Annotated in this window: 46 protein-coding genes, 3 pseudogenes and 1 riboswitch (2 of these 50 running past the window's edge); of the genes and pseudogenes, 24 read left to right on the top strand and 25 right to left on the bottom strand. The window is 56.2% G+C overall.

The features are described 5' to 3' along the window. A protein-coding gene (pyk, locus tag AC6ROY_RS09670) for a pyruvate kinase (RefSeq protein WP_500100092.1) crosses the window boundary here: on the bottom strand, positions 1–195 show its start. Its footprint begins 1,233 nt before the window's first position; 195 of the gene's 1,428 nt are visible here — the first part of the coding sequence; the start codon lies at positions 193–195; the stop codon falls past the left edge of the window. A gap of 160 nt (positions 196–355) precedes the next feature. Between pyk and AC6ROY_RS09665 the strand changes: the two genes are divergently transcribed. The 3 genes and pseudogenes from AC6ROY_RS09665 to AC6ROY_RS09655 all read left to right on the top strand — a co-directional run bounded on the left by AC6ROY_RS09665 (position 356) and on the right by AC6ROY_RS09655 (position 3,491). Continuing rightward, a complete protein-coding gene (locus tag AC6ROY_RS09665; RefSeq protein WP_500100091.1) occupies positions 356–1,186 on the top strand; it encodes a helix-turn-helix domain-containing protein in 831 nt (276 codons plus the stop codon). A gap of 134 nt (positions 1,187–1,320) precedes the next feature. Beyond that, positions 1,321–1,757 (top strand): annotated as a pseudogene (locus tag AC6ROY_RS09660) (RNA-guided endonuclease InsQ/TnpB family protein); the annotation flags it as partial. A gap of 183 nt (positions 1,758–1,940) precedes the next feature. Further along, positions 1,941–3,491: a GGDEF domain-containing protein gene (locus tag AC6ROY_RS09655; protein WP_500100090.1), complete on the top strand. Its 1,551-nt coding sequence runs from the start codon at positions 1,941–1,943 to the stop codon at positions 3,489–3,491. 53 nt (positions 3,492–3,544) lie between these two features. On the opposite strand, the gene rnhA is transcribed toward AC6ROY_RS09655, so the two are convergent. Beyond that, complete coding sequence (gene rnhA / locus AC6ROY_RS09650; RefSeq protein WP_500100089.1) at positions 3,545–4,210, bottom strand: ribonuclease H; 666 nt, start codon at positions 4,208–4,210, stop codon at positions 3,545–3,547. Positions 4,211–4,287: 77 nt separating this feature from the next. After that, positions 4,288–6,075 carry a DNA helicase RecQ gene (gene recQ, locus AC6ROY_RS09645; RefSeq protein ID WP_500100177.1) on the bottom strand — a complete coding sequence of 596 codons (1,788 nt, stop codon included), beginning with the start codon at positions 6,073–6,075 and terminating at the stop codon, positions 4,288–4,290. A 503-nt stretch (positions 6,076–6,578) separates the two neighbouring features. On the opposite strand from recQ, the gene AC6ROY_RS09640 reads away from it, so the two are divergent. Then, the gene (locus AC6ROY_RS09640) at positions 6,579–7,127 is read left to right on the top strand and encodes a small multi-drug export protein (RefSeq protein ID WP_500100088.1); all 549 of its coding nucleotides are present in this window, start codon (positions 6,579–6,581) and stop codon (positions 7,125–7,127) included. Positions 7,128–7,332: 205 nt separating this feature from the next. Next, on the top strand, positions 7,333–8,712 hold the full coding sequence (locus AC6ROY_RS09635; RefSeq protein WP_500100087.1) for a hypothetical protein: 1,380 nt from the start codon (positions 7,333–7,335) through the stop codon (positions 8,710–8,712). Positions 8,713–8,904: 192 nt separating this feature from the next. Here the strand turns inward: AC6ROY_RS09635 and AC6ROY_RS09630 are convergent, their stop codons facing one another. After that, positions 8,905–9,579, bottom strand: coding sequence for a GNAT family N-acetyltransferase (locus AC6ROY_RS09630; protein ID WP_500100086.1), 675 nt, complete (start codon positions 9,577–9,579; stop codon positions 8,905–8,907). A gap of 378 nt (positions 9,580–9,957) precedes the next feature. On the opposite strand from AC6ROY_RS09630, the gene AC6ROY_RS09625 reads away from it, so the two are divergent. Further along, entirely contained in the window at positions 9,958–11,976 is a 2,019-nt protein-coding gene (locus AC6ROY_RS09625) for a methyl-accepting chemotaxis protein (RefSeq protein WP_500100085.1), read from the top strand. A gap of 157 nt (positions 11,977–12,133) precedes the next feature. On the opposite strand, the gene AC6ROY_RS09620 is transcribed toward AC6ROY_RS09625, so the two are convergent. The 3 genes from AC6ROY_RS09620 to AC6ROY_RS09610 all read right to left on the bottom strand — a co-directional run bounded on the left by AC6ROY_RS09620 (position 12,134) and on the right by AC6ROY_RS09610 (position 13,717). After that, positions 12,134–12,829 (bottom strand): YidC/Oxa1 family membrane protein insertase, encoded by a 696-nt coding sequence (locus AC6ROY_RS09620; protein ID WP_500100084.1) that lies wholly within the window; start codon positions 12,827–12,829, stop codon positions 12,134–12,136. A gap of 49 nt (positions 12,830–12,878) precedes the next feature. Beyond that, positions 12,879–13,145, bottom strand: a complete 267-nt coding sequence (locus AC6ROY_RS09615) for a hypothetical protein (protein ID WP_500100082.1) — start codon at positions 13,143–13,145, stop codon at positions 12,879–12,881. A 95-nt stretch (positions 13,146–13,240) separates the two neighbouring features. Beyond that, complete coding sequence (locus tag AC6ROY_RS09610) at positions 13,241–13,717, bottom strand: cytochrome c biogenesis protein CcdC (protein ID WP_500100080.1); 477 nt, start codon at positions 13,715–13,717, stop codon at positions 13,241–13,243. 256 nt (positions 13,718–13,973) lie between these two features. Here AC6ROY_RS09610 and AC6ROY_RS09605 point away from each other — a divergent pair, with 256 nt between their 5' ends. Continuing rightward, a complete protein-coding gene (locus AC6ROY_RS09605) occupies positions 13,974–14,426 on the top strand; it encodes a DnaJ family domain-containing protein (protein ID WP_500100079.1) in 453 nt (150 codons plus the stop codon). A gap of 117 nt (positions 14,427–14,543) precedes the next feature. Here AC6ROY_RS09605 and AC6ROY_RS09600 read toward each other — a convergent pair whose 3' ends face one another. Together AC6ROY_RS09600 and AC6ROY_RS09595 are read right to left on the bottom strand one after the other, a co-directional pair. Then, positions 14,544–15,164, bottom strand: coding sequence for a nitroreductase family protein (locus tag AC6ROY_RS09600; RefSeq protein WP_500100078.1), 621 nt, complete (start codon positions 15,162–15,164; stop codon positions 14,544–14,546). Between the two features lie 99 nt (positions 15,165–15,263). Beyond that, complete coding sequence (locus AC6ROY_RS09595; protein WP_500100076.1) at positions 15,264–16,673, bottom strand: sensor histidine kinase; 1,410 nt, start codon at positions 16,671–16,673, stop codon at positions 15,264–15,266. Between the two features lie 108 nt (positions 16,674–16,781). Between AC6ROY_RS09595 and yhfH the strand changes: the two genes are divergently transcribed. Beyond that, positions 16,782–16,961, top strand: coding sequence for a protein YhfH (gene yhfH / locus AC6ROY_RS09590; protein WP_500100074.1), 180 nt, complete (start codon positions 16,782–16,784; stop codon positions 16,959–16,961). 254 nt (positions 16,962–17,215) lie between these two features. On the opposite strand, the gene AC6ROY_RS09585 is transcribed toward yhfH, so the two are convergent. Then, positions 17,216–18,430, bottom strand: a complete 1,215-nt coding sequence (locus AC6ROY_RS09585) for an MGDG synthase family glycosyltransferase (RefSeq protein WP_500100073.1) — start codon at positions 18,428–18,430, stop codon at positions 17,216–17,218. A gap of 169 nt (positions 18,431–18,599) precedes the next feature. On the opposite strand from AC6ROY_RS09585, the gene AC6ROY_RS09580 reads away from it, so the two are divergent. Then, positions 18,600–19,289, top strand: a complete 690-nt coding sequence (locus AC6ROY_RS09580; RefSeq protein WP_500100071.1) for a DUF1361 domain-containing protein — start codon at positions 18,600–18,602, stop codon at positions 19,287–19,289. Between the two features lie 60 nt (positions 19,290–19,349). On the opposite strand, the gene AC6ROY_RS09575 is transcribed toward AC6ROY_RS09580, so the two are convergent. From AC6ROY_RS09575 to AC6ROY_RS09560, 4 genes are all read right to left on the bottom strand, one after another. Then, a complete protein-coding gene (locus AC6ROY_RS09575; RefSeq protein WP_500100069.1) occupies positions 19,350–20,225 on the bottom strand; it encodes a protein-glutamine gamma-glutamyltransferase in 876 nt (291 codons plus the stop codon). Between the two features lie 92 nt (positions 20,226–20,317). Further along, on the bottom strand, positions 20,318–21,637 hold the full coding sequence (locus tag AC6ROY_RS09570; RefSeq protein ID WP_500100068.1) for a deoxyguanosinetriphosphate triphosphohydrolase family protein: 1,320 nt from the start codon (positions 21,635–21,637) through the stop codon (positions 20,318–20,320). A 296-nt stretch (positions 21,638–21,933) separates the two neighbouring features. After that, on the bottom strand, positions 21,934–23,916 hold the full coding sequence (locus tag AC6ROY_RS09565; RefSeq protein ID WP_500100066.1) for an LTA synthase family protein: 1,983 nt from the start codon (positions 23,914–23,916) through the stop codon (positions 21,934–21,936). A gap of 438 nt (positions 23,917–24,354) precedes the next feature. After that, positions 24,355–28,083, bottom strand: coding sequence for an Npt1/Npt2 family nucleotide transporter (locus AC6ROY_RS09560; RefSeq protein WP_500100065.1), 3,729 nt, complete (start codon positions 28,081–28,083; stop codon positions 24,355–24,357). A 281-nt stretch (positions 28,084–28,364) separates the two neighbouring features. On the opposite strand from AC6ROY_RS09560, the gene AC6ROY_RS09555 reads away from it, so the two are divergent. Continuing rightward, positions 28,365–28,589: a hypothetical protein gene (locus AC6ROY_RS09555; protein ID WP_500100064.1), complete on the top strand. Its 225-nt coding sequence runs from the start codon at positions 28,365–28,367 to the stop codon at positions 28,587–28,589. A 170-nt stretch (positions 28,590–28,759) separates the two neighbouring features. After that, positions 28,760–28,948 carry a hypothetical protein gene (locus AC6ROY_RS09550; protein WP_500100062.1) on the top strand — a complete coding sequence of 63 codons (189 nt, stop codon included), beginning with the start codon at positions 28,760–28,762 and terminating at the stop codon, positions 28,946–28,948. 240 nt (positions 28,949–29,188) lie between these two features. Here the strand turns inward: AC6ROY_RS09550 and AC6ROY_RS09545 are convergent, their stop codons facing one another. Together AC6ROY_RS09545 and AC6ROY_RS09540 are read right to left on the bottom strand one after the other, a co-directional pair. Next, the gene (locus tag AC6ROY_RS09545) at positions 29,189–30,010 is read right to left on the bottom strand and encodes a serine/threonine protein kinase (RefSeq protein WP_500100061.1); all 822 of its coding nucleotides are present in this window, start codon (positions 30,008–30,010) and stop codon (positions 29,189–29,191) included. Then, positions 30,007–30,960, bottom strand: a complete 954-nt coding sequence (locus AC6ROY_RS09540; protein ID WP_500100059.1) for a TRM11 family SAM-dependent methyltransferase — start codon at positions 30,958–30,960, stop codon at positions 30,007–30,009. The genes AC6ROY_RS09545 and AC6ROY_RS09540 overlap by 4 nt, the downstream gene beginning before the upstream one ends. Positions 30,961–31,137: 177 nt before the next feature. Between AC6ROY_RS09540 and AC6ROY_RS09535 the strand changes: the two genes are divergently transcribed. After that, on the top strand, positions 31,138–32,016 hold the full coding sequence (locus tag AC6ROY_RS09535) for a phosphatase PAP2 family protein (RefSeq protein WP_500100057.1): 879 nt from the start codon (positions 31,138–31,140) through the stop codon (positions 32,014–32,016). Positions 32,017–32,199: 183 nt separating this feature from the next. Here the strand turns inward: AC6ROY_RS09535 and AC6ROY_RS09530 are convergent, their stop codons facing one another. Continuing rightward, entirely contained in the window at positions 32,200–33,531 is a 1,332-nt protein-coding gene (locus AC6ROY_RS09530) for an MEDS domain-containing protein (protein WP_500100056.1), read from the bottom strand. A 281-nt stretch (positions 33,532–33,812) separates the two neighbouring features. Here AC6ROY_RS09530 and AC6ROY_RS09525 point away from each other — a divergent pair, with 281 nt between their 5' ends. Further along, entirely contained in the window at positions 33,813–34,148 is a 336-nt protein-coding gene (locus AC6ROY_RS09525; RefSeq protein WP_500100054.1) for a TetR/AcrR family transcriptional regulator, read from the top strand. A gap of 30 nt (positions 34,149–34,178) precedes the next feature. Next, positions 34,179–34,448, top strand: a pseudogene (locus tag AC6ROY_RS09520) (TetR family transcriptional regulator C-terminal domain-containing protein); the annotation flags it as partial. A gap of 37 nt (positions 34,449–34,485) precedes the next feature. Here AC6ROY_RS09520 and AC6ROY_RS09515 read toward each other — a convergent pair. Continuing rightward, positions 34,486–37,665 (bottom strand): alpha-mannosidase, encoded by a 3,180-nt coding sequence (locus AC6ROY_RS09515; RefSeq protein WP_500100052.1) that lies wholly within the window; start codon positions 37,663–37,665, stop codon positions 34,486–34,488. 222 nt (positions 37,666–37,887) lie between these two features. On the opposite strand from AC6ROY_RS09515, the gene AC6ROY_RS09510 reads away from it, so the two are divergent. Then, a complete protein-coding gene (locus AC6ROY_RS09510) occupies positions 37,888–38,778 on the top strand; it encodes a helix-turn-helix transcriptional regulator (RefSeq protein ID WP_500100051.1) in 891 nt (296 codons plus the stop codon). Positions 38,779–38,793: 15 nt separating this feature from the next. After that, complete coding sequence (locus AC6ROY_RS09505) at positions 38,794–39,942, top strand: helix-turn-helix transcriptional regulator (protein WP_500100049.1); 1,149 nt, start codon at positions 38,794–38,796, stop codon at positions 39,940–39,942. 10 nt (positions 39,943–39,952) lie between these two features. Here the strand turns inward: AC6ROY_RS09505 and AC6ROY_RS09500 are convergent, their stop codons facing one another. Beyond that, the gene (locus tag AC6ROY_RS09500; RefSeq protein ID WP_500100048.1) at positions 39,953–40,174 is read right to left on the bottom strand and encodes a hypothetical protein; all 222 of its coding nucleotides are present in this window, start codon (positions 40,172–40,174) and stop codon (positions 39,953–39,955) included. A gap of 123 nt (positions 40,175–40,297) precedes the next feature. Between AC6ROY_RS09500 and AC6ROY_RS09495 the strand changes: the two genes are divergently transcribed. From AC6ROY_RS09495 to AC6ROY_RS09470, 6 genes and pseudogenes are all read left to right on the top strand, one after another. Beyond that, positions 40,298–40,738, top strand: a complete 441-nt coding sequence (locus tag AC6ROY_RS09495; RefSeq protein WP_500100047.1) for a MarR family winged helix-turn-helix transcriptional regulator — start codon at positions 40,298–40,300, stop codon at positions 40,736–40,738. Then, on the top strand, positions 40,735–41,373 hold the full coding sequence (locus AC6ROY_RS09490; RefSeq protein WP_500100046.1) for a nitroreductase family protein: 639 nt from the start codon (positions 40,735–40,737) through the stop codon (positions 41,371–41,373). The genes AC6ROY_RS09495 and AC6ROY_RS09490 overlap by 4 nt, the downstream gene beginning before the upstream one ends. Positions 41,374–41,398: 25 nt before the next feature. Then, on the top strand, positions 41,399–41,695 hold the full coding sequence (locus AC6ROY_RS09485) for a putative quinol monooxygenase (RefSeq protein ID WP_500100044.1): 297 nt from the start codon (positions 41,399–41,401) through the stop codon (positions 41,693–41,695). Between the two features lie 146 nt (positions 41,696–41,841). Then, a pseudogene (locus AC6ROY_RS09480) lies at positions 41,842–42,164 on the top strand (DUF2834 domain-containing protein). Between the two features lie 345 nt (positions 42,165–42,509). Next, positions 42,510–43,466, top strand: coding sequence for an alpha/beta fold hydrolase (locus AC6ROY_RS09475; protein WP_500100042.1), 957 nt, complete (start codon positions 42,510–42,512; stop codon positions 43,464–43,466). 126 nt (positions 43,467–43,592) lie between these two features. Beyond that, positions 43,593–44,323 (top strand): IS5 family transposase gene (locus AC6ROY_RS09470; RefSeq protein ID WP_500100176.1). Its coding sequence is split into 2 segments (ribosomal slippage): positions 43,593–43,890 and positions 43,890–44,323, totalling 732 coding nucleotides; the frame shifts between segments, so codons are not numbered across the junction. Positions 44,324–44,648: 325 nt separating this feature from the next. Here AC6ROY_RS09470 and AC6ROY_RS09465 read toward each other — a convergent pair. Continuing rightward, a complete protein-coding gene (locus AC6ROY_RS09465; protein ID WP_500100175.1) occupies positions 44,649–45,185 on the bottom strand; it encodes a TetR/AcrR family transcriptional regulator in 537 nt (178 codons plus the stop codon). Between the two features lie 35 nt (positions 45,186–45,220). Continuing rightward, positions 45,221–45,682, bottom strand: a complete 462-nt coding sequence (locus AC6ROY_RS09460; RefSeq protein ID WP_500100040.1) for a nuclear transport factor 2 family protein — start codon at positions 45,680–45,682, stop codon at positions 45,221–45,223. Positions 45,683–45,895: 213 nt separating this feature from the next. On the opposite strand from AC6ROY_RS09460, the gene AC6ROY_RS09455 reads away from it, so the two are divergent. Next, positions 45,896–46,774, top strand: a complete 879-nt coding sequence (locus tag AC6ROY_RS09455) for a PhzF family phenazine biosynthesis protein (RefSeq protein WP_500100038.1) — start codon at positions 45,896–45,898, stop codon at positions 46,772–46,774. Positions 46,775–46,929: 155 nt separating this feature from the next. Here the strand turns inward: AC6ROY_RS09455 and AC6ROY_RS09450 are convergent, their stop codons facing one another. From AC6ROY_RS09450 to AC6ROY_RS09435, 4 genes are all read right to left on the bottom strand, one after another. Beyond that, on the bottom strand, positions 46,930–47,700 hold the full coding sequence (locus tag AC6ROY_RS09450; RefSeq protein WP_500100036.1) for an ANT(4')-I family aminoglycoside nucleotidyltransferase: 771 nt from the start codon (positions 47,698–47,700) through the stop codon (positions 46,930–46,932). A gap of 397 nt (positions 47,701–48,097) precedes the next feature. Then, entirely contained in the window at positions 48,098–52,702 is a 4,605-nt protein-coding gene (locus tag AC6ROY_RS09445) for an S-layer homology domain-containing protein (protein ID WP_500100035.1), read from the bottom strand. 126 nt (positions 52,703–52,828) lie between these two features. Further along, the gene (locus AC6ROY_RS09440) at positions 52,829–53,530 is read right to left on the bottom strand and encodes a response regulator transcription factor (RefSeq protein ID WP_500100034.1); all 702 of its coding nucleotides are present in this window, start codon (positions 53,528–53,530) and stop codon (positions 52,829–52,831) included. After that, on the bottom strand, positions 53,505–55,649 hold the full coding sequence (locus tag AC6ROY_RS09435) for a sensor histidine kinase (RefSeq protein ID WP_500100032.1): 2,145 nt from the start codon (positions 55,647–55,649) through the stop codon (positions 53,505–53,507). The genes AC6ROY_RS09440 and AC6ROY_RS09435 overlap by 26 nt, the downstream gene beginning before the upstream one ends. A 262-nt stretch (positions 55,650–55,911) precedes the next feature. Next, positions 55,912–55,997: riboswitch (cyclic di-GMP riboswitch) on the top strand. A gap of 134 nt (positions 55,998–56,131) precedes the next feature. Between AC6ROY_RS09435 and AC6ROY_RS09430 the strand changes: the two genes are divergently transcribed. Continuing rightward, on the top strand, positions 56,132–57,671 hold the 5' portion of the coding sequence (locus tag AC6ROY_RS09430; protein ID WP_500100030.1) for a methyl-accepting chemotaxis protein. Its footprint extends 437 nt past the window's final position; 1,540 of the gene's 1,977 nt are visible here — the first part of the coding sequence; its start codon is at positions 56,132–56,134; the stop codon falls past the right edge of the window.

The raw sequence follows: 57,671 nt of genomic DNA, 5'->3' as shown, positions 1-57,671 counted from the left end.
CGCTACCGGCCGACCGGTGTCGCGCTCCGCCTCACGCACCTTCAAAATGCGCTGGCGCTGCTCATCCAAGTCGCCATGCGCCATATTTAACCGCGCCACGTTCATTCCCGCCAGGATCATTTCTTTCAGCACCGGCACGTTGTCACAAGCTGGACCCATTGTACATACAATTCGTGTTTTCGGTAAGTTGGACATAGGTTGATTCCCTCCGTATTCAAGCTTTCACGCTCACGTTGTCGATGTCATTGTACTGCGCGGGCCAAGGATTGACTATGAAATATAGCACTTAACATGTAAGATAGTATGATACGAACAGCCTGATCGAGCAGGATAAACCATCTAAGGAGGGAACCCGATGCTGACCATCCGATCGGTCACTCATCATGCCGGAACCGTGCCCTGGTTCGAAGAAAGCGGCCCGGAAAGCGGCGTCTGGTCGCTCATTGTTGTCGGCTACGGCAAATGCGTCTACTGGATCGAGGAAGTCAAGATATTGCTGGAGAAAGGGGAGGCGCTGCTGATCCCGGCTGGCACACGCTTCTACGGCAAAAGCATTCCGTCGCTGTCCCACGAGAAATATGTCGTGACCTTCATCCCCTGGAGCTGTCTGCTTGTCGCAGACTCGGCAGATGCAGCCGGTAAACCAGCGCCGCTGCCTATGCTGTCAGCTGCGCTGAACGGCCAGCTTCAGCTGCGCCCCGGCCCGTCCGACCTGCTGCTCAGCCGGCTGCAAACGATGCACCAGGACTGGACGGAGCGGCTCCCCTACCGGGAAGTGATGGCCCAGGCGCTGCTGCTGGAAATGCTAACCCTGCTCAACCGGGAATGGGACCGCGGGCCGCATTCCTCCGTCAGGTACAGCTTGGCCGAGCAAATGAAAGCCTACATCAAAATCAATTACCGCCGCAAGGTGACCAAGGACGAGCTGGCGGCCGCCACCGGCAAAAGCCCCAATTACTGCGCGGCCCTTTTCCGCGAGCTGACGGGCCAAACGATCAGCGAATATGTCCATACGACACGGATCAAGGTTGCGCTTTCCATGCTGCGTCACTCCCGGTTGACCGTCGCAGACATCGGGGAGCAGGTCGGCTATGCGGACGCTTCGTATTTTCACCGGATTTTCCGGCGTCTGACCGGCCACCCGCCGAGCTTTTACATGCGCGAACGCGAGGAGCCGCAAGCTTAACGGCAGTTGGCCTTCACCTGCACTTGCCCTAAATTTGATTTAAACTTAAATCGACAAGTAACAACAAAGAGAATAAAATAAAAGGAGGTTTGTTGGACCGTCGGGGCAACCCGGCTTCAGTCTGGAAGGAGGGTACTGCTACTAGACAAAATATCCAAAAACAAATTCTAAAGGTACAAAAACTTCATCAACGAATTTCTAATGCTCGAGAAAATCATGTTAACCAGACGGTTAATATAATTGTAAAGCAAAAACCACGCTACATTACAATTGAAGATTTGAATGTTAGAGGGATGATGAAGAATCGGCATTTAGCAAAAGCGGTGGCTCAACAATGTTTCCATCAATTCAAAACAAAACTAACAGCAAATGCGTTGGTAATGGAATTGAATTAAGAGTAGCTGATCGTTTCTATCCATCCAGTAAACGATGTTCAGGTTGCGGACACAAAAAAGTTGACTTGAAACTCTCAGATCGAATTTATGTCTGTGATGGATGTGGTCATGTAATGGATCGAGATATGAACGCCGCTATTAACTTACAAAATGCTAAGGTGTATAAAATCGCATAAACAAGCGAATATACACATGTACCGATGGCTAGTCGGGAATTTACGCCTGTGGAGTGTTAAACAAACTGTAGTAGCATGTAGTATGCAAAACAGAACACAACGAAACAGGAAATATCTCGATGTGGATAATGTAGAATTTATTATGAATATATTTGTCCATATTTTGAGTAGCAGAACTATGATTTGAACATATCGGATCTATGGATTCCCTTGTTTGCTTACGTACTGCCTCTGCTCATTTTTTTCTATATGGGCATGGACGTGCTGCTGCGCAACCCGCGTAAAACGGAGCACCGGCTGGTCAGCTTGACCGTTTTATGCTACTTTCTGACGTTCCTTGAAGAATATATGCGTTACCAGTTGCCGATTTCGTATAGTTCGACACTCGCGGCCTTGTGGCTGTCCAACGTAGGCATTGCGATTCCGGGACTAGGGTTCCATCTGGCCGCTAAAATGGCCGGACTGGACAAGCGGCTGCCGCGCTGGCTGTATCCGTATGCTTTTCATCTGCCGCTGCTGCTGATTCCGGTCAGCTTCCTGAACAGCGGGCAGTTTATTTCGGCTCATGAATTCGTAGCAGTCGGCGTCTGGAAGGAGCCTGTCTACAATGTCTCGTATTATACCGCCTTGACCGTCAGCCTGCTGATCAGCTCCCTGTCGATTCCCGTGCTCATTCGGGGCGGCAAGCAGGCGGCAAGCGCCGAGCACCGGTTCATTTACAAGCTGATGATTATCGTCGTCATCGTCATGCTCGGCTGGATGGCGCTGTTCGGGTATGTCAGGTTCGGCGAGCTGCTGCCGCCTTACCCGTATTTGTACGGAGGGCTGGTTTGGTGCTTCATGCTGCGGCTGATCATGCAGAAGTATGACTTCCTCAATGCGAGCAGTCAACGCTATGAGAAGCTGTTTAACCTGAATCCGGCGGCCATGCTGCTGCTTGACATCGCCGGCCGAATCAAGGAAGCGAACCCGAGCGCCCGTCAGCTGTTTAACCCTATTGAGCTGAATCACACGAAGCCGGAGCTGTGGGCGAGCCCGGAGCTGCGGCTGCGGCTGGCGGACCAGCAGGAAATCCGCGAGCTGGAGACGACCCTGCAAGCCGGGGATAAATGCGAGGATGTGCTGATTGACGGCGATTATATTACGATCGACAATGAGCTTCATGTCGTTTTGATTATCCGTAATATTACGCTGCAAAAGGAGCACCAGCGGCAAATCGCCTTCCTCGCTTATCACGATCCGCTGACCCGCCTGCCGAACCGCAGGTATTTTTATGAAAAGCTGCCTGAAGCTATCGAGCATGCCCGGACAGACGGCCACAAGCTGGCTGTCATTCTTATCGACCTGGACAACTTCAAGGAAACAAACGACCAGTACGGTCATGATGCCGGTGATGAGGTGCTGCGCCATGCCGCACAATTGATCGGCGACTCGGTCGGGACTCGCGGGATCGCTGCGCGGCTGGGCGGCGACGAGTTTGTGCTGTTTATTCAAGCCGTTCCCTCCGAGAAATTCGTGCAGGACACGATCCGGGAGCTGGAGGCACGCTTTGAACAGACAGCGCTTCCTTTCGGAGGCAGGGAACTCGTGGTCGAGCTGAGCGTCGGATCCGGCCTGTACCCGGATGACGGACACGACGCGATCAGCCTGCTGCAGACCGCCGACAAAGCGATGTATCGGGCCAAACGGCAACGCAAAGAAGGACCGCCAACGACAGCAGTCCTTCCTGATTAGGTCAGCCAGAGCAATCTGGCCGGCCTTTTTTTAGCGACTTCCCGCTTGCGTTCTTACTTCCTGCCGTAATCCGCTTTAATTTCACCCCATGCCTTGGTGTCCCACTTGACGACCTCGTTCGGGTACGTATTTTGGCGCAGCCAGTGCTCCGCCCGGTCCACCAGGTCCCAAATCTCAGTGGTCGAAGCGTCGCGCGGCAGCGTCGAGGCTGCCGCCTTCTTGCGCACCCAGCTGATCGCTGTCATCGAGTCGCTGTAGACGGGAATGCTGCTGCCGATTTTTTTCAAATGCGCCAGCCCGTGTACAATCGCCAAAAACTCACCCATATTGTTCGTCCCCCGCGAGATCGGCGGATGCTGGAACACAATCTCACCTGTCCGGGTGTATACGCCCTTATATTCCACGATGCCGGGATTGCCGCTGCAGCCGACATCGACGGACAAGCTGTCCAGTTGGGCTTCGCCGGACGAACGGCCTGCGGCTCCGGCGCTGCTGCGGCTGCCTGCGGCAGTCTTCGCTGTTCCGGAAGCGGCCGCTTTGGCTGCTCCGAACGCCTTCTTCCATCCGGCCACGAACATCTGACGCGCCTCGGCTTCGCTTTCGTACGACTTGAACTTCGCCTGCGGGTAGCCGTTTGTTTGCTGCTGGCATTCCGCCCAGGTCGCATAGACGCCTGGCGAATGCCCCTCCCAGACGACATACCATTTCGATTTCGCCACCGGCTCGCCTCCCTTTCTACGTTTTCCAAGGTGCAGACCGCCTCACCGAGCCGCCTTGCAGCCGCACGGTTCGCTGATTACTCCCGCGCCCCCGCGCGTTCCTTGAAAAATTCGATAAAATAAGTGCCGTACTTGAAAAACTTCGCTTCGCCGACTCCCTTGATCTTGAGCATCGCCGCCGGGTTGGTCGGCATCACACCGCACATCTCGCGCAGCGTGCTGTCCGGAAACACGATATAAGGCGGGATGCCCTCGCGCTTCGCGATTTCCGAGCGCAGCCGGCGCAGCTCGTCGAACAGTTCGGCCTCCACATCCTTGACGGCGGGCGCTGCTGCCTGCTTGCGGATGCGCTGCACCACCTTCGCCTTCTCCGGGCCCAGCACCTCCGACGCCTTGGCGGCCAAGCTGACCGTCGGATATTTGCCCTCAGCCAGCTGGAGATAACCTTCCGCGACCAGCAGCTGGATCAGGTCCACAATCTCCTTCTCCGTCCGCTGCTTCATCAGTCCGTACGTGGTCAATTGGTCGAAGCCAAAATCAAGCACCTTCTTGCTGCGCGAGCCCTTCAGCACCGAAGCAACCAGCGTCACCCCGAACCGTTCCCGCATCCGGCGTACACAGGAGAAAATTTGCTGCGCCTCCAGCGTAATGTCCGTCAGCTCCATATCGGGGCTGGCACAGTTGCTGCACTGCCCGCAGTCCTGCTCCAGCTCGCCGCCGAAATACCGGACAATATACCGCTGCAAGCATTGTGCCGTATGGCAATAATCGGCCATCTGCTGCACGCGCCGGTATTCCTGCTGCTGCCGCTCCGGCGCAGCCACCGACTGCTCGATCAGAAATTTCTGGATCAAAATGTCTTGCGGGCTAAACAGCAGCAGACAGTCGCTCGGCTCGCCGTCACGTCCCGCGCGGCCGGCTTCCTGGTAATACGCCTCCATATTTTTCGGCATATTATAATGAATGACGTACCGGACATTGGACTTGTCGATGCCCATGCCAAATGCATTACTAGCAACCATCACCCGCACTTCGTCGTACAAAAACTGCTCCTGCGCCTCGGCGCGCTCCTTGTCCGTCATCCCGGCGTGATACCGTCCGGCCGCGACGCCCTGCTTTTTCAAATGTTCGCACAGCTGATCGACTTCCTTGCGCGTCGCCGCGTACACAATGCCCGCCTCATCCCGATGGTCGCGAATATAGCCGGTCAGCACATCGCGTTTATTTTCCCCTTTCACCACGGTGAAGGACAAGTTCTCGCGCGCAAAGCCGGTCACAAATACGCCAGCATCGTGCAATTGCAAATGACGGATAATGTCCGCCTGCACCTGATCAGTTGCCGTTGCGGTAAAGGCCGCGATCTGCGGCCGCCCCCGCAGCTGGGACACCAGCTCGCTGATCCGCATGTAGCTCGGCCGGAAGTCATGCCCCCACTGCGAGACGCAGTGCGCTTCATCGACCGCGACCATCGGCACCGTCAGCTCGGCCAGCAGGCCGAGAAACCGCTCCGACTCCAGCCGCTCCGGCGCCACATACAGCAGCCTGTATTCGCCGCGCGCCGCCTTGCGAATCCGCGTCTCCACCTGCGCGTACGACAGCGAGCTGTTAATGTAGGTCGCAGGCACCCCGATGCTGTCCAGCCCGTCCACCTGGTCCTTCATCAACGAAATAAGCGGCGAAATGACAATCGTCGTCCCGCCCATCAGCATCGCGGGAATTTGGAAGCAGATCGACTTGCCGCCGCCTGTCGGCATAATGCCGAGCGTATCCCGCCGCGCCAGCACACTTGCAATGACCGGCTTCTGCCCTTCCCGAAAATCGGGATAGCCGTAATATTTGCGCAGCAGCTCGCGCGCCTCGTCCATCGGCAGCTGGCCGTGCCGTTGCTCCGGCTGCCCGTAAGTCTCCTCCGGCGGCGCTTCAAATAATCCATTCCAATCCATCTATTTGACCACTCCCTCTGGCGTCACCGTTACCTCTACCACTATCTGTACCTGTCACCGTTACTTGATACCGGCATCATCGGCATCCATTCCCGTTAACCTGCACAGCAATTTATTCCACCCCGCAAAGCTGTCCTGCTTATCCTACTGTCAACTATACCTAAAATTAATAAAAAGGAAAACTATCCGCGACGAAACCCCGCTCGGGGACATTCAGCAACCTTGTTATACTTTCTTGCTAAAATGTCAAACATTCTTTACACTACAAACGATCGGCATGATCGAAAAAGGCGACTACGCGCCCTTCCATCGTGCTAGCGCTCAAATTTGCCGCCTTCCGGCTGCCTGTGAAAGACCTGTTTTATCTGGAATCGCTGGAAGAGCAGCATGCTTCGAAACCATTTGTTGTGGGAGGCGAACTGCGTATGTTATTTGCACAGCCGGAATGGGGAACGTTCTGGCAGTATGTTTTGTTGTTTCTGCTCGCGGCCGCACCTTGGCTGGAAGTATTTCTGGTGGTCCCTCTCGGCATCGCCTGGGGCTTGCAGCCGGTTGCCGTAGCGGTCACGGGCTTCGCCGGCAATTGGCTGCCTGTGCTGCTGATTGCGTTGTTTTTCCGGCAGTTCAACACGTGGCGAGCGCGTCGCCGGGCAATTAAGGAAGGCCGCGATCCTAATGAGCCTGCGCCGCAAGCTGTAGATGTAGAGGACGGAAGCTCCAGGAAAGGCCGCCGCGCCCGCGCCATCTGGGAGCGCTACGGAATTCCCGGACTGGCCTTGCTCGCCCCGGCGATCGTTGGCACCGATATCGCTACGCTGCTGGCGTTGACCTTTGGCTCACGTCCGCGTTGGGTCGTCCTCTGGATGACCGTCAGCTTAATTGTATGGACAATCGCCCTCGCTGTCAGCACCGTATACGGCCTTGATTTTGTCGGCTGGTTCCAGGCGAAGGAAACGTTAAGCTCGCTTCGCTAATTTAGAGCAAACGACATGCGTTTAGCGCTGGACCTGCTCCGATTAGTGTAGCTCCAGCACGCCTTCAATGCTATCATAATAAAGAGTCCTTTCCCAAGGAGCCCGTGTAGCTTTCAGCTCCCAAGGTTAGATTAACATTACCGAAAAGCAGGCCAGAATCAGCCGTCTTTCGTTTGACTATCATTGACCCAAGGAGGTTTGTTTCATGCCGCCCAGAAAACAACAACCTGCAGATGCATCGGCAGACAACGCAACTGAATCCGGTACTTCATCCGCAAATAAAGCTTCGGCCCGCGCGCCCCGACGCCGTGCGGCCGCTTCAGCAGGCGAAGCCGCAGTCAAGCCGCAGCGCAGCAGCGCTTCGGCCGAGCCGACCGCGCGAAAACGTGCACCGCGCGGAGCCGCCAAGGCTGCGGAGGCCGTTGACGCCGCCGCAGCAACCGAAGCGGCGAGTCAGGCAGCCGAGCTTGCCGCTTCGGGCGAGCTGACGCAAGAAGCTGCGGCTTCGGCAGCAATCGAAGCCGCCCAAGCGGATGCTGCCGCTGTTGAGCGCGAGCCGGCAGCAGTTCAAGCTGAGCTGCAAGCTGGCTCAGCTGACAGCCCAACGGCCGCCGAGCCAGTCGCGGAAGAAGCCGCGCCGCCTGCGGCCGCTGACGCGGACAGCAGCGCAGCCCCGGCGACCGGCGAAGCCGCTGACGCCGAGGTTGCCGCCTCCAGCGACGACAACACATCCGCCGATCCGGCTTTCGAAGCGTCCAGCGACAACGCAGCGGACCCCGCCGCAGCCGAGGCCGCTCAAGCGTCCACGGCTTCTGCACTTGAAGAAGCCGCACCGGACGCTTCGGCAGCGCGCCAGGAGCAGCCGTCCGTGCAAGCGGGCCCGTCCGACGTCCCGACAGCTGCTGCCGTTGACGAGCCGCTGGCTGAACCAGCCTCCGCCGACCGCGCCGCAGGCGCAGCAGTAGCCGCCGCTCCAGCAGAGTCGGCTGCGACCAGCGAGCAGCCGCCTGCACCGACGCGCCGCAGACGCACCAGCCGCAAGGCTGCGGCCGAGCAGCCCGCTCCAGCGGCCCCGGCAGCAGCAGCGAACCAGCCGAAACGCAAGCGGGCAGCTGCCGGACGCCGCTCGGCAGCAGCTTCGGCGGCGACTGCTTCGGCGGAGGCAGCCCCGGTGGCAGAAGCGACGACGGCCCTCCGTAAGCGCAGAGGCCCGCGCAAACGGAGCGGGGCGGCCGCCGAAGCGAGTCTCCACGCGGCAGCGCCTACGGAAGCCCCGCTCAGCCTTTCGCCGGAAGCCGGCGCTTCCGTTCAGGAGGCGACTATCCAACCATTCGTCTCCGCAGACGCTTCGGCTGACCTGCTTCAAGAGCTGCTCGGCAGCGAGCTCAAGAAAAAGCAGCGCAAGCTGACGCATGAGAAAGACGATGTGTATATTCGCAAGGATCTCAAGGAAAGACTGGAGCAAGCCGCCGCCAACCGGAACAAAGGCTTCAAAACGCTGCTGCTCAACTACGGTCTGGAAAAAGCGCTTGATGAGCTGGAGCAAGCCGCGGCGGAAACCCGTACGGCCGATCGCGACGAGTAACGCAAAGCTTCGGCCTTCGTAACGCATCTAACGACAAACGCCTCCAATACCCGCATCAGCACGCGGGCAAGGAGGCGTTTTTATGCTTGCGCCATGGGATATGAGCGCAGAGAAGCTAAGGCAGGCGTCCTAAAACGAGCTGCCTTCCCATCTGCCGCATTTTCCAGGGCAAGTCCCTGTACAGGCAACGAGTTAAATCGGCAGCAGCGCCACTTGCCCGCGCGTCTTCAACTGCTCGATCATGCTGTACCAGGAAGCCGGCTTTTCGCTGAGAATCGCATAGTACGTTTGCAGAAATTCCGCCACCAGTGCGGCTTCCACAGACTGCGCCCCGGCGTCGTCGATCGGCATATAACAAAAATCCAGCCCGTGAACAGCTTCTCCGTCGATCTGCCATGAAGGATGCACGTACTCCAGCTCAAGCTTGAGGTAGCCGAGATGAGCCAGCACTTCGCGGCGAACGACGGCATTCATCGCCTTCACCCCGCCGAAGGCCAGCCCCTCCGCCAGCTCCGGGTTATAAATTTCAGCGAACATGCCGTTCAGCTTGCCGCCCGATTCCGCAGCGACCTGACGCAGATCGGCCATCCGCCGACTTGCAAGAAACGGCCCGATTCCTTTGCCGTCCTGACCAATAATCGTGAAATCTGTCATCGCGATGTGCAGCTCCGGGTAGTAGCGATATTCGGTCGCCCCCACAACGACGCCATCCTCGACTGCGACAAATACCCGGATACCCGGGTCCTGCAGCGGCTCAGCCCACAAGTCGTAAGCGAGCACTTCTTCCGCCGGAAACACCGTCTGCATCAATTGATGCATCTGAGCAAAATACGAATCTTCAATATGGCTAATGCGGTGGTATTCCAACCGTGATCGCCTCCTTTTTTTCTACAGCTTACCGTCTGGGAACCGTATAGTCAAACCAAGACGCAGCGGGCAACCCTATTGCTCAAAGCTTGTCACAGTCGGCAATCATTTGTTACGGAAATGACATCTGATTTTCATCTCCCTTTAAGGTTCGGAGCCTATACTAGAACTCGACCCCCTTTTAATTTATATAGATCCCTTAGGCCCGTTGCCTCCAGGCAGCGGGCCTCTTTCTGACCGCGCATCTTCCTTCGACACCGCTGTCCGCCCGCCCCCGTCGCCTCGGCTTTTGCCCCGTCATCGTCACTAATGGGAAACCGCCTTTTTACCGATATACTAAGTGATAGCCATATTCTTATAGGTAAAAGGGGAATTCATATGTCAGTCAAAAGTGGAAGCATTCTTCGCACATTGGGTTCACTTGGCTCCATGCGGCACACGGCAGGGCGAATTGTGTTATCCACGCTGCTAATTACCATCACCTGCATTGCGCTGCTTTCCTACATCTTGTACGCCTCGACGTCCAGGACGATACGAGGACAAGCGGAGATGCAGCTGCAGCTCTCATCCAAGCTGCTTGCCGGGGAGCTTGACACCCACCTGCTGGAGAAAAAAACGCTGATCGCTACCATAGCGGAGCAAAGCTCTACGCTTGACGTTAACCGACAAGCGCATTTCAGCTATTTGACCGCTGTGCAAAAGCAGCATCCCGAGTTTGAAAACCTGTTTTTCTCGCTGGACTTGACGGGAAGCAAGGCAGTAACAACCCAAAATGCCGAGGTCAACTTATCCGACCGCCCTTACATGAAATTTGCCCAGGAAGGCAAAGTCTTCATCTCGGACCCGGTCATTTCCCGAACAACAAACAACATGGTTATCGTAATCGGCGCGCCGCTCAAAAAGGACGGCAAGCCCTACGGATTTATCGGAGCGAGCTACGCGGTCGGACCCGCGGTCAAAACGATCAGCGATGCCCGGTTTGGTGAAACCGGACATGCGTTTTTGACGCTAGGCGACGGTACATTTATATCGTACAACGATCCAACTTACTTGTTGAAGAAAAAGCTGGCGGACCTCGAAAGCCCCCCGCTGACCGAGGCGCTGGCTGCAGCCATCAAGGGCCAGCCAAAGGCGTTTGACTACACGGTTAACGGCGTCGCTAACATGGCGTATATGAACATCACCGATACGAACTGGGTCGTCACCATGTTTGCCGAAGAACAGGAGCTCTTGAGGCCGGTTAAAGAGCTGCTGCAGCTTGTTTTGATGGTCGGAGCTACAATCGTTGTCATCGCGGCCCTGATCAGTATCTGGATTGCGCTGCGTATTGCGTATCCGATCCGGCAGCTGACGCAAGGCATCAATTTATTGTCCGATGGCGATCTGACTTACCGGATTCCCGTTAAAGGCAACTCGGATGTCAGCCTGGCGCTCAAATCCTTTAATGCGGCGGGTGATCAGATGCACAGCCTGATGAAGGAAGTCCAGCGCCTGGCGGAGCAGCTGACAGATTCCGCGAAGCAGCTCGCAGCCGGAGCCGACCAGGGCGCGCAGGCCGGGCAAAGCATCTCCGAGGCGATTCAGGTCGTTGCGGAAAGCAGCGAGCGGCAAACCGCCAGCGTGCAAGAAGGCAGCGATGCGGCCAAAACAATTGCCACGCAAGTCGATGGCATTGCGGAGCACAGCACCACAGCGGCTGCCATCGCAACGGAAGCGTCCGCCTTGTCGGATGACGGCGCAGCCTCTATGGAGCAGCTCGCGGGCAAAATGACAGATATGGAGGAAGGGATCGGCAAGCTCGCCGGTACCGTCCAGTCGTTAAACGGGTTGTCCAGCCAGATTGGAAATGTCGTCACCAGCATCAATGCGATTGCACAGCAAACGAACATTTTATCCTTAAATGCCTCGATCGAAGCTGCACGCTCCGGAGAAGCGGGACGCGGGTTTGCCGTCGTGGCCGACGAAATTCGCAAGCTCGCCGGACAGTCCATGGCGGCGGCCGAGCAGATCGCCGGATTCGTCCATCATATTCAGCTTGAAATCGAACGGACGCTGGACGCTTCCTCTCAAACCGTCTCCCAGGCTGCGGAGGGCCGTCTTGCCGGACAAGAGGCTGCGGAGCTGTTCACCCGAATCCGCACCTCGGTTCAGCAAGTGACACGGAGCATTCAAGGCGTGTCGGCAGCGGCCGACGATATTGCGACAGGCACAAGCAGTATGGTTGACGCGATCAGGCTGATCGCCGACTCCGCCGGTGAAACCGCGGCCGAGTCGCAAAATGTATCGGCAGCAGCCGAAGAGCAAATGGCCTCGTTGCAGCAAATTGCCTCGTCATCGGCCGAGCTGGCCTCCATGTCCGACAAGCTGCGGATGCAGGTTTCGCGATTTACGCTGTAGCTGCGATCTAGCATCATTCAGCTTCGCCGAAAACTTAGACATGCTATAATCTTAACAAAGAAGCTTCCAGTCCCTTACAGGGATTTGGAAGCTTCTTTGTTATCCAACTACTATATTCGTCCGTTAATCACGTATGCCGCCCCGCCTCCAAGCCAATTTAACCCGCATCAGCCGGCGCTGCCTCAGCCATACCTTTGACCAGCAGCCGCTTGCCCGGCTTCGTCCGGTAGAACAGTCGCTCCAGCAAACTAAACAACGTACCGGTGATCCAGTAAAGTCCAAGCGCAATCGGAGCCCGCCACATCATAACGAGTGGAAGCAGCATCAGCAGCACGCCCATCGTCACCTTCTGCCCGATCGGCATCACAGGCGCTCCGGGCAGCTCCGTCAACGGGATGAAGCTGACGGCAAAGCTCAGCAGCCCGGTCAAGACCGGAATCAGATGCAGCGTATCCGGTGCAGCCAGATGCGGCACCCAAGGTACAAGCAACGAAGTCATGGTGCCCCCATGGGTCAGAAATAACCCATACATGGCACTCAACACAGGCAGCTGCAGCAGCATGCCGGTAAATGGAACAAACGGACGGTACCCGTGGTGCTGGTACAGCTTGCCGGTTTCCTTCATCAGTTGGGCCGGGTCTTGCCCATACGTGTCCCGCAGCTGCTTGAGCTGGGGATTCAGCGCGGCCGAGCGTACCTGCTGCCGGGCGATGCTCAGATTAAACCGGTACAGTGCCAGCTTGACAAGCAGCGTAAGCGTAACAATTGCCAGGCCCCAATCCTGCAGCAGCATTTCCAATCCAGACAATACGTGAGCCAGCACATCAATAATCGGTTGAAGCCATGTGTACATGAAACCTCGCTCCTTTTCATCCGTCGCCTAGCAGGGACGGTTCAGCAGTCTAGTGGCGACCAGCTATGAAAAGAAGCGCAGGCTCCTCTTGAGAATCTGAAGATCGGGGCGGACGCTTGCACCGAATCAGTACAATCCGCAGCGTTGAATGCGGGCGCTCGCACGCTTTCAGAACAAGCGCACAGCACGCGGACTGAAGCGGAACCACATCCGGTCTGCTATAGCCCTGCGACTCAATCCACGGAGCGGCCACCCAGATCGTCAAGCCGAGCAGCAGCAGCAGCTGCATATCAAGCGACCATTCCAGCAAAGGCATTCCGCATTCCCCCTTTCTCCCCGTATCCATCCTTGCTTAAGGTTGAAGCTTTACTCAAGTCAGCATGCCGTCAGGCCCGGCCTGCCGTACCTCGTTTACTCCTCCGCCGTCTGCGCGCTCCGCTGCAGCTTGCGGAACTTAATAAAGCTCGCCACCCGCCACGGTACGACATAAGCAACCGCAATCAGGAAAAACAGCATGCCCAGCTCGGCCGGGTCCAGCTCCGACAAATAACTGCGCAGCCCGAGACGAAGCGCAATCAACGCTACCAGCGCGATCATAAACGCTTTGCTTTTCTTCGCATAAATCAAGCCGTCATCACGGCGTTCATAGTTGGTTGTCAAAATCATCGGCACGGACAGCACCGCTCCGCATAACAAGGACAACACCACTTCCTTCACCGACAGATGGAGCTGCGGATTGAGCAGCGCCAGAAAGCCCATACTCATAAACAGCATCGGCAGCAGCAATCTGTAGCCCTTGCCCCGAATCGGGCGGGATACAGCCTTCAGTCTGCGCCAGAAAATAAGCCCTGCAAAAACAACCATCATAACAACGGCACCGGCCTGCATCATTTCAGCTCCTTGGATTAAACTCTCTGTCTATATTGTAGCAAAATCTGAGACGCGTATCCATGGTTCTGCGGTTCGGATCACAGACGGCTACCAGTTTGACCTGCATCCGCAATCTCTCCAATCCTTCTGTATAGTGTGTTCGATCGACAAATGTTATTATTAGCTTAAAACGGAGATAGCCTGCCGCCGATTTTAACGGCGCTTTGCAATTGGGGGGACGCGCATATCATCAAGGAATACGGGAGGGATCACGATGAAAGATGAAGCCTTCGAAGCCAGACCCGCTCCGCTGCCGCGCGACGTGCTGGAGGACCGGGACGCGCTGGAGGCCCATGAGCGGGAGAAGCAAGGCTGGGTGGAGGACGCGTATCAGCAGTTCGTCCGCAAGGGCGGGCTGGAGCGACTCCCAGGACTCGGCAAGCCGCTTGCGGTGCCGACCGGCGACATTCTCGATACGGTGCTGCGCAATGCCAACGTGAAGCCGCCCTGGGTCATGCTGCGTCTGGAGATCGGCAGCTTGATGGAGCGCGCCCTTGCCCTGCTGGACAAGTCGGCTGAGCAGCCGGAGCTGGAGGCGACGTTATCGGACATCAACAAGCATATTATCGAGCTGAACAGCCTTGCACCCAGCCATATGCTGCATCGGCATCTGGTCAGCAAAGCGACGATTCGGGCCGAATATACGAGATGGTACGCCATGCGATAAGCATCAAACAGCCCCTGAAGCTGTCCTTGCCGGTGGTAATCGGCGGGCAGGACCTCTTCAGGGGCTGTTTGGCTAAATGGGGCGGGGCGCTTGCGCGCCGCGCAGGCTGCTATACTTTTAGAAACTTTCGTGAATTGTCTGCTGCTCCAGCGGCAGACGGTCCGTTGCGCGGCCCGGCTTGGCTGCCTTGCCGATCGGAATCATCACAACCGGAATGTAACGCGCAGGAATCGCGAACTGCTCGATCAGCGCCTTCGGATTGTAGCCGCCCATCGGAACCGTATCATAGCCCTTCGCTCTGGCAGCCAGCATCAGCTGCTGCGCGGCAAAGGACCCATTGCGGATTGCTTCGTCGCGCGCTAATGCAGCATTGCCTTCATATGCGCCGTCAATTTGCTTCTTCATCATCGCTTGAATTTCAGGTGTCGCCTTTTCGTACACTTGATCGGCTACCTTGTTGGCTTCCAGATCGCCGAGCACGACAACGACAGCCGCAGCATCGACAACCTGCTGTTGGCCGTAAGCGATCGGCAGCAGCTTTTCTTTGTTGGCTTGCTCGCGGATGACGAGGAAACGCCAGTGCTGCAAATTCCAGGACGACGGAGCCAACGAAGCCAGCTCCAGCAGTTCGTTCAATTCCTCATCGGACAATACGGTACCCGGTACATATTGTCTGACCGAATGACGGGATTGTAAAAATTGTTCAGATGTCAATACAGCTTCTGCTTGCTCGCTCATCTCTCTATCCACTCCTCAAAGCTTGATTTGCTCATATCATATCAGAACTAACTTACTTTTGTAAAGTTAATTATAAAAACATTTATCGAGACCGGACCATTAAAGCGGGATCAGCAGCGTAAATGAACTTCCTTTCCCCTCCTCGCTCGCCAGCGTCAGATGCCCTCCGAGCAGCTTGGCCAGCTCCATGCTGATTGACAGCCCGAGCCCCATCCCGCCATACTTGCGGTTCAGCGCGCTGTCCCCTTGCTTAAACGCTTCGAAAATCATCTGCTGCTTATTTGCGGCGATGCCGATGCCCGTGTCCCAAACCGTAAAGGCAACGCAATCAACGTCTGCTGTAGGTTCCCTCAACCGTCCGATATGCATACCGATCGAGCCTTGATTGGTGAATTTTAACGCGTTGGATACGAGATTGCGCAAAATCTGATGCACCCGCATACCGTCCGTGCGGATCAGGTCGGGCAAGCCTTCGTCCAGTCGCAGGTCAAAGCCCAGACCCTTCCGTTCCGTTTCCGCACGAAACTGATGCCAGATAATATGCGGAATTTCCGCAATGCTGATCTCCTCCAGCTGAATGTCCATCCGGCCCGCTTCTACCTTGGACAAATCCAGCATATCATTGACTTGGCGGAGCAGCTCCTCCCCGGACGCGCGGATGATGGATACATAATGCAGCTCCTCCTCCGTCCAGCGGCCCTCCTGCTGATCCGCCAGCAGCTGCGACAGCAAAATAACGCTGTTCAGAGGCGTTTTCAGCTCATGCGACACGGTCGCGAGAAACTCGGATTTGTACTGCGAGGCGAGCAAAATTTGCCGGGCCTTTTCCTCAAGCGCTGTCTTCGCCGCCTCCAACTGGTTGCGCTTGGCAAGCAATCGCTCATTAGACAGCTTCAGCTGCTGCATCCGCTGCAGCTCCCTGTAAAAGTCAACAAGCATAAACGCAAAAAAATAACAGAGCGCAATACTCCACGGCAGCGCAACCGGCAAAATGTCATACCAATACGTCTCAAACGGCACGACGCCAATCAAAAGTAAATTAACCGTATTCAGCAGATTCATGCCGACAATGGCTACACTCAGCTTCCACCAAAGCGACCTGCCGCTGCGCGCAAACCGGATTTGCAGCCACATGCCGGCCAGTCCGAGAATCGTGACGTTGATACACCCGACGACCGCTGCTTCACTGTACCCGAAAGTAAACCGGCTCAGCCCGATGCCGAGCCCAATCACCGCCAGCCAGCCCAGCTGCCGAAAAACAAACACGGCCATAATCAGCGGCACAAGCCGCATATCGAAGATGACATGCTCGCCGAGTCGCAGGCCAAATACCATCGTCACCCAGCCGGCAAATATAAACAGGCATGCCAAAACAGCCGGCCGGCTCCCCTCGGGAATGAAGCGGCTTGCCCCGAATCGCAAAAAAATATACTTGTAAATCAGGTTAAATACAAACGCCATGGAAATAAGCAAGCTAATATTTACGAAAAAAGCCTGGTAAAATGACATGCGGTTCCCCCGGTCCTCATTAACACGTTCTGGACGATAGAAAAGCGCTTACATTGCGGCTGCATTTGCGGTAGAATGGAACTATCCTATGGATAAGGAGTGATAAGCATGTTCATGCGTACGTCGGAATTTTATGAGAAGCTGCCCGCCAAATGCTGCAGCCAGTGCAACGAGCCACTGGAGGAACTCGCCGATTGCTACAGCCACACCTGTCCCAAGTGCCGCGGCATCACCTTTTACCCGCTAAGTCCCGTTACCGCCACCTACCTTGACAATCCCGAGCCTTAACCGACCGGCAGTCTGCTTGACAACCTTAAACGCCCCGGCGACGGGGCGTTTAATTATGCGCGGGCGTGTCCATGCAAGCCTGTACCTGGCTTTCCTGCACGGCGCAACGGCGCGGCTTCGGCGCGCAGCGGGCGATACGCGGGTGCAATGTTGACAGTCAACCACACCCGCGGGAAGCCGCCGCTCGGCTTGCCGTCCAGCCCCGTAAGCTCCGGCCTTCCGCCTCCCCTTGTTCGCCACGACTGCCAGCACAGCTACCATGCCTCGCGGACCGACTCCCGTACGGCAACCGCGCGGACCGACTGGCCCGCTCGCCCGACAGCGGGCAGCTCCTGCATCGCCTGCCATGCCCGGTGAACAGGCCTCGGCCGCCGCAGTCCCGCCGCCTGCCGCCGCATCGCCGCCAGCTTCTCCGCGTCAGCGGCAAGGTCCAGCAGCTGCTCCAGCAGCTTGCGCTGCCGGGAAGCAACGACGGCAACCCCCATGCTCGCCAGCAGTCCGGCGTTTTCTTCCTCCTGACCGGGAATCGGCTTATACAGCAGCATCGGCAATCCGGAGGCTACCGCTTCCGAGGTCGTCAACCCCCCGGGCTTGGTCAACAGGATGTCAGCCGCGCCCATCCACCGGTACACATCGTCCACAAATCCCAATATCTGCACATGCGGATTGGCATGCAGCGCCAGCTCCCGCTCCAGCAGCCGCTTGGCCGATTCATTGCTCCCGCACAAAAAAATGAGCTGCAGCCGCTCGCGCGCCAGCGGTGAACGAATGAGCGCCAGCGTCTCCTCGTCCATGAGCCCGCAGCCGCCGCCCATCACCAGCACCGCCTGCCGGTGCGGCTCCAGGCCCAGCTGCCGACGATACGTTGCCCGGTCTCCGCTGCGGGAGAAGCTCGTCCGGATCGGAATGCCCGTCACGCTGATTCTCGACTCGGCGATCCCGCGACGCGCAAGCGCACGGGCTACCTCCGCCGCGCCAACCAGAAATAAATCGGTATGCGGCTGTATCCATAACGCATGGTCCGCATAGTCGGTAATGACCGTAACCATCGGCACCGCGCAGTCGCCTTCAGCTTTAAGCAGCGAGACGGCCGCAGCCGCGAGCGGGAACGTGCAGATGATCAGCTCCGGCTGCTTGCCCTTGATCAGCTCCAGCAGCCCGGCACGACCGAGCCTCAGAAATGCTTTGGCAAGCAGCGACAAGTCGGTATGCTCCCGCGATCTGCGGTACAAGTAGCCATAGACGGCCGGCAGGCGCTCCACGCCTTTCAAGAACCCGTATCTCAGCACAGGATGCAGCAAGGGGTAAATGACCTGCATATAATCGACGACCTCGGCCTTTACGGCCGGCAGCTCAGGCGTGCCGCATACCTCCGCCAGCGCCCTTGCAGCCTGACGGTGACCATCGCCCAGATCGCCCGTCAAAATCAAGGCGCGGATCGGAGCTGGCCGCTCGGTTGGGTTAGACATGATTGCGCCTCCTGCATCGTCCATTTCGTCCTGAACTTCTCTATCCATTAATTTTACCGCAAAATCGGCATTTCGAAACGTCTGACCGTGAAAATTTCCATGCAGATGGGATTTCCCTGCCTGCTGTGGTAGACTGAAAGCTATATCTAGCGAAAGGAAGATCAAGCTGATGAGAGAGCTGGCCTGGGGCAAATCAGCCGCCGGTCTTGCCGGTCTGACCCTCGTATCCGTTGCTGCTTACATGACCTTGACCCATTTCAATCAAACGACCTACTATCATTTTTTGCTGTGGAACTTGTTTCTCGCCTGGATACCTTTTGCCTTCTCCTCCGGGGCATTGCTGCTGAACAGCCGTTTTTACCGGTTTCCGGCCCTGCTGCTCGCGCTGATCGGCGTCGTATGGCTGCTATTCCTGCCGAACGCCCCTTACATCCTGACCGATCTGCTCCATCTGACCATTTTGAAATCAAAGTATGTAGCGGGCAACTGGTACGCCTTCGCTTACTGGTATGACCTGCTGATCATTTTGCTGATCGCCTGGAACGGGCTGCTGCTCGGCTTCGTCTCGATATATCACTGGCAGTTCATCCTGCACGATCGGTACGGCGCGCCGTTGTCCTGGCTGTTCGTTGCCGCCGTCTCGCTTTTGTCCGCCTACGGCATCCTGCTTGGCCGCGAATACCGGCTGAACAGCTGGGATGTGCTTGCCGATCCCGACAGCCTTCGCCTCGCGCTGCTGGATAGCGTGCAGCCGCAGGCGCTCGCCTTCTGCGGCTTGTTCGGCCTGCTCCTGCTTGCCGTCTACGCCATGCTGTACCTGCTGCTGCACAGCACGGCCCGTCCGCGGTCCTCCTGGTGAGGAGCAGGCTGATCCTCACCGCACATAAACCGCATAACTACATAACCGCCGCTCGCGCCGTCAGCGTCCGCTGAACAGGAAGCCTCTGGCGCCGATGCGCGCCCGGACCGGGTACGGCCCCTCCGGGGCGGCGCTCCACCAGGGTCCCGCTCCATGACCGGACGCCGTCTCCATCCCGGCCTGCGGCCCGTAAGCATGCGGCTCGCCTGCCAGCACCTGCAAGTAGGCGAAGTCGGGAAATGTCGCTTCGTCCAGCAAATACGCCCCTTGTGTAGCGAACAGCACCCGATGCCGATTCAGCCGCGATATAATATTCGCCGCCGAGGTCACCCCGATTCCGTGGCCGAAATACCCGCCCTCCGGCATCACGATCACATTTTCCCCCTGGTATTGCATCCGGCGCGGGTCTACCTGCGGGTTTTTGAAATACTGCACATCGCCGGGAAAAGCCTCTCCCTTGCCCGCTGACGTAATCAGCTTCAAGTCGGCGTCATGATTCCACGAATACAGGTACAGACGGCCGAATGAGCGATCGAACGCTTCCGGGCCGATCGTGTCCAGCACAGCCTTGTACAAAATAATAATGATGGCCGTCGCGCATTCAAACGCATAATAACGGCCATTCCGGTAAATATCTTCGATGGCGAGAGACGGACGGACGCCCGGGCGCAGCTCGAAGCCCCCGTTAAACGTCCTTGTCCAATAACGCTCGTTGCAGCGCGACAGCTCAAACGTCTCGAACACAGCGCCGCTGTGCTCCAGCGCCCGCGCACTCGCAATAATCGCCGCCCGCGTCTGCAATTCGAACTTCAACGCCTCGGGCGAGACGTACTCAAACAGCGTGGGACTGCTGCGCTTTCTCATATAAATGTTCTGCTCAACACCCGACAGACCGGGCAGCAGCGGCGGCGCCTCCGCGCCCTGAATCGTGATCATTTAGGCAGCCCTCCTCCACTTGGGAATGGAGAGCCTTCGGCTCCCTCCCCGTACCATCCTATGCGGAGGAAACGGCTTTCAGGCCACCCCGATCAGTCCATCTCGTAGATCGAGCCGGATTTGCTGGCGAACAGCTCCGCATACACCTTCTCGGCGTACGCATCCGTCATACCGGATATATAGTCGGCGACGAGGCGGGGCCACGACCAGTCGGCAGCGTGCAGATCGTAATTTTCCACCCAGTCCGGAGGCAAAATAAGCCGCCCCTGCTCCGGCACGATAAAGCTGTCCCACAGCCTGCGAATCATAATTTCACTGCGCTTCTGCAGCCGCTGGACGCGAAAATCCTTGATCAGCGTGACCCAGGCCAGCTTCTTCAAAATTTCCATAGTCCGGTGCAGCTCCAGATCGCGTTGTCCGTCACGGACGAAGGTGATTTTTTTCCAGCCTCTGACCGGATCATCCATCATGCCTACCCGCCCGGCAAATATGCTGACCCAGCGCGCCTTCATCTCCCGGCGAGTACGTGACGGCTCGCGGTCGCAAGCCGCATAAATTTCCTCCCACTGCTCCAGATACGCCGTCAGCACCTCCTTGACCATCAGCGGAACATCGACCTGATCCCAGCCAACGTCAGAGTTGCCGTGATCATTGACAATTTCCTGCACAAGATGCTCCACAAGCCGGCTATCCTCGAAGAAGGAGCGGTTCATCTGAATTTTGCCCGCGCGGATGCCGTCCTCAATGTCATGCGTCGAATACGCGATATCGTCGCACAAATCCATCAGCTGCGCCTCCAGCGTTGAGCAGCCCGCAGGCATCTTCCATTGATCGCGCAGCAAGCCGATGCCATTGCCCCATTCCATCCCGTATACGCCCTTGAGCCGGCCGGGGTCGTCCAGGCAATACGGGTATTTATTAATCGCCAGCAGCACCGCCGCCGTCAGATCAAGGCCGCTCCCGCTCCCCGCCCGCTTCTCCAGAAACATCAGAATGCGGAAGTTTTGCGCGTTGCCCTCGTAAGCCAGCCCGTACTGCTCGGCCAGCAGATCGTTCAGCACCTCTTCTCCCTTATGTCCAAATGGAGGATGTCCAAGATCATGCGCCAGCGCAGCGCATTCCACAACAGACGGGTCCAGCACCAGTCCCGGATGCTCGCGGCGCTGCAGCAGCGGGTACTGCTTGTTCATCCGCCTTGCCGATTCCCTCGCAATCTGCGACACCTCGATGGAATGCGTCAGCCGCGTCCGATAGTAATCCCCACTGCCCGCGCCGAACACCTGAGACTTGCCCTGCAGCCGCCGGAAGGCCGGCGATTGAATCAGCCGCGCGTAATCCCGCTCATATTCATCCCGTTCTTCGCTGAAAGTGCCTTGAGCCGATTCATCCAGCCGAAATTTGCGCAAATCCATTCGTTTTCCCCCTCGAAAATGTCCGCACGGTCCGTCAGGCCGCTTGCCGTCATCCGGCCCGCCTGCTGGAGGACCGAAATGATTTTGCCCGCAAATTGTACCACACTTGCCGCAGGAAGCGGAAGCGGCCTCCAGCATGCAGGCGCTCTGCGGGGCCGTCGCATAGGGCAAGCGGGTTCGCGCGCGGGCAAGCGGCGCTTTTATAAGCTTGACATTGCCCCCAAGCTTTCCCCTGGACGACACGGAAGCGGTGCAGCATCCGCCTGCACCGCTTCCGTGAACAACTTGCGCCGTCTCTAATCCGCCGCAGCCGGCTCGTACGCTCCCGCCTCAGCTGCAGGGGGCGCGGAGCCGCCCGGCTGGCCGTCCGAGGACAGGCCGCCGAGATACTTCGCCACATATTGCTGCCCGAACATTTCATCATATTGCAGCTCCCGGTACACCTCGGCGTCGTCCTGTGCGGCAGGCGGCAGCTCACTGTACAGCCGGCCGTCCGACGACACGACCAGATTACGCAGCATCCCCGGCGTCTTGCGGGAAAGCTCCAGCTGGTAGGCCCATACCGGCGGCACCTCCAGTCCGGCAAGCTCCAGCATATGCGCGCCGAGGAAGGAGTTGCTGAGCGTCGGAACCTTTTCTTTAGGCATCTGGAAATTGGACCAGGTGACAAAAGGCACGCTTTGCATCTTCTTCAGCTCCTCCAACGACCATTGCTCCGAGCGGCTGGAGGAAATAAATCCGGACTGGGCGTACACGTCATAATCGTAGCCAAGCATCGGCAGATGGTCGCCGTAAAACACAATCATCGTCGGCTCCTCCGACTGCTGGAAATGGTCAATCAGCAGCTGCAAGCTGCGATCCGCATCCCGCACGCCCTGCGCATAGGTAGCAAGCGTGTCGCGGGCCTCATCCGTTTGCAAGCCGCTGACCTGGATGGCCTGATCGCCGTAACGCCGGTCATTGTAAGGGCCGTGATTTTGCATCGTTACCGCATAGATGAAGGTCGGCTTGTCGTTTGCATCCACCTCGCGAATGATGCGGCGGGACACTTCATCATCGGCGATAAAGGCCCCCCTGTACTCCGGCTCCTCGAAGCCGTCCTTGCTTATAAATTGGTCGAAGCCCATATGCTTGTAAACCGACTCACGATTCCAGAACCAGCCCTCGTACGAGTGGATGGCTGTGCTGGCGTAGCCCTGCTCCTTAAAATACGAGGCCAAGCTTGGCAGCGGCCGCGTAATATATTGCTGATACGGGACCGACCCCGCTGGAAGGAAGCTCATCGACTGCCCGCTGAGCACCTCAAACTCGACATTGCTCGTTCCGCCGCCGAATTGGGGAGACAGCAGGTAGCCGCTCGTATGCTGCTGCTGCAAACGGTGCACAGTCGGAAGCGGGTCCTGATCAAATGTCACACCCGGCAGCAGCGTCGGGTCCCAGAACGCTTCATTCATAATAAAAATAACGTTCGGCTGCTTGGCGGCTTTACTGCCGCTTCCCGCAGAGACGGTGACCGCCTTCGATTTGAAGCTGCCGAACTTCTCGTTCAAGCTTTCGGCCAGCCCCTTCATGGCCGTTTCGCTGTAGCCAGGAGGACGTTTGACGATCGTATTTTTCACATTCATCGTGAAGGCAGCGGCCAGTCCGTTTTCAGCATAATTTTCCGTCTGGTTCCAGACGATCTCATTAACCCCTGCCCGGTCGATCACCGTATGGGTCCATGCCGCACGGACGCCGAAGCTGTACAAGCCCGCGATACAAAGCAGCCCGAGCCCGAGCCGCATCGCCCAGCGCGGACGAAAGCGAGGCAACCGGGTGCCCAGCACAAACAGCATCAGCACACACAAGCCGACAACCGACAGCCGAAACAAAGCCTCGCGGCTTGTGACCAGCGGCAAAATGTTCATGCTTTCTTTATTCAGGAAAATATCCCATGGGAAAAATGGCTCGCCGATCAGCTTACGCTTGAAATAACTGATCAGCGCCACAAGCGACAGCAGCAGCGCGGTCAGCGCAGCAGCGCCGGAAATCGCACCGCATAACGCAAACAGCAATAAAAAAACGAGCATCACGAGCAGCCCGTTCAGCGCGAATATCTGAGGATGTAAGGAAATCCACGTCCACGTGTCGGACCACGACCCCCGATGCAAAAGCTCCGCGCCTGCGGCCAGCAACAACGGAAGAACCAAAATCACCGTGCATAGGGCGATGGTGTGAAGGGCAGGGGCAGCCGTCGATCGAATCCGGCCGGTTCTGCGCTTGTTAGAGGTTGTACGCAACCTGTTCACTCTCCTATCGGCCCGCTATGGAAGGCGGACATCATGTATTAACATTTTCTTAACCATATTAAGACATTGTAAACGCCAATACTTAAAGAAACCTGAAAATAACCTAAATCCTGATCCGCTTTTTTCACGCTTCCAGTTAGCGGACGCAAAGAAATCGCTCTGCCGCATCGGCAAACGGACAATGGCGGGCTTCGCAATAAGGTCGTAAGGCATTCCCGTAATCCTTTTTCTAATTAAAAAAGGACATCGCCTTGAGGGCGGAAAATGAGGCTGCTGCGCCAAATTTCCCGGTCAAGGGGATGTCCTTTTCATTCTCCTGCTTGATTACAGGTACAGCACGAGCGTCAACCGCTAACCCGCAACCGTCCTCGGCCTGGTCGTTCCCATAATGCCCTCCGCCAACGGCCCTGACCTAAGCGGTCAGCTCGCCTAGCCTTGCGTATCCCGCAGTCGGACAGCCAGTACTCGCATCATGCTTTTCAGCACATCCAGCCGCTCGAAGCAAAATGCCAGCACCTGCTCGCGCGACAGCTGCAGCAGCAAGGTCGGCTCTGCCGCTGTACAGCTGGCGGAACGCGGCTCCCCGTCGATCAGCGCCATCTCGCCGAAGCAGTCGCCGGTGCCCAGCGTCGCCAACCGGTGGCCGTCCTCGCGATGGACATGCACGCCGCCTTCAATGATGCCGTACAGGCAATCGCCCGGCTCGCCCTCACGGACAACCGGCTCGCCCGCCTCATAACGCAGCTCGTCCACCATCCCGGCCAGCTGGACGAAATCCTCAGCCGACACGTGAGCGAACAGGCCGATGCGCTGCAGCACGAGCACACGGCGTAAAATAACGCCGCCGGAAATACCGTCGCCCCGGCCGTAACCATCCGGTCCCTGCTGACCGCGGTCCGCAGGCAGCCCGGAGGCTGCGGCCTCCGCCTGAGCTGCTGCGGATGGAGGAACGGCCGCGGTCGGCATAGCCGGGACAGCCGACTGGGCGGATGACGCTGCCGCAGCGCCCGCTGCCGGATCAGGCCGCTGCGCAGCCTCCAGGTTCACGGTGCGGAGCCTGCGGGACAAGATCGCCATCATCGACAGCGCAATTTCCCTATGGTCAAACAGCAGCTCGTAAAATTGGGCCGAGTCGAGCCTCCATAGCAGACAACGTCCTTCAGCCGTTACCGTTGCAGCCCGAACACTGCTGGTCAGCACCGCCATTTCACCGAAGCAATCGCCCGCGCCAAGCTGGCCGAGCCGCTGGCCGCCCCGACGCACCTCGGCCGTGCCCTCACGAATCATATACATCGCATCGCCCGTGTCGCCTTCGCGGACCATGTCTTCGCCGGCCTCCACTTCAATCAGCTGCAGCCGTGTCCCGAGCGCGGCCAGCTCACGACCGGTCAGCCCCGCAAATAAGCTGACCTGACGCAGCAGCCTGACGCGCTCCAGCTCGGCAGTCGCTTCAGCCAGCTCCTCGGCGGTCCAGCGGAAAATCGGCCGGCCGCTCCAATCCCGCCACGCTTCGCTATCCAGCACGCCTGAAGCCAGAATGACACGCCGCAGCCAGCTGTCTCCGATATTCAGCAGATTAAGCACGGTCTGCAGCAACGCTTCCTGGGCGGCGTCGGCCGTGGCGGCGCGCGGCACATGCGCCATCAAGCGCGCCAGCTCGGTCCGCAGCCGTCCGCTCAGAAGCTGGTCAAGCACCTCGGCTGCGCTCGCCTGACGGCGGGCGTCCCCGCCCGACCAGTTCGTCTGCACCGCCTGGATCGTCGACGGCTCATAGCTGAGCGCCAGCAGACCGAAGATACGATCAGCCGCACGCAGCCGGGCTTCCTGGGCCGCAGCCGCCAGCTCGGACAGCACCGCATGCGGCAGCAGCTGCTCCTGTCCATGCGCATATTGCCAGTACCGTTCCAGCTCGGACAGCACATAACCTTCCACTGCCGCATCAGCGGTTTCCGCCATACGCAGCTCACCTCGGCTGCGAATCGCAATCAGCGCATCAAGCAGCCGATGGCGCAGTTCCTCGTCGGCGTCCGCATAAGTATCCAGCAGCAGCGCAAACGCCTTTGCGCCGCCTACTCGTGCCAGCGCCTGCGGCAGAAAAGCAGAGCCCGGCCGCCCATCGCGAAGATGCGGCTGGAGCAGCGGCAGCAGCGCTTCTTCCTCGTAGCTTGCCAATGCATCCAGCGCTGCGGCGCGCGTCTGTCCGTCCGCCAGCAGCGGAATCATCGCCGGAACGAGCTCAGGCACCCGCAGCACCGCGGCCGATTCCAGCGCGCGCACCCGGACAAGCGCCGAGTCGTCCTGGAGCAGCGGCAGCAATGGCTTATAGAAAGAGGACAGACCGATCTGGCCGAACAACCCGGCCACCGCGACCCGCTCCTCCTCCAGGGAGCTGCTGATCAATGTCTTTAACGCGCCGACGGCTCTGAACATCCCTTCAATGCCGTAGTACAAAATCAGCCCCGCAATAGCCGCCGAACGTACGGCAATCGCTTGATCCTGCAGCCGTTCGGTCAACGGCTCCAACTGCTCCTCCCGCGCATAAGCCGCCGTCGCCAGCCAGGCCCGGGCGCGCAGCGCGGGCGACTCCGCCGCAGTAAGCAGCGCCGCCTCGGCCTCCAGTCCCGGCGGCGTATGCTGCCTGATCCAGTCCAGCGCCCGGCTCCGCACCTCAGCAGAAGGATGCCGCAGCAGAGCGGGCAGATGCGGCGCCAGCTCGAAGCCCTCCAGCTGCCCCAGCACACGCAGCGCATACAGCGCCTGCACCTCTTCGCCGCTCGCCAGCGCGTCGGTCAACAGCTTGCGGCTGGCCGGGTCCATCAGATCAAGCCGCGTTTCCTGCAGATCGAGCTCCTGGCTGCTCAGCGAGCGCAGCAGCGTACGCATATAAGCGCTTTTCAGCCTGACGGCTGCAAATATGGCAACTCCGACAGCGGCCAGCGTCACGTAGCCGAGCTGCGCCGTCGTCAATAACGGCGACAGCGCCAGCAGCAGCAAGGCAGCGAGCCCCTTGGCTCCGTTGCGCGCCACGCCGTCAAGAAAGCCCTTGGCGCGGCCCCGCCATTCCGGGGCGACAGGCAGCATAATAAGCTGATTGACCGAGGAATAGACGGTGTCGCCGATAACTTTATCCGTTCCCTTGAGCGCTACGGCCATCGCCAGCACCGGCATGATCAGCAGGCCCACACTTCCGGCCAGCAGCGCCAGCGGAAATAAGAGCAGCGCCGTCATCACGCCGAACCGCGAAATCAACGGGCCTGCCACAACCAGCTGCACAGCCAGCGCAAGCAGCCCGGAAAAGCCGTAGAAGCTGCCCATAAACCCGGCGAGCGCGTCATGCTGCAGCGTCCCTTTCAAAATAACCTTAAACTGGTAGTCGATCAGCACCAGCGCCACTACGATCGAACCAGCCATAATAGCCACATACTTCAAATGAGGCACATGCTCCATAAACGTGCGGAAGGACCCGCCGCTTGCGCCGCCCGTCTTGCTTTTCCGGCCTCCGGCCGGCGGCTTCGCCCGCGCAAACAGCTCGCTGTCCGCCCCCGCCCGCTTGCAAAGCAGCCAGACAAACACCAGTCCCAGTAACTGGAGCAGCGCATAGATGAAGATCAAATTTTCCGTGCCCAGCCCTCCGGCCAGCCCCTTCAACCCGAAGCCGCTGACGATGCCTCCGGCGATTCCTCCGCTGCCCACCAAGCCAATCATCCGTTTCGCCTTGCGCTGGTCCAGCACCGACGTCGCGAATTGCCAGAAGCAGACGATCATCAGAAAGTTCAGCAAATCAAATCCGATGTACACGGCTGGAAACACCCAATTGAAGCCGGACGCCACGCCTGCCCGCGAAAGCAACGACAGCACCCCGACCCCGCCGATCAGGCCAAGGGTGAAGCGATCCTGCCTCCAGCGGCCGCTGTATCGCTGATATAGCACGCCCGCGCCCATCAATGCAAGCGCCTGCGGCAAGTACATCCTGGACAACGCGGCCGAGTCAAACCGACTCAAAAACATCGTGTCCGCCGCCGTCCGTCCGATCGTCGATGCCGCCACGACACCAAACAAATAACCGAACAGGAGCAGCACCTTGATGTACTCTTCCCGATCCATTGTGAAGGCGGTTGTAAATCGCTCCATCCGTTTCCGCACGCTCCACCTGTCCATCCTTCGTTTCCCCATTCTGCTTCAGCCTGAATTATTAATCCCGATTTTACTACAAAAGTCCCAGGCAGCGCACTACTGAAATTTAATCGTTTGGAGAGCGCGACGGCTGACGCAGCACGTATAGTCCAGCCATTCCCGAGGAACGGTGATTCTCCAGCGGCCGGTAGCATGAGCATGTCTGCAGGCCCCACGGAGACGCTTGCCTTCCTGCAAGTCCTGTGCTACGTTCAATTCACTAGCGCAGGCGTCGCTGCCTGCATCTGAAGGAGGCTTGTCACACGATGTCGACGGAGCAATATGCCAGCCTGATCGGCGTGGTGCTGGAAAAGTTAATGCAGACGCATAAGGAGCTGCAATTTAATTACGACGGCTTGAGCAGCCTGCTCAGCCAGCATAGTGAAGAGGAACGCCGCAGCGTGCCGGAGCTGATCACCATCACCGAGCTGCGCGACGGCTATGGCGAGCTGCTGCAGACGCTGGAGCGCCGCTATCCGGGCGTCAAGTAGCAGGCGCATGGCTCCCCTTGGCCTGGAAGTAGCGCAGACAGCGCAGAGCTGTTGCTGCGCAGGGTCAGCGGGGCGGATTGCGGGTAGTGTTCGCCCGAAACGCCTGGCCTGTGTGAAACCTGACGGCGACAGCTTCGTAACACATACGGAGACCCGAAAGGAGGAGCTTTATGTTAAAACGTCTGTTGGGCAAAGTATTAAACAGCGCGCTTCACTCCAAACGCTCCCGTCGCTATGGCAGCAGCTCTGGCCGCTACCATCGTCCCGGACCTATGCGTCATTCGTCGTCAGACCGGTATCGCCAGCACCGCTCCTACGGCTCCGGCTACTATAAGAGCAGGAAGCATTCCAGCTCCTGACAAAACGGCAACTGGTCCATTCAATCCAAAGCCGGAGCGCTGCGCGACAGCAGCGCCCGAAGCCGGATAAACCGCAGCATCGCGGCCTCACCCGCCGCTTCGAACCAAGCATCGCTTTTCATCGAAAGCTGCTTCTGCTTGGCAAACTTCGCTGGCGCGGGTCAACGCCTGACTTGAGGCTTCATGATCCGGCAGCCTGCATCCCGCATGTGTACCCCCTTTGCCGACGCAAAGGGGGTTTTAACCGTCCGCCTGCTTCAGCTTGGCCGCCGCCCGCTCCAGCTCCCCGGCTAACTCGACAACACTTGAATAAGGCAGGCCGGGGCCCATCAGCCTGCGCAGCACGGCGGCCGTCTCCGGCGACAGCGTCAGCTCCTGCTGCCAGTCGCTGTCCGCCTGTCCGGCTTCCGGCGGCTCCTCATACGCGGAATACAGCAGAAACAGCAAGAAATGACCAAGCGCATACAAGTCGCTCTGCACAACAGGCAGACGGCGACATCTCTCCTCCTCGTTCTGCGGCGGCTCAAGCTCGTCCTCATCGCCGATTCGACGGGCGAGGCCGAAGTCGATCAGCTTGAGTCGGCCTTGCTGGAGCATAACATTCGGAATGCGCAGATCCAGATGCACCCACCCCTGCTCATGAATAAAGCGGACAACCGGCAGCAGCCGGGTCAGCAGCCGCAAGCTTTCCAGCTCCGTGAAGCCTCGCCCCTGCTCGAAGATAAGCGTCTCCACCGTTGCTCCGTCGACCCATTCCATCGTCAGCCAAAGCCCGCGCCCTTCCTCCAGCAGCGGTCCGCTGGCCGGAATATCGGGATGCGCAAGCGCCTGCAGCGCCTCGTGCTCCCGTCGGAGCAGCCTGCGGCCGAGCGCCCGCTTGCTGGGCTTTGCCTGCTTCAGCACCACCGTTTTATTCCCGATGCGGTCCTCGGCCAAATACGCTATCCCATAGCTGCCTTCCGCCAGAAAACGCTGGAGCCGGTAGCGGCCCTGCACCTCATAGCCAGCCTGCAGCGGGTAATCTATCCATGCCTCATAGGCTCCGCGCAAATACCGGATCAACGCGCCCCCGCCCCCTCACACACCGTGACAAACCGGCGAAAGGAGCCTTTGCGAATCTCGCAGCCGTCTATCGCCCGCAAGCCCGCTTGTGGAAGCTGGCTGTCAACCGGATCAATCGCGACAATCACGACCCTGCGCGCCAGTCGGCCAGCGCCAGTCAGCAGCTCCAGCCGATCCTTATCCGATAGCCTTGAGCATAAATTATACGGCAAGTCCAACACAGCAGCGTCATAACACCCCTCCAGCAGCCGCATATCCTGAATATGCACCTGCTGCGAATAGCCGAAATGCCGCAAATTTTCCCGCGCGCCCAGCACAGCCAGCGGATTGATGTCGAAGCCCTCCATGTCAATGCCCATCGACAGCGCTTCGAGCAAAACGGTCCCGATTCCGCAGCAAGGATCGACGGCCCGGATTCCCTCGGGCTGCGGAACGGCAATATTGGCAACGGCCCGCGCCACCCGCGTGCCGAGCGCCGTCGAATAGGCACGCGGCTTATCCTTGTGCCGCAGCCACACGGCCTCCTGCTCCTCCAGCTCGCCAAGCACCCAGCGATCCGTCAGCCGAGCCAAGCCGAGCCGGATGTCCGGCGTTCGCATCTCCGCCCGGCCGCGAATGCGCGCGCCTACAAGCCGCTCCAGCCCGCGCCGCTGCTCATAGCTCAGCCCGTCGGCAGCCAGCGGCAGGCACACAACCTTGAAGCTCGCTCCGCGCAGCTCCAGCTCTGCTGCCTGGGCGGCGATGCCTTCCGCCTCCACCGCTTCACAGCGGATATGAAGACGCTGCTTTATAAACGGGCTGCGGCTCGGATCAAGCCGCATGCCGCTTTTCATCCAGACCGCTGCCTCCGAATAAGCGCTCCCGAACAAGGCCCGCTGCTCCAGCGCGCATAAATCAGCTTCGTCCTCGTGGAACGCATAAGTGTATACATAAGATGGCTTCTTTTCCATCGAAGACCCCGCTTTCCGGCCGTCACCGCGGCCTTTGTTGGTGTTTCGCACGGCTTCCGCACGCACGGGCAGGCTTGCCGTTACCTTGACTTACGTCAGCCGCCCAAATCGCCTATAATAAAGCTAGCCTGTACTTGTCCCACCCTTTCAATTGCGGAGCCAAGGAGCTGTACCCTGATGAATTCCCGCCGTCTCACCTTACTTGCCGCAGGCTGCGCCCTGCTTTGGATCATGCTGGCCGCCGCCTTTGGGCGGTACGACCTGGCGCTATCACAGGCGCAATATAACCCGTCCGCCGCCTGGGCCCGCTGGTTCGAGGCATACGGCGAGCATCCGCCCCTTCTGTTCGTCTGGCTCAGCGGCCAACTGCTATTCCGCACAGCAGCGGGGATGCGCTCCAAGCGGCGCAGACTGCTGCAGCGTCTGGTCGCGCTCGCTGTACAGCTGATCGCCGGACTCGCGCTTATTTATATGACCGCTGAACGCGGGCTTCACCTGAAGCTGGACAACGCCGACTGGGCCTGGGCGCTGGTAGCGCTGGCAGCGGCGGCAGTTGCCATGCAGCTGGCTTTGGCGCGACTGGACAGCGCGCTGCTGGCCCGGCTAAATACGGTGGCCTGGCTGACGCTGCTGCTTGTTGGCGCGGAGATGGCGCTTGTCCACTCGCTCAAGTCGGTCTGGGGACGCGTCCGCTTTCGCGATCTGCTGCCCGATGCCTCCGGGTATACCGCCTGGTACATGCCGATGGGCGCAACCGGCAACCGCTCCTTCCCGTCCTCGCATGCGGCCAACAGCTGGACGGCGCTGCTGCTTCCGGTCTATGCTGCCGCCGCCTTTGCCCGTCCGCCCCTTATCCGCGCCGCCTGGGCCGCCGCCTTACTCTGGGGCGCTGCGACCACCTACAGCAGGCTTGTGCTCGGCGCTCACTACGCGTCCGATCTGCTCGTCGGCTCCAGCATCACGATTTTGCTATTCCTGCTGCTGCGCCGCCTGCTAGTCGGCGAACAGTCAGCCTCGCTGCCCGGCTACAAGCAACGAAGGGACCTTTCCTCCTGACGAGGAACAGGTCCCTTTGTTTCCGGCAGGCCCGCCTACAAGCAGGCTCGTGACGAACCCGCGCGCCGGACACCAGATGCAAGTGCAACGAATCGTTAAAGCCTCTGCGGTTGAAAGCGGCTATACAGGCAACCCGTCCGCCGCCTGCTGCTGCACAAATCGACATTGTCGATGCCAACGAGCCTAGGCAGAGTCGGCCGCGGTCGCGGCATGCATCGGAAGCCTCACCGTCATCTTAGTGCCTTCGCCCAGCCGGCTCAGTACCTCGATCTCGCCCTGATGATGCTCTACCAGCTGCTTGACCATAAACAGACCGATGCCTTGTCCGCCCTTCTGGTCATTCGTTTTCTCGTACTTCTGGAACAGCCGTAGCAGCTGGCCTTCATTCATCCCGACGCCAAAATCCTCCGTCTCCAGGATCAGGAACCCTTCTTCGCAGCGCGCTGTGAAATAGACGGGCCGACCTTCCTCGCTATATTTAATCGCATTGCTGATAATATTCGAAACAATAAGCTTAAATCCCGTCACATTGCTCAGCAGCCGTTCGTGGCCCTCCAGCTCAATACGGTGATCGAACTGAATATTTTGGGTCCGCGCCTTCACATCCATCATTTCCATGACTTCCAGCAGCAGCTCCCTGGGCACGGTCAGCTTCCGCCGCCATAACGAATCCGTGGACAGCATCTGCTCCGTGTTGATAATATGCGAAATTTCATTGTCGATTAACATCACATAGTCGCAGATCGCCTTCAGCTTGTCGCGGTCCTCCGGGTCCTTCACCTTGCTCATCAGCAAAGTCGAATACGCCTTGATCACCGTCAGCGGATTACGCACCTCATGCGACACGACGTGGGCAAAATCCAGCTTCTGTCTGTACAGATCCATCTGCGATTCCAGGTCCTGCTGCGTTGCATGCAGAAGCGATTCCGGCTGCTTAACCGAACCAGGCTGGTACAGCGTGGACACGACCAGCGTCTCGTCGGTCATGAAATACGGGTGCGTCTGCAGCGCTTTCAATTGAACGGACGCAGGCACCTGCTGAGCATCGTAAGCGCAGACCGTTATAAAGCTCTGCTTGCTCAGCTTCTGCTCACAGAACGCTTCATAGGCTTGCAGCTTGTTCATCAGATCAGCCTGTGACTTCCAGCCGACATGTCCCCATACCCGGACATCCTGCTGCCGCTCGATGTACGGTCGAAACAGCCGGATAATCTTCTCCGTTACATAATCCTTGTCCAAGTCCCGATCCACTTCGCAGAAATCGGCTTGGCTGATGAAATGCACATCATCACGCCAGTTTGGCGTGTCGAGCCTGGCGGTCAGCTCGCGCTCCATCGCCTCGTGCATTTCCAGGGTGTCCACCAGAACGATCCGCTGACCGACCTGCAGCCCCGACGAAATAAAGGAAACCGCGTTGTCGATATATTTGTCGCGCTCACAAAAAAAGTACAAAATATGCGAACCGCTTTGTACATGAAGCTTATTGGTTAAAGGGATGCTGTTATGCGGAGCCATTCTTGTTCCTCCGATTTGTTCGTTTCCTTCGGCCGGTTCGAGACGAACGAGAGACCTCCTGCAAGCAGTCCTCACGAATTCGACATCAGCGCGCATAAGGATCATGGTAAACACCGTAAGACCTTACTTTTATTATATCTGTCCGAGGTGAAAAGACAACGGAATATCCCGATATTCCGTGCTGAATACCAGAAAAATGATCGAAAAAGCTACAAAATTCGCAGGCTAAACGTGTTTTGACCCTATTTGACTACAGTATTTTAGCACTGTATAGTGCTATCATGAAAACCAAACTTTCGAATCGTAACCGAATTCTCGATGTCGCTTCCGTTTTGTTTTTGACCAAAGGTTATGCCGCAACGTCTATGGATGAGCTGGTTAAGGCCAGCGGGGTCGCCAAAACAAACATTTATTATCATTTCGGGAGCAAGGAGGACCTGCTGGGGGCCATTGTGGACCGGATGATGGCGCACTACGAGGCAATGGCGCTGCACGTCGCAGGCATGAGGGAGCTGACGATCGCCGACAGGCTGGAGCGGCTGCTTCACGCTCTCTTTGAACAAAATAAGGAAACGGCCAGTCTCGGAGGCTGTCCCTTCCTGACGCTGTATACCTAGACAGCCGCTGAATGGCCGCAGGGCCGGGAGCGAATCGGACAGTTTTTCCAGCGCCAGCTTGAGCTGATCGAACAGCTGCTGCAGCGGGGTGTGGCGCAAGGAGAGTTCGCCGCGACACTGCCTGTCGCGCAGTTGGCTTCCGTGCTCCTGTCGGCGCTGGAGGGCGCTTACCGTCCGGCCCATAACCGGCTGAGGAGCAAGCCGCCGCAGAAGTGCCGGCTTTGGCTCAAGCGATTCACAAAGCCTGCTCGCCGTCAGAAAGCTTCGCGCCCACGGCTTCTCCCCTACGAAAAAAAATGAAAAACCGCTCAATGAGCGGTTTTTCCCCTTTCCTGTCCTAACCGTGGACAGCTTCACTGGCAACCCGGAACGTCAAAATTTCATAAGGACGAATTTCAAAAGCAACGCGCCCCTCAACAGCAGACAGCTCCGCCTCTGCATGCTCCAGCAGATTGCAGGCATACACAGCGGCATTGCCCAGCTGCGGCAGCTGTAAAGACGCTTTGGTGCGCCGGCCGTGCGCCTCATACACCCGAATGATCATGTCGCCGTTTTGCTCCGCTTTTTTGATCACCTCGATGATGACGTTGTCGCGATCAACGGAAGCAAGGGAGCATTCCGACGGCAAATCTCCAGCCTGTACTCCGATCTCCCGAGCGTACAAAGGACGATTCAGATCGTACGCCTCCTGAATGACGCGCCCTTCCCGGAAATCCCCGGCATGCGGATATAACGCATACGTAAAGTGGTGCATTTCCTTATCCGCCGACGGATTCGGGTACACCGCGCTTTTAATCAGCGACAGCCGCACTACCGAATCGTATACATCATGCCCGTATTTGCAATCGTTCAGCAGCGCCGCTCCATAGCCGGTTTCCGCTAAATCGACCCATTTGTGGCCGCATACCTCAAACCGCGCTTCATCCCAGCTTGTATTGCGGTGCGTCGCGCGCTCCACATTGCCGTACTGAATTTCATAGACAGCCTTGTCGGTGCGAATGTCCAGCGGGAAGGCCGCCTTGAGCAGCAGCCGCTCCTCCTTCCAGTCCACCGCGGTGCGGAAGTCGATTCTGGCCGTATGGCGGTAAAACGTGATCGTCTGTTCAATGACCGAGTCCATGAAAGCTCTTCTGAGCAGCAGCGAAGCCCGGACCGGACCGTTCTCCACGCACTCAAGCTGCTGCAGATCGGTAATCTCCCACATTTTCTCCACAAACGTCTGGTCGATGTTCCAAGCCTCATATTCGGCCGGCCGGTCCTCGAACACCTGCAGCACATTGCCGCGCTCACCAGCCTTGATCAGTTGTCTTTGCTCCGACTTGTCCCACACCGAGGTCAGCTCGCCCGCTTCGTTCAGCACAATTTCATAGAAAGGCGTGTCGATCCGGTTATGCTCGAAGCGGATCAGCGGCTGATCGGCTGCAGGTACGCGATCCGTGCGGATAAGCGCAAAGCTTTTATACCCGTTCGCCGGTACGCCTGCCGCCACAAACAACAGTCGTCCGTCCTTCGTAAGCTGGCAAGGCAGCTCCTGCTCTCCGTCATATACCGCCATCCGGTCATCACCCGCCGCCAGCTCCACGAGATCGGTGCGTGCAAAGCCCGTCGAATTAAAGACCACGACTTGCTGACCGTCAGAGGAAATGCGGCCTGCAATTCCGTTTAACGATTTGGTAATCAGCTCGCCGGTCAGTTGAAGCACTTCTTCATATTGGGCCTGCGAGTCGGTATACACCTGCTCAATCGAGCTGCCCGGCAAAATATCGTGGAACTGATTCAGCAGCGTCAGCTTCCAGGCGCGCTCAAGCGCAGCAACAGGGTATGCCGCTTCGTGATCCGCCCGCTGGCGAAGCGTCGCAAACAGCTCCGCGTCGGCGAGCTGGAATTCGCTCAGACGGTTGTAGCGTTTATTGCGGGCCATCGACGTATACGTCCCCCGATGATATTCCAGATACAGCTCGCCGGACCATCTCGGCACGTCCTTGTTTCCGCTTAGCGTACGCTCCAGCTGCTCGAAAAACGGTCTGACAAACGTGCGCTTGACCGCCGGAACGCCCGGCAGCCCTTTTTCCAGCCGTCTGCCCAGCTCCAGCATTTCCGAAGTCGGTCCGCCGCCCCCATCCCCATAGCCGTAACATTGCAGCACATCGGTATTCAGGCTTTTGTTCTGGTACCGCTGCCAGGTTCCTTTGACCTGACTCGCATTTAACAGTCCGTTATAGGTGGTATTGAACCCACGGCGCAGCTTGAGGTCGGGATGCTTGTCATACCCGGTCGTCGTAATGAAATGGGTCAAAATCTCCGTTCCGTCGATCCCTCTCCAATACATCGTGTCATTCGGAATCTGGTTCGTGTCGTTCCAGCCGATTTTGGTCGTCATAAAATAATCAATGCCGCTTTTCTTCAAAATTTGCGGCATCGCCGCGCTGTATCCGAAAACGTCCGGCAGCCAAAGCACCCGGTTTTCCACGCCAAACTCCTCTTGGAAAAACCGCTTCCCGTGCAAAATTTGCCGAACCATCGACTCTCCGGAAATGAGATTGCAATCCGGCTCTACCCACATCGAGCCTTCGGCTTCCCAGCGCCCTTCCGCGACCTTTTGTTTAAGCTTTTCATACAGCGGAGGGTAGTCGGCTTTCAAGTAGTCGTAGAGCTGCGGCTGGCTGGACATAAAGGTGTACTCCGGGTATTTATCCATTAAATACATGACGCTTGCGAAGCTTCGGATCACCTTCTCCCGCGTCTGATCCAGCGACCAAAGCCAGGCTACATCAATATGGGTATGGCCGATCGCGTGAACGGTCGGTACAAATTCATGCAACGGGAAACGGCCGCTGTACACCTTGTCCTGCAGAAAAGCGCGGGCTTCGAGCACGGAAGCATGAAATTCGCTGCTGCTCATCTTGCGCAGATCCAGCAGGTTGACCGCCCGGTTCAGCTCCTGAATCAGCGTCATCCGCTCCAGATGATCCTCCGGCAGCAGATCGGCCGCCTCCAGCGCAGTCCTTAGATCGTAGTACAAGTCGCTGACGTCCTGATGCTGCTCGGCTATAAAAACTTCCAAAAATACATGCTCGGCCGTGGTGCTGCAATAGCCGTATAAGGCAAGCTCAAAAACGTCCCCCTCGGAGGCTGCGGCCGTTAGCTCGATTTCCGTATGGTTGACGTCCAGCCCGCAGACCAGCTCGCCGTTAACGAAGGCCAGAAACTGGGGGTTGTCATAGTTCCAAATATCGTCGGCGCCCGTAACGACGCCGCAGATCACCTTCTTGCCCGCAAGGCTTGCCGGAATCTGCAGCTTCGTCTTGAAGACGCTATGGATGTCCTTGCCTCCCCAGCCGTCGCCTCTGCGGAAGATCGGCCATTCCTGCGGATCATCATGGACAAGCTCCCACTGGTGGTAGTCGCAGTTTTTCATATAAAGCTGCTCGGCATACACTTTTCCGCTCAGTCTGGCGGCATCGAGCTGCTTAATCAAGGTCCCGATCCGGGTATATAAGGCATTCGGTTTCATCATGACAGCCTCCTCAAAGTAAAAGCGAGTATAGAACTCGCACGTCCATCTATCGTTTCGTAAGACCGTTGTCGTTGCATCGGATCGGTCTGTTTGGGCAACCTCACTATACCAGACCCGTTTCATGGGAAACTACGTGCTTTTTGCTTACATTTATTATTTTCATTGCATTTCATGCTATAATGCGGGTATTCATTTGACAAATGAGTAAGGAAGTGAACCAGCTTGCCTGAAGCCGCATTACGCTATGAACGAGACCACGCTATCCATATTAATCAAGCCGGGGACCCGCTTTTTTATTTTTTTGATTACGGAGAGCGCTCGCATAGCATCAATATGAAATTTGAGCATTTTCACGATTTTTACGAAGTTCATATTTTAATGGAGCATACGGCCGCTCATATTATCGAAGGCGATCTGTATGACATCCAGCAATATGATATCGTGCTGCTGCGGCCGGCTCTGCTGCATAAAACCCAATATCCCGAAGGCCTCCCCCTGAAGCGGCTCATTATTAATTTTGCCGTTCCGAGCGAGATACCCGGTCTTGAATCCGGCTACGCCGAGCTGCTTTCGCTGTTTCAGGAGCCGCTGCCGATCTTCCGCTTCTCTGAGGAGCTTCGCGAGGCTTTATTCGCGCCCATTAATGAAATTTTCAACTTGTCCAGACATGTGCCGCTGCTGAATGCCGTAGCCGTTCATTGCAAATTTACCGAATTTCTCTACTCCATGTATCGGCACAAGCAGGAGAACCGCTACGTTCGACAAATGCTCGGCAACTCGATAACCCAGAGAATTTACTCGATTACGGCCTATATCCACGGTCATTACATGCAGGAGCTGTCCCTGGACTTTATCTCGAAAAAATTTTTCATCAGCTCCCATTATTTATCGCATCAATTCAATAAAACGACCGGATTTACGTTGACCGAGTATATTCAGATGACACGCATTCGCAACGCGCAGCAGCGGCTGGCCAATACGACGTTAAAAATTACGGAAATCGCCGAGCAGTGCGGATTCACCAGCTTCTCGCAATTCAATCGCACGTTTAATAAGTTCAACAGCATGTCGCCCACGGCGTTCCGCCAATCCAAGAGAGCGGCTAAAGGATGAGGGGGCTGCCATGGATTGGCCTGCGTATTTGAAGCAATGGAACAAGTATCCCGCCTCCGTCCGGGATGTCCGGGACCTGGAGCTGCAGCCGGGGAGCCGCTGCGCGACTATCGCTTGCCGGGCCATGCCTTCCTTGTGATCCTCCGCGGTAAAGTCCGGGCCACGCTGGACGGCGGCGACTGCCCCGCCCTCGCCGCCGGCATGCTGCTTCACGGCTCCAAGGGAGCTGTACTGACGATGCAGGCGGGCACGGCCGGCGCAGCCTGCAAGCTGGTGCTTTACAGGCATGGCCCTGCCGCTTCGGTTCGCTCCGCCGGGACCGGACTGCCCTTATCGGCGCCCTACGCGTTTCAGCCCGTCGATCCGGGAGCTCTGCTGGTCCTGCTGGAGCGTATGCACCGGCACTGGTCCGCAGGCGACGAGCTGAACCGGCTTATGACGACGTCGTTATTTTATCAATGGGTACACGAGCATTTTCGTCAGCTCGCAGCAGCGGTTGATCAGGAGGAGCAGCCGGAGCTGGCCGAGCGCATCGCGCGGTACATCGACGAACGGATCGACGAGCCGATCTCGCTTGAGCAGATGGCCGGACTGTTCCATTACAGCACGCGTTATTTGGCTCGTGTATTCAAGCGCAAGCATGGATGCAGCCCAAGCGACTACATGATCCGCAAGCGGATCGAGCTGAGCAAGCGTATGCTGGAGACGACCGAGCTTGGCATCCGCGAGGTGGCCGCCAACGTAGGCTATGCAGACCTGTACTACTTTAATCGGCTGTTCAAAAAGCAAACCGGGCTAACGCCGCGGCAGTACAAGCTGCAGCAGACGATGCTCACAGGTTCCATTCGTCCGACAAACAGGTCCGAATCGCTGCTTGTTATCGGCCGACCATCCAGGTACAGTATTGGTGACAACGATAATTATTATCAATATGAGTCTTGGAGGGGTCCTTACATGAAACATCAGCTGCAACCCGTGCTGGCGCTCAGCCTGCTACGCGCGCTGCTTTTATTAGTATCCGGATGCAGCAGCTCCGGCTCGGGAGAGGCCGCGGCTGGACAACCGTCGCAGCCAGCCTCCTCTCCCCCGGCGTTGAGAACGCATACGGATGCCCTCGGGCGCAGCGTGCAGCTTCCCGCAGCTCCGCAAAAGCAGTTGTCCTGACGTATGGCGGCTATTTGCTGCCGCTGGGGCTTAAGCCGGTTGGCGTGGGCAAAAACGTGCTGAAGCTGTATCCGCAGGAAATGTCCGGGGTCGCCGACAGCAAGGCGTCGACAAGCTGATCCAGCTCATTGATGCCAGCCAGAAGCCTTAAAGCGACGCAGACTGCCAGACTGCGTGCCAAGCCAAGCCAAGCCAACGCCCCTTCGATAAACCCGAAGGGGCTTATTTCCATTGACCGGTTGTTTCGTCTCGCCAGGTTGACAAGAGAAAATCAACGAGATATGATTGATATATCAATAGTTGATGTATCAACTAATCTCAAGCAATAAACCAAGTCTAGCCAAGGAGGTGCTGCATGAACGAACCGAAGCAGCCATCCGTCATCGACCGGCTGCAGCAGCTCTACTTTCAGATCAGCGCCTCCTTCGGGCATTGCACGGGCGTCAGCCCGTCCCGTTTCCGGCTGCTGCAGCTGCTGTTCACAGCCGGTGAGCTGAGCCAAGCCGCTCTGCAAAAGGAGCTGCAAATCGACCGCGCCGCCATCACCCGCCACCTGAAGCAGCTGGAGGCGGACGGCATCGTCACCCGGCGCAGTAGCCCGAACGACAATCGGATTACCCTTGTCTGCCTGACTGAGCACGGACGGCAGGAAATTGCCTCCTACAGGGAGGAAAAAACGCGCTTTCTCGACCAGCTGCTCCGCGGCTTCAGTGACGAGGAGCGGCTGCTGCTGACCCAAATGATTGAGCGCATGCAGGAAAATATTCAAGATTATAAAGGAGAAGACGAAAAATGAAAACAACAGCTGTCAGCAACGATTTTCAAGCTATTGTGAGCGGACGCCGGTCCATTAAGCAGTATGATCCGAATGTGAAAATCAGCCGCGAGGAAATGACCGCTATATTGGAGCAAGCGGCCTTGGCCCCTTCCTCCGTCAATATGCAGCCATGGCGCTTTCTCGTGATCGAAAGCCCGGAAGCCAAGGCGGCTTTGGCTCCGCTCGCCCGCTTCAATCAGCGCCAGGTGGAAACCTCGGCTGCCGTGATTGCCGTTTTCGGCGATCTGCAAAGCTTCGACAACGCGGACTACATTTACAGCAAGGCTGTGGAGCTAGGCTATATGCCGGCCGAGGTGAAGGAGCAGCAATTCCCGATCATCTCCGGCTTCTACGCCCAGATGTCTCCGGCCTTGAACCGGGATACGGTGCTGATCGACGCCGGGCTTGTCTCCATGCAGCTGATGCTCGTCGCCCGCGCTTACGGCTACGACACGAATCCGATCGGCGGGTACGAGAAGGACAAAATCGCCGAAGCCTTCGGCCTGGACACTGAGCGTTATGTGCCAGTCATGCTCATTTCCATCGGCAAAGCCGACAGCAGCGGCTATCCATCCGTCCGGCTGCCGCTTGACAAAGTCGCGACCTGGAAATAAACACAACATAAAGGAGACTACTCTTATGCTTATTATTCACGCTACCCTGCAAGTCCATCCCGATAAAAAAGACAGCTTTCTGAAAGAAATTCAGCCGCTTGTGGCCGCTTCCCGCGCGGAGGAGGGCAACCTGTCCTACACCCTGTACCCGGACATGGAGCAAGCGCACACCTATCTGATGGTCGAGGTGTGGAAAAGTCCGGAGGCTGCCGCCCTGCACAACCAAAGCGAGCACTTCCAGGCTTTCGTCGCCAAAGCCAGAGACTTGCTGACGGCTCCGCTCGGGCTGGAGATGTATAGCGGGGAACCGTACCGTAAGTAGGGGCAAGTTTTTCGGAAAATCCCGCGGCAGGCTTGGAACGGAGCCTTGAAGGACATGGGTAGAGCCGGGGTCACAGGTAGCAGCGAAGATGGAGCAAACGGACTTTTGCGAGCTTTTTAGAATTACAAAATTAATGGAGAGTTATAGTGAAGTACTTTTATGGAGTATTATCTTTTTTGGGACTCGTCTTGCCCTATTCGCAATTCATCCCTTGGGTCGTGCGCAACGGCTTCGATATGACTCTCCTATTTGAAGCCATAACCAGTTCGCGTATCGGAGCTTTTGCATGGATGGATGTTTAGTTACCGCGATCGTGCTCATGGGATTCATTCTGTTAGAAGGCACCAGAAAGAGAATGAAATATTTATGGCTGCCGATTGCAGGTACGCTACTGGTAGGTCCTTCACTAGGTCTTCCCTTGTTTTTGTTTCTTCGACAATTACACTTGGAGAAAAACATTCTAAAATAACATCAAGGGTGGGAACGGAAACATGGTTAAACGAATCAGTTTAAAATGTTCGGTAAAGTATCTCTTGCGCTGCGCGTCAATGGCGGCGACTTCCTTGTAGATTGTTTCTTTTGTTACTCCAACCTTCTTTATTGAAAACGATACTTCACATAATCTATCAAATCCATGAAGTGTACAGAAGCGAAAAATTATGAATTTCCCATGTATTATATTTTGGGCGCTAAGGATTCGCAGGCCCCTTATGTCATTGCTGGAACAGCCTGATCTGTTCTTTGAGGCTCTGCTGGAAATTAACATGATAGAAGGAATGAATAAATCCAGTGAAACAGGGCGGTCTGAAAAATCATGAAAATAGCAACCCGAAAAAGAAGAGTAAACATAATTATTACGATGCTAATTATTTTGATACTTTTAATTAGCGGAATTATCTGGCAAAATATAATGGTGAAGAGAGAAGAAAAAATGTTTTTGCCACCGGGAAGCGTTTATCGAATAAACTCTCATGACATGCATTTGTATGGTGTTGGTGAAGGTAGCCTCACAATTGTTTTTGTAACAGGCTCAGGAACGCCAAGTGCTTTTACGGATTATTATCTTTTGCAAAGCGAACTGCATCAATATGCAAGGAGCGTAAGTTATGACCATGCAGGTTATGGCTGGAGTGAAAATACAAATATCCCAAGAACAATAGATACAATAGTGGAAGAACTGCACCAGTTGCTTCAGACAGCGAATGAAACATCACCTTATCTTTTAGTTGGGCATTCTCTAGCTTCATTAGAAGTCATTCATTATGCTCAAAAATATCCAAATGAAGTCAAAGGAATCCTGTTGCTGGATGGTGGTAGTCCTGAATATTACGCACAAGGCTTAGAAACCGGATCCTATCTGATGAATAGATTTACTGCAGGATTAAGAGTGACTGGGGTTGTTAGAGCATTAGGGAATATCGGTTTTTTACTTCCTTTCGCAGGTGAAAACATACGGTATAATTGGCTTCCGAGTAAAATTAAAGATATAGACATCGCCATGTATTATAATCACATCGGGGATGATAGTAATTTAAACTGGATAAAAAATATAAACGAAAATGCTCAATTAGTCATTGATGGAGGTTATTTAAAGGATATTCCTTTGCACATTCTATCATCGGATACCGGCGGTGACTGGAGTAGGGTGCAGCAACAGCTGTTGCATTGGTCCAACGACAGCCATCAGGAAACCCTAGCTAATTCTAAACATTATATCCATTGGTCTAACAAAGAAGCAGTTCTTACTAAAATTTTAGATATGCTGAACTAGGGCTTGTCTGAAAACTAGAGGTTGCTTCAAAGGCGTAAGCATAGCATAATTTTACAAGGACGAAATAACGAGGAGCTCATAAGGATGCTAAGACGCCACGAAATCAAGGATCAGGACTGAGAACGGATTAAAGATCAATTACCACCCGAAAACATGGGAGAAGGCAGACCCTCCAAATCTAACCGGGTGATGCTAAATGGCATGCTTTGGAAAGTCAAAACAGGTGCTCCTTGGCGTGATTTGCCTGAACGTTTTGGTCCTTGGAAAACCGTGTATTCCCGATTCCGTTTGTGGAGTAACGACGATCTTTTTCAAAAGGTGTTTGAGTCCTTGACTAGCGATGCGGACTTGCAGGATGCCTCTCTGGACAGCACCTCCTGTAAAGTTCATCAGCATGCAGCGGGGGCTAAAAAGGGGCTGCAAACGCCGAATCCATCCAAGAAATCGGACTGTCCCGAGAGGGGCGCAACACCAAAATCCACGCTGTAGTGGACGCGCCGGGTAACCCGGTTCGGCTTTTTTTAACGCCCGGCAATATCCATGACACTACGGTAGCCATCCAAGCTCTCTCTGACATAATCTTGTCTGGAAGCGTTGCTTTAGCCGATAAAGCCTACGGGACAAAGGATATTCGAACCTATATCGAATCCCAAGATGCCACGTTCTGCATCCCTCCAAAGTCCAATGCGGCACAACCTTGGGAATGCGACTTTTATCACTATAAAGAACGCCATGTGGTGGAATGCTTGTTCAACAAACTCAAACAATTCCGCGGGATCACCACATGCTACGATAAACTTGCTCGAAACTTTTTGAGCTTTGTTTTTCTGGATTCTGCTTTGATTTTGTTGAAGTAGACCCATTATGATGAGTTTTCAGACACGCCCTAGTTAACCCCCAACGTTAATCTAGCCTCCTTGAACATCCCGAACCCCAATTTCTCAAAAGCTCCTTCTTATCAAGATCTCCAGATGCTGCCGGGCAATCTTTATGATAAGCTTCAGGTTTATTTCGCCCTTTACATTCCTTGCTATTTATTTCGAAATTCTGTAAAATGATTTCCTATATGAGGTTGCAATAGGACGAAGCGGCATTGATAAATAGGCTTGTGGGTGAGTAAGCGTAGATATCGCCTCGAACCTCTTGTGATAGAGACGGGCAACCTCCATACCTTAGCATCAATCATGAAGGATTCACCTCGAACAAATCCGTTACTCGCTGGGCAAGACCTGCCAAGGTACGTTTAAAAACGGTCTCATCGTTGAGCGCTCTACTGAGTATCAATCCGCCCTGAATACTGCCAATCGCATCTTCCGAAATTTGAGTAGCAACTTCCATAGATGCGCCTGTTCGAACAATTGCGGCACATAAGGCAGCGATCCACCTTTTAAAATACTGTCGAATCTTCGAAGCGAACCGATCACGCGTCTCGTCTAGGGCAAAAGCACCGACAAGACATATTCGTTGACCCGACTGAAAATACGCATCGACCTCTCGCCACATGTTTTGAATAGCTGCACGGGGTTCGTCCCGTTCAAGCGGCTCAAATATGTTGCTTATGAACCATTGATCGATGTGTTCGAGAATCTCGGCAGCCATTTCATCTTTCCCCCCAGGGAAAAAATGGTAAATACTTCCTTTGGAAAGACGTGTGCGGGCCGTTATTTTGCTCATGGATGCGCCCTCGTAACCGAGCTCGCGAAACACCTCAGCAACCATCGGAATGACATCGGCCTTTTCGAATACGGTACGGGTCATAGACCTAGATCGGTTAGACCGGGGTGGTCATCGGGGCGCCGACCGAGCGGCCAATGAAACTTTCGTTCAGCTTCACTAATCGGCAAATCGTTAATCGACGCAAATCTGCGCTTCATCAAGCCATCAGCGGCAAATTCCCAATTCTCGTTCCCATACGACCGAAACCAATTTCCGCTATCGTCATGCCACTCATATGCAAAGCGTACTGCAATCCGGTCATCGGTGAACGACCAAAGCTCCTTGATCAGCCGATAGTCCAGCTCTTTAGCCCATTTTCTTGTTAACAACGAAATAATTTCCGTGCGACCGACTAGAAATTCGCTGCGATTTCTCCAAGAGCTGTCCTCCGTATAGACAAGTGAGACCCGTTGCGGGTCGCGGCTGTTCCAGCCATCTTCTGCCAGCCGGACTTTTTTAATCGCGGATTCATGAGTAAATGGGGGAATCAGTATATTCAATAAAATTCTCCTCGCTTTCTATTCCGTTTAGTTTAGTATAAACCGATCGGTTTACAAATGCAAGCTGCACTTAATAATTAAGCAAAAGAGGACTTCGTATACAAATCAACGCGCTAAACAAAACCTTGTCGTTGCATACAGCAGGGAGAGCAGAATCGCAAGTTGGCTCTAGGCCACGATATGACTAAGAGGAACATACATGGGGGTGGACTTGTGAAGAACATACACGTTTATCATTATGATGCATTCAGCAAGGTTCCCAATTTGGGAAATCCAGCGGGAGTCGTGTTGGATGGCGAAACTCTTACCGAAGAGGAAATGAGAGAAATCGCTGAAAAAGTAGGCTTTAATGAAACAGCTTTCCCTCTTAAGTCCGATAAAGCAGATGTAAGAATTCGTTTTTTTACACCCGGTCATGAAATAAATCTATGTGGCCACGCAACGATGGCTACGATCTACGCTTTAAAAACAAAGGGATTACTTGGTGATGCTGCTGACCTTCTGATTGAAACAAAAGCAGGGGTTTTGCCGATTCGATTGTCTTCAAACGACGGGCTTGACATTACCATGAGGCATGCTGTTCCCCAGTTTCAAGAATTTAAAGGCTCTCTCAAAGATCTGGCTGACTCCATGGGAATTGAAGAAAGTGATATCGAGTCAGAACTGCCCACAATGTACGGAAGCACAGGTACATGGACGTTGTTGATCCCAATCACAACCCTTGCCGCATTCAAACGAATGCAGCCCAACAATCAACTTTTCCCGAAGGTGCTGCAGGAAATGCCTAAAGCATCTATTCATCCGTTTTGTTTTGAAACCTATGACCCTCATGCACATATGCACGCACGTCATTTTTCTTCTCCGTTTTCCGGCACCATTGAGGACCCGGTCACTGGCACAGCCTCTGGGGTGATGGGCGCTTACTACGCTAGATACATCAACAAACAAGCTCCTTCTTTAGAGCTTCTGATCGAGCAGGGGCACGAGATCGGAAGGGACGGCAAGATCCGAGTGTCCGTCACCGATAACGGGAATGTGATTGAAATTACGGGGAATGCCGTTTACGTAAATGAGTTTGATGTTCTCATTTAATCTTTTGACTTCATAGGGAAGGATTGAATAACGCGAGATTAAAGAAAGGGCCATCCCATAAGGGATGGCTCTAACACTGTCCGCTACATTGCGGAGAACCTTGCCCTAAATAACGGCAAGTTTCTTTCGGGAAATCCTGTAGCAGACATGGCCAGTCAAAACGGGATTCTTTTTGTACTTATGACGTAGTCATGTTCGGTTGCCCACTTCACGAGTCCATTCCAGAAATTTTCACAAGCTGAAACGATCTTTGAAGGTTCTGATAATTCACCAAACATAACCATGCGTACAATATTGTCGAATCCTTCTGGACGGCCAGGCAGTTCCAATGCTTCCGGTAATACCATTGAGCCAGTCGAGAAAAGTTTTTGGTTGTGTAACCCGACTAACATAGCTCCGTATTGAGCAAACTCCACTGCCAAGTAGGGCAAGTAGGTGTATGGGCCACTTAGACTGACATTCCTAAGTTTCCCAACAAATTCGTACATTTCCCCTACAAGGACTTCATTGATTGAACGTCGGAAATCTTCCCTTGCTGGTGATGCGGCAACTTCCTTCAATCTTGGGAAAAAGCCCTTTGGATCATACAGACTAAGTTGAGAAAAGAATGGACCATGCGTCAACGGCCATTTCTCCTCAACAGTAGACGCGGTTTCAAGAAGAATGTCCGCACTACAGACGTTCACTTCAGCTTTCCAAGGCCCGGCCGACCATTCATAGCTAAAATCTACGGATTCGCTGGATTCATTTAGTACACAAAACATCTCAATGTCTGAAAAAGGGCCGTCCGTACCTCTGGAAACAGAACCGTAGACTCCAATGGCGAGGATTTTTTCTCCGTACACCTCGTGTAATCTCGAAGCAATTTCGTGGCAGGTTTCCAGTCTTTCGTTTCGAGAAATATTTACAGGTCCATTCATGTGCATTAGTGTGCATCTCCCTTTGATTTATTTGGGTGAATAATCACTAACACATGGATGGAGGACCTCGGGCTTAACGGGGAACTTTTGGGGGATGCATTTGATTCCCTCCCAACAATTTTCTTATGTAAATTTTACCCAAACCAAGTTGATTTGACAAGATGTGGGGCGCGGTTTACAAAAAAACTTGCCGTTCCATACAGCGCGGTGAACCGTATCACGAATAGCGGCCAAGCCTTTCAAGGCTTGGCCGCCACCTTCGCCGTAAGCTGCAGCCTCAGATGTCCAGCCGACTCAGATGGCCTCCTCGCTGAATGGCCTTTCTCAGGCTGACGCAGCAGGGCGCCGACTGTAGTCGGCCACCGCCCCGCTCACCCGCGACCCCTCTCGTCCGGCTACTTTCCTACCCGGAGTTTCGGACATAGAAGGTAACCGGCTCGACCGGATAAATGGCCTCGCCGATTCTGGCGCCAAGACCGGTGACCGTAATGACGAGATCAGCTTGCTGCGGCAGCGGATATACGTAGTTAATCAGAATCATATCGTCTCCTTGTCTGCTTTCATACACATAGGCTTCATTCACCTTCATTCCGTTGACAGTTATGTCGGTCTTAGGCATATTCCACGCGTAATACAGATCGAAATCCAGCTTCGAATGAAGAATCTGATGCCCGCCGCTCATCAAATACGGATTATTCGGCGAATTTGGCTCAGCGGAATTGAGCAGTTGCAGCGGCAGCTGCGGCTCGAAGAAATTGGCGCCACTGCCGACTCCCGTTACAGCTCCTGGCTTCCTCTCGGTCTGCGGCTGCACCTTAATCTGAACAGGCTCGCTCGGCTTCTTGCCTGCCGCTATGGCCTTGATCGTCCACACGTCGTCAGCCTGCGCCAGCGCAATAATCGGAATACGAACCTTGCCCTCGCCTTCGGCATACCCGATCGTGTCGCCAACCGCATTCATTACGAACAGCGATGACCGCTCGGCCACCTGAACCTCCCAAAACGGCATCCAGGCCACGGGCAGCTCGAATGCGGGTGCAGCCGTGAGTGGCGACTCCTGAACCGTCAAGGTAACAGGCTCGCTCGAACGGTGCCCAGGCGTCTCCCCGACGAACTGAATTTCTTCTCCTTTCTCAAACGAATGCTCGAACGAAAGCGTAAAATCTCCTGCTTCGTTGGCATAGCCAATCGTAATCGTTCCAGTCGTTCGTTTCGCCACGATTGCAGCAAACGGATCGGCGCGCCCGGTCATGTGCGGGGTCAGCTCCAGCAGCCTATCGACATTGAGCTGCGGTCGAGACGATACGCCGTCCAGATATGGTGCAATCGGCACAAGCACAGGCTCGCTGTCGGTCATTTGATCACCGCGAGCCGTGATGTTAACATGCTTTAGGCCAGACAGCTCCATGCCTCGCAAATCAAGCGTAAACCGTCCACTTTCACCCGCATAAGCAGTCTGCAGTTGTCTGCCTTCAGTCGGATGATAGGCGGTGATGGTAGACCACATGGCCGCTTGGCCTGTCAGAATGCCTCCGTTCGGATAAACCGTGCCGGTAACGGACGGCGGTTCCGACGGTATGACAGGATAAGACTGCACGACAACGACAAGCGGATCGCTGATCTCCTTGAACTCCTCCTTGACCGTTACATGAAACTTGTCCCCGACCTCGAGCATAAATCCGTGCAGCAGCAGCAATCGGGAAAACTGGTACGGCCGTTCGATGGCGGCCCAGGCGTCATAATCCACATACACTCCGCCAAGGTACAACCCGTCGGGCAGCGTAGCTTCAACATACAACTTGCCATGCTTGGCGCCTGTAGTGCCGTAAAGCACGAGCGTGCCCTTATAATAATCGCCGAATAGCGTCGGCGTCTGGCTTTTGGCGCTGCCCTGCACGGCCAGCTGCAGCGGCAGGCTGGCATCCTTGCCGTAGCTGTCTGCCGTTATCTCGATAACGCCGCCCGGCTCAAATTGGCCCGTCAGCTTGACGAGCGCATAGGCACTGTTCGCCGGCATCTGGAGCCGCTGCAGAAGCTCCTCGCTGCCCTGCTGCCGCACGGTAATCCAGCTTCCTGGCTCCGCTGACACCTCAAGATAGCCGCCGGGCGAATAAACAGCACCGTCCACTGTCGGCGGCTGTGTGCGCTTGCCGCTGACCGCCTTAATTACAACGCTCGCGGCCTCGCCATACCCGTAGCCGTATTCGGTGCTTCTCGCCTGCACAAGCAATCGGTCTCCGGCTTTGGCGGCCCCCAGCGTTTCCACGCTCTCCAGCTCCTGACGGAATTTCCCTTCGCCGTCAGCCGTCGTGGCCAGCATGACTGCACCGTTCTCCAGCCGGACGCGTACATCCGCATTCGCTGTCGCAGTTCCTTCAATGACGCCGCCATCGGCGTAGACCGCGGCCGAAACGACAATCGGCGCAGCGGACAGCGGCGAATGCTCAACTTCAACAGCAACCGGCTCGCTCACTTTATACGGATACCCGGCATTGGCCGTGACAAGAAGCGTCTCGCCGGGGAAGGAGGCAACCTCAAACGGGATCAGCGTCCCGGCCGATGCGAACGCCCCGCTGCCGACAAGCGCCCCGGATTGCCTCCTGACCTCGATCAGTGCATTCGCGCTTGCATCCACATAGATGCCCCGGCCCTCGCTGTACACCGACTTCACAACGGCAGGCTTGGCGGATCTCACCCTCTCCTGTGCGGTAAAGGTTACCGCTGCGCTCTCAGCCTTGCCCGGAAGCTGCGCGACTACCTTATAGGAAACTCCGGCGCTAAGCGGCGCCTGCGGCGAAAGCTTGTACTCGCCGATTCGTCCGGCGGCTGTTGCGCTTGCCAGCTCCTCGCCGCCGGACGACAGCAGCCTGACCTTCGCGCCTCGCTCTGCCCGCCCCTGCACGTAAGCATCGTCTTCATAGAAGTCCTGACTATTCATAAATGAGGCTACCGTTGGCCGAGCCGTCGTCTGCGCCTCCTCCGGTGAATCATACGGCAGCACCGTAACTTGCATCGGCGGCAAGGGGAAGGTCACACCGTCCTTGGACAGCTGTCCGCCCAAGGTGACGACAATTTCGAACGAGCCTGCAGCCGGTCGCGACACGAGCCCCGCCGGGCTGAGCGTCTGCTCCAGATCCGACGACCAGGAGACGGATGCCTTCCCGCCGCTGCTCCCCGGATAGTTCAGCTCTATCGCATCCGGCAGCACTACGTGATGTCTGATCGCGTAGCTGCTGTCGCCAGGCGCATACTCGATCTGCGCACCGGCAGTCGGCGCAGCCATTTCCAGCACTCTGCGCAGGTAAACGTCCAGATCGAAGCTATAGAAGAGCAGCGTTCTGTTCTGCTCGTCAGTCAAATCGTTCTCGACAGCTCCCGCTGCCTTGGCAGCCTGCCAAAGCGCCCGCGCCTTTCCAACCTGGCGCTCGGCTTTCCCGTTATATTCATAGAAGGGCTCAATCGCCTCAATGGCTGCAACCGCAAGCTTGAGCGCGATCGCCTTGACTCCATCCGCAAGCTGCGGATCGAAGGCAATCGTCCCGCTTTGCTCCAGCTCCAGTGGCAAGTTGCCGATCGCTGTCGCATCACCGGCGAGCGTGACCGGTCGGCGTACCGTCAAATTGGCCAGCTCCGCCCCTTCGGACAGATGGAGCACCGGCGGCTGCGACTGCTCTGACACGATCACCTTGCCCTTGAACTTTCCGCCAAGCCTTACGGTTTCACCGCCTTTGTTCAGCGCAATCTCTACCGTACCCGCATAGCCGTCCGCCATGGTAACGTCGAGCTGGGTCTGGCTGGCCAGTTCTGTCCGCACCACAGCCGTACCGCCCTCGTACAGCACACGCACAGGATGCGTCTGCTCCGCCGCATCAACCGTGACCTGCTCCGCCTGCACATCGTTCAGATGAACAGATTGCGTATTGCCGGACCGCACGACGATTTTTGTCGCCTTCACCCTGCGCAGTGTCAGCTCCCCAAGCGGCCCCGGGTCAAGAACAAGAGTACCCAACACGGTAGTTTGGCCTGTCAACGGTCCGTAAGTACCGCCCTGCTTCAAGGTATAATTGCCCGTATAAGTGCCGCCGCTATTCAAGATTTGCTCAGTAGGAGGCTCCACGCCCCCGGGGGAGGGCGTAGGCGGCTCTGGCTGTGAAGCATCATCCTCCTGTGAACCGGACTCCTGCTGCCCGGCCTGCAGCGGCGGCTGTTTATCCTGCTGCCCGGTCTGTGAAGGAAGCTGTCCCTCCTTCCCCTTCTCCTCCTGCGCCCGTAGTCCGAGCTCCGCCGCCCGCCGCGCGTATACCGCCCGATTTTGCATAAATTCGTAAGTCAGTCGGGCAGCGGCCTGGCGGTCGGCAGGCTGCTGCGGCAGGAAGCTCAGCCCGCCCGCTTCATCCGGCGTCCCTTCAACAAGGTCAATCGCATACGCCAGCGCTACATAAGGCTGCGCCCAGCTGGAAATCCCGCTCCGGTCTGTAAACAAAGGCTCCTTCTGCATCGCCTTCGCCTGTTCGTCCAAACCGAGCGCACGCACCATAAAGATGACCAACTGCTCCCGTGTCACCTCGGCGCTCGGACCAAAGCTTGAGGCGGACAAGCCCTGGACAACGCCAGCCCGGGCAAGCGCGCCGACATAGCCGCTGTACCAGCTTTCCCTGACCACATCGCGGTAAACGGACGCGGCTGCCTCGTCCGGCTGCAGGCCGAGCGCAAGCGCCACAATTTTCGAAAGCTCCGCCCTTGTTACCTGCTTGAGCGGCTGAAAGCTTCCGTCCGGATAGCCCGATACAATACCGGCGGCGACTAATGCCTCAATCTCGGCTTGGGCATAGGAGGCCGAAATATCGTTCAGGCTGGCAGACGCAGCTGCGGTAGCTGTCTCAGCCGCGCCTGCCGTAAGTATGGCGCTCTGCGGCGCAGCGGCGGCATAGCCGCTCCATGCTTGCAGCAGCATGCAGACGAGCAGCAGACGCACCGCCAGCCTATTGCGTAGTAATAACTTGGACAATGATAATCCCTCTCTCTCGATGTCAAGATAGCTGCATTATACATGTCCCTGTTTAAGTTCTGTTTAAGTCGCCGCAAGCGCGCAAAAGCTCCAGGCCGTTGCTGCGCCTGGAGCTTTGCCCGCTTGCTATTGCTCGCTGCCGCCGAACTTGTAGCCGAAGCCGCGAATCGTCAAAATGTAGGCTGGATTTGCCGGGTCCCGTTCGATTTTTTTACGAAGATGATGGATGTGAACCATGACAGTCCGCTCGTCGCTCATCCCGTCCAGCCCCCAGATTCGCTCGTACAGCCGACCGACGCTGAACACCTGATTGGGCTGGTCCATAAGATGGAGCAGCAGTTGAAGCTCCTTCGCCGGCAAGACGATCGGCTTGTCATTCACCGTGACCTCCAGCCGCTTCTTGTGTACGAAGAGCCAGTCGTCCCGCCATACGTCTGCGCCGCCGCCCGCTCTTGCGCCTGCCGAGCGATAACGCCGCAGCCCCGCCTGCACGCGCGCCACGAGCACCTCCGGCTCAAACGGCTTCGTCACGTAATCATCCCCGCCGATGCTCAGCCCGGCGACAATATCCTGCGGATTTTTTTTGCTGGTAATAAAAATAATCGGAACGTCCGAGCAGCTCCGAATGGTTTCCACCAGCCTCATGCCGTCCATGCCGGGCAGCATAATATCCGTGATCAGCAGCTGATACTGCGTGCGCCGAAACAGCTCCAGCCCTTGCTCCGCATTAGCGGCAATATCAACGCGAAATCCTTCCTTCCGCAAATAAATCGCCACCAGCTCGCAAATATCAGGATCGTCTTCAATCAGCAAAAGAGTCGTCTCCATGCTCTTCTCCTTTCGGGTCATGGACCGCGGCGGCGCGGAGGGCTCCGACCTTGGCGGGAAGTATCATATAAAAGTCGCTGCCTTCGCCGGGGATGCTCGTTACGCCGATTTCACCTTGATGGCGGGCCACAATTTCCTTGCAGATCGCCAGCCCGAGGCCGCTGCCCGCCGATCCCTGCCGATGACCGGCAATCCGGTAACGGCGCTTGAAAATGTGGGGAAGCTCTGCTTCCGGGATTCCGCTGCCGGAATCGGTCACATGAATGACCACATGGCTGACAGGAGACTCATCGCCGGGCCTGAGTTCCGTCCAGATTCGAATGACACCCTCTCCGGGGGTGTATTTGACTGCATTGGAAATCAGGTTGGCGAACACGCGCTCGAACCGGAACCGGTCAAGCCTCGCTAGCAGCTCCTGACCCGCGGGAAGCGAGTACTGCGGCTCCTCCCACAGCAGCGTTATCCCCTGCGCGGCCGTCTCGGCGGCGTAGCGGTAGCTCAGCTGACGCAGAAAGGGCAGGAGCGGCGTCTCCGCCAGCTCAAGCTGAATTTCGCCTGTTTTCAACTGGCTCAGCTCAATGACGTTGTCGATCAGCTTCTCCAGCAGCAGGCTGCGCTCATAAATGCGGCCGGCGTACGCCGGCGCCTCCTGCGCGGGAATAACAGCCGTCTTGATCGCCTTGGAGAAGCCCTTAATCGCTGTAATCGGGGTAGTCAAATCATGGTACACCTCAGCCAGCAAGGCGCTGCGAATCGCCTCGATCCGGCTCAGCTCCTGATTTCCGCGCTCCAGCTGCAGATTGAGCTCCTGCAAGGAGGAGGTGCGCTGCCGGATTGTCTCCTCCTGCGAAGCGATGACCTGATTCAGCTCCGTGGACAGCAGCTCCGAACGGGTAACCGCTCTTGTGAAGAGCAGGGATAAATTCAGCAGCTGCGTCAGCAGAAAGAACAGCAGCCCGAACGGAACGAGACCGCCCAGCGATACGAATCCGGTATAATACAAAATTTCGTGGATAACAGCGGCAAAAAAGACGACAAAGCCAAGCATGTTGAAGCGCGACCCCGTTCTTCTGCCAAGCGCAGCGCGGATGTAGACGTACATCACATAAATAAATACGGGCAGCAGCAGCACGATAATGTAAGGAAGCATCAGCTTTGTATATACAAGAGCCGGCATGACCAGCACAAATGCACCGAACCCGCCGAGGCCGACGGCAAAAAAGGGAAGCAGACGGCCTGCCGCTTCATGCGGGTATTGCTTGTTGACAAATGCCGCCAGACTGCCGATTGTGACGATTTCCGACAAGTATTCCAGCTTCACCCCCCATTCCCAGGACAGTCCCGGCAGCAGAACGTAAATGAACGATTCTCCCAGCAGCGACGACCGGATGCAGATCGCCAGACAGATCAGGCCAAACCATAGAGCGGCGCCCTCCTGCTTGCGAAACAGGTAGAGAAACATCGAGAAGAGCGTCATCAGCAGCAGGCAGCCGGTCAGAAACGTCCACACCATAACCCGGTTTCTGTGCAACGAGGAAATGCTCTCCGCATCCCCCAATTCGAGACTTTCCCAGATTCCCCCTGTGCGCTGATTAAAGTTGGCAACCTGAATCACCAGCTCGTTGTCCCCCGGGCGCGGCACGAAAAAGTACACCCTCGGATAGCTTCTCGGCACCGTAAGCGCAGCCGTCTCCCCGACAACCCCGTTGGCTTCTGCAGGCACGCCGTTAACCCATAGCCGGTAGGCGCTCGCGATATTATTGACATACAGGCCGAGCGGCTGGCCGGCCGTCTCAACGGACAGCTGGAAGCTCAGCCGGTAAGTCGCGTAGCCTTCATTGGACAGGGGTTGTCCGGCCGCTGTATAAGCCGACCATTGCGCGGGAACGGATACGCTCAAGGCGTGTCCGGGCGCAGCGGAACCGGCGGCAAAATCGTCCGGCGCAAGCAAATGCCCCCAATACAGCTCCCAGGGCCCGTTCAAGGTCACCGTGCTTCCCTCGTAAGGGCTCCACTGCCGCAGGTCCTGAGACGGCGGTCCGTCGGTTGCCCCGGCCGACATAGGCGCGCCGCACAAGCCAATAAGCATGACGAGCAGATATGCTACGAATTTCATCATCGTTAATTCCCCAGCCTTATACAGCAGCAGACTCATAGACGCGAGCAAGCGTCCGCCAATCTGCGTTGTAATCGTATAGCATTTCAAGGGGTATTATCGGCAAACGCGGGGCGGATTTCAAGCAGAATCGGGTGGCCCCCCTTATTATGTGATGTACATCACAAAAACAGAAATTTATGGAGGCATACCGGGTAAAATCGTTTACTGTCGAGATTTGTCGTTATATAATTAAGCAAGTTACATCCACACACAAACAGAATAGTTAGCGAAAAGGCAAACCCGTCGAAAGGCGGGGACGCAAAGCTTCGGGTCTAAGGCTGGACAAGCTAAGGCGGCCGGATTACCGAATGTGGAAGGGCTCTGCGCATACACATCCAGTCAATTCGGACTGGCTTTTTTATTTCCTCCGGGGTGAACACCCTGCCGTCGACGAATAACCCGCTGGCCGAACAACTATAACTTAACGAAAATGAGTGATCCTATTGAAGCTATCCGTAAAAAGCAGTGTAATCACGACACTTCTAATGGCACTGGCCTTAAGCAGCGTATCCTATCTAGGCTATCATAAAGCAAAAAATGTGCTGGAGCGCAACTTCCAGGACCAGGCGGCCCAGCAGCTAAGCTCCGTCCAAAACTATATTGATATTTGGATTCAGGGAGCGCAGAACAAATACAAGGCGTTGAGCCAATCCGATGACTTGCGGAGCAATAACATTCCTAAAATACTCGCCTACAGCTCGCGTATGACGGAGATTACGAATAATCCGGATGAATTTGCATTTATTGACCGGAACGGAAAGCTTTATTTGCCGGGAGCAACCGTTGACGTGAAGGATTATCCTCATTTCCAAAAAGCGATCCAGGGTGAAACCGTGACAGTAGACCCGGTCGGCTCCAAGTCTCCCGGCGTAGAGGGCACTCCGATTGTTTTAACTGCAACTCCTGTCAAAAATGATCAAGGCACGATCGTAGGGGTCAGCAACGGAGGTCAGCCGATACAAGACTTAATCAATCTGATTTCCAAAGTGAAATTGGGCCAGACAGGTCATGCGATCGTGTTTACGAAGGACGGAACCATTGTGGCTAGCGAGAACAAGGAAGACACCCTGCAGAAGAAAATAGCCGACTTCCAAAACGAGACGCTGACTAAAATTGTACAAGACAGCATCAACGGAAGCACCGGTATTGCAGAAGCCGTGGTGAATGGCGTGGACAACATGATCGTTTATGGCAAATCGAACTCGATGGATTGGGGAATTGCCATTCTCGTTCCCAAAAGCGAAGCCTACGCCGAGGCGAATGCTTTGCTGCGCTTCTCCATTATGGTGACGATCGTTTCCCTCCTCGTTTCCGCCGGGATCATTTACACGGTCATGCGTAAAACGCTACAACCGCTTTCCGTTATGAACGAGAAGCTGAAGGGACTGGCCTCCAGCGAAGGAGATTTGACCTCCAGACTTGCCGTCGAAACGAACGACGAAATCGGAGAGCTTTCCCAAAGCTTTAATAAAATGCTGGAGAACCTGCAAGGCTTGATCCGCACCATCCTGGAGAAGGGACAGGTTGTCGCCCATTCAACGACCAGCCTGCTGGGCAACGTGGATCAGCTGTCGTCTACAGTCCAGCAAACCACGGCAAGTATCCAGCAGACGAACCACGGCCTGCAAAGTCAAATGTCGGGATATGAGCGCAATCTGTCGCTAGTCGGGGAAATTGGGGAACGTGTATACGGTATTGTGGGGACCTCGAATCAAACATCCGATATGTCCGCAAATGCTTCAGCGGAAGCCAAGTCCGGAAACCAGTCGGTTATCGGCTTGGCTAGCCAGATGGATTTTATTCACGAGACTGTACATGCGGCGGCAGAAAACATAAAACGGTTAGGCGAGCGTTCAGAGGAAATCGGCAGCATTACTTCGCTGATTACGACGATTGCCTCCCAAACGAACCTTTTGGCCCTCAATGCGTCGATTGAAGCGGCCAGAGCGGGCGAGCATGGCCGAGGCTTTGCCGTCGTAGCTG

This window comes from Paenibacillus sp. sg306046 (assembly GCF_059821225.1).
This window is presented reverse-complemented; position numbering and strand designations above follow the sequence as displayed.

Excerpts from the sequence above, each read along its gene's own strand:
- AC6ROY_RS09665 (WP_500100091.1), top strand. The coding sequence starts at position 356 with ATGCTGACCATCCGATCGGTCACTCATCATGCCGGAACCGTGCCCTGG.
- recQ (WP_500100177.1), bottom strand. The coding sequence starts at position 6,075 with ATGGACGAGGCGCGCGAGCTGCTGCGCAAATATTACGGCTATCCCGAT.
- AC6ROY_RS09640 (WP_500100088.1), top strand. The coding sequence starts at position 6,579 with ATGTTATTTGCACAGCCGGAATGGGGAACGTTCTGGCAGTATGTTTTG.
- AC6ROY_RS09635 (WP_500100087.1), top strand. The coding sequence starts at position 7,333 with ATGCCGCCCAGAAAACAACAACCTGCAGATGCATCGGCAGACAACGCA.
- AC6ROY_RS09625 (WP_500100085.1), top strand. The coding sequence starts at position 9,958 with ATGTCAGTCAAAAGTGGAAGCATTCTTCGCACATTGGGTTCACTTGGC.
- AC6ROY_RS09620 (WP_500100084.1), bottom strand. The coding sequence starts at position 12,829 with ATGTACACATGGCTTCAACCGATTATTGATGTGCTGGCTCACGTATTG.
- AC6ROY_RS09615 (WP_500100082.1), bottom strand. The coding sequence starts at position 13,145 with ATGCCTTTGCTGGAATGGTCGCTTGATATGCAGCTGCTGCTGCTGCTC.
- AC6ROY_RS09610 (WP_500100080.1), bottom strand. The coding sequence starts at position 13,717 with ATGCAGGCCGGTGCCGTTGTTATGATGGTTGTTTTTGCAGGGCTTATT.
- AC6ROY_RS09605 (WP_500100079.1), top strand. The coding sequence starts at position 13,974 with ATGAAAGATGAAGCCTTCGAAGCCAGACCCGCTCCGCTGCCGCGCGAC.
- AC6ROY_RS09600 (WP_500100078.1), bottom strand. The coding sequence starts at position 15,164 with ATGAGCGAGCAAGCAGAAGCTGTATTGACATCTGAACAATTTTTACAA.
- AC6ROY_RS09595 (WP_500100076.1), bottom strand. The coding sequence starts at position 16,673 with ATGTCATTTTACCAGGCTTTTTTCGTAAATATTAGCTTGCTTATTTCC.
- yhfH (WP_500100074.1), top strand. The coding sequence starts at position 16,782 with ATGTTCATGCGTACGTCGGAATTTTATGAGAAGCTGCCCGCCAAATGC.
- AC6ROY_RS09585 (WP_500100073.1), bottom strand. The coding sequence starts at position 18,430 with ATGTCTAACCCAACCGAGCGGCCAGCTCCGATCCGCGCCTTGATTTTG.
- AC6ROY_RS09580 (WP_500100071.1), top strand. The coding sequence starts at position 18,600 with ATGAGAGAGCTGGCCTGGGGCAAATCAGCCGCCGGTCTTGCCGGTCTG.
- AC6ROY_RS09575 (WP_500100069.1), bottom strand. The coding sequence starts at position 20,225 with ATGATCACGATTCAGGGCGCGGAGGCGCCGCCGCTGCTGCCCGGTCTG.
- AC6ROY_RS09570 (WP_500100068.1), bottom strand. The coding sequence starts at position 21,637 with ATGGATTTGCGCAAATTTCGGCTGGATGAATCGGCTCAAGGCACTTTC.
- AC6ROY_RS09560 (WP_500100065.1), bottom strand. The coding sequence starts at position 28,083 with ATGGACAGGTGGAGCGTGCGGAAACGGATGGAGCGATTTACAACCGCC.
- AC6ROY_RS09555 (WP_500100064.1), top strand. The coding sequence starts at position 28,365 with ATGTCGACGGAGCAATATGCCAGCCTGATCGGCGTGGTGCTGGAAAAG.
- AC6ROY_RS09550 (WP_500100062.1), top strand. The coding sequence starts at position 28,760 with ATGTTAAAACGTCTGTTGGGCAAAGTATTAAACAGCGCGCTTCACTCC.
- AC6ROY_RS09540 (WP_500100059.1), bottom strand. The coding sequence starts at position 30,960 with ATGGAAAAGAAGCCATCTTATGTATACACTTATGCGTTCCACGAGGAC.
- AC6ROY_RS09535 (WP_500100057.1), top strand. The coding sequence starts at position 31,138 with ATGAATTCCCGCCGTCTCACCTTACTTGCCGCAGGCTGCGCCCTGCTT.
- AC6ROY_RS09530 (WP_500100056.1), bottom strand. The coding sequence starts at position 33,531 with ATGGCTCCGCATAACAGCATCCCTTTAACCAATAAGCTTCATGTACAA.
- AC6ROY_RS09525 (WP_500100054.1), top strand. The coding sequence starts at position 33,813 with ATGAAAACCAAACTTTCGAATCGTAACCGAATTCTCGATGTCGCTTCC.
- AC6ROY_RS09515 (WP_500100052.1), bottom strand. The coding sequence starts at position 37,665 with ATGATGAAACCGAATGCCTTATATACCCGGATCGGGACCTTGATTAAG.
- AC6ROY_RS09500 (WP_500100048.1), bottom strand. The coding sequence starts at position 40,174 with ATGGAAATAAGCCCCTTCGGGTTTATCGAAGGGGCGTTGGCTTGGCTT.
- AC6ROY_RS09495 (WP_500100047.1), top strand. The coding sequence starts at position 40,298 with ATGAACGAACCGAAGCAGCCATCCGTCATCGACCGGCTGCAGCAGCTC.
- AC6ROY_RS09490 (WP_500100046.1), top strand. The coding sequence starts at position 40,735 with ATGAAAACAACAGCTGTCAGCAACGATTTTCAAGCTATTGTGAGCGGA.
- AC6ROY_RS09485 (WP_500100044.1), top strand. The coding sequence starts at position 41,399 with ATGCTTATTATTCACGCTACCCTGCAAGTCCATCCCGATAAAAAAGAC.
- AC6ROY_RS09475 (WP_500100042.1), top strand. The coding sequence starts at position 42,510 with ATGAAAATAGCAACCCGAAAAAGAAGAGTAAACATAATTATTACGATG.
- AC6ROY_RS09465 (WP_500100175.1), bottom strand. The coding sequence starts at position 45,185 with ATGGTTGCTGAGGTGTTTCGCGAGCTCGGTTACGAGGGCGCATCCATG.
- AC6ROY_RS09450 (WP_500100036.1), bottom strand. The coding sequence starts at position 47,700 with ATGCACATGAATGGACCTGTAAATATTTCTCGAAACGAAAGACTGGAA.
- AC6ROY_RS09440 (WP_500100034.1), bottom strand. The coding sequence starts at position 53,530 with ATGGAGACGACTCTTTTGCTGATTGAAGACGATCCTGATATTTGCGAG.
- AC6ROY_RS09435 (WP_500100032.1), bottom strand. The coding sequence starts at position 55,649 with ATGATGAAATTCGTAGCATATCTGCTCGTCATGCTTATTGGCTTGTGC.